The organism is Frankia nepalensis (assembly GCF_016786325.1).
GTDB classification, from domain to species: Bacteria; Actinomycetota; Actinomycetes; order Frankiales; family Frankiaceae; genus Pseudofrankia; species Pseudofrankia nepalensis.
On the sequence record NZ_JADWYU010000095.1, the window covers coordinates 45,261 to 102,931 of the forward strand.

Here is a 57,671-nt window from a genome sequence, read left to right on the forward strand (position 1 = left end):
CCGGGGGGGGGCCGCCGCCCGGGCCCCCCGCCCGCCCCCGGGCCCCCCGGGGGGGGCGGCCGCCGGGCGCGCCGCCGTGCCGCGGCGGCGCGGACGGCGGGCACGCCTCCGTGCCGCGGCGGCGCGGACGGCGGGCGCGCCGAGAATGGAGATGACTTACTTCGTATACGGACCTAGGCTAAGGCGATCATGAGTACCTTGAAGGAGCGACTGCGCGCCGATCTGACCACGGCGATGAAGGCGCGAGACGAACTGCGGACGTCGACGCTGCGGCTCGCGCTCGCGGCGGTGAAGGAGGCGGAGGTCTCCGGCAAGGCGGCCCACGAGCTCTCCGAAGGCGAGGTGGAGAAGGTCCTGGCCCGGGAGGTCCGCAAGCGCCGGGAGGCGTCCGACGCCTACGCGGCGGCCGGCCGCGCCGAGCAGGCGGCCCGGGAGGGCTCGGAGGGCGACGTGCTCGCCGACTACCTGCCCAAGCAGCTCGGCGACGACGAGCTCGCCGCGATCGTCGACAAGGTACTGGCCGACGGCGGCTTCTCGGGCCCCAAGGCGATGGGCCCGGCGATGAAGGCCGTCCAGGGCGCGGTGGCCGGCCGTGCCGACGGGGGCAAGGTCGCCGCCCTGGTGAAGGCCCGCCTCACCGGCTGAGCCAGGCCATCGGTGCCGCCCACGAGAGTGGCTCGGCCGTCCTGTCAGGCATCGGCGGCGCGAAACGACGCCCGTCGGCCCGCCGGTGCCTGACAGGATCGACCGTCACATCGGGCACGGGCGCGCGGGACGCGGCCCCCGGCGCGCGGCCCCCGGCGGGCGCGGAACTGGCCTCGCCGGTACGGGGGGTGGCGGCGCGGCGCGACTGGCGCTGGAAGGGCGCCAGTGCCGTACCCAGCGACGTTCGACCGGCCGCTGGCCACCCGTCCCGTGAGTGCCGGCCCCGAAGTGTCCGCCAGAACGCGAGCCAGGGACCGCGTTTTGACGGACAGGTCCAGGGACACGACACAAATGACCAAGGCGACCGGTCGCCCGCGCTCAGCGGGCTGGGCTCCGGACCTATCCGCTGTAGCGCGGGTCGGGGACCGCGTTTTGACGGACAGGTCCAGGGATGCGGCACAAGCGACCAAAGAGCGACCGGTCGCGCGCCCCCAGCAGGCCGGGCCTCGGACCTGTCCGCCAGAACGCGAGCCAGGGACCGCGCTACCGCGGACACTTCACCGGCACCGGCACCGGCACCGGCACCGGCCCACGGCGCGGGCGGTCCTTCGCTGATGCGGAGCTAGTCGAAGAACCAGTCCCAGGCGTCGCGTTGACCGCCGCCTGGCCCGCCCCGGCCACGGTTGTCGTCGTCGTCCACCTGGAACGGGCCGCCTCCGGCCACGAACAGCGTGACTGGCTGGCCGAGGAACAGCTGGCTTCCGCTGGGCGGGTTCTGGGCGACCACGACGCCGTTCTGGTTTCCGGCGACCTGCGCGGCGAAGCCGCTCCCCTGCAGGATGGTCACCGCTTCCGGCACGGACTTGCCCACGACGTTGGGGACGACGCCCAACGGCGCCACCGGCTGGGTGTTGTCGGGCGGCGGCAGCGGCTCGACCGGCAACTGCTGGCCCTCGATCGTCCGGGTCATCGTCCTGGCCCAGATCATCGTCGGGAAGTCGCCGCCGTAGACGACCCGCTTGCCGAGCACGTCGCGCAGCGGGTACATGGTCGGCCCGCGGGGGTCGGCGAGGGTGACCGCGGTCGACAGCTGCGGGATGAAGCCGGCGAACGAGGCGGCGCTGTATCCCTCGGCGGTGCCGGTCTTGCCGGCGGCCGGCCGGCCGATGCGGCCGTTCCCGGCCGCGGTGCCCTGGTTGATGACCCCTTCCAGCACCGAGGTCGCCGTGTCGGCGATCCGTGGGTTGAGCACCTGCTCGCACGCGTCCGGCTGGTCGAAGTCGAGCGGCCGGTCCGCCCCGCCGACCCGCTGGGTGATGGACGTGATGAAGCGCGGGTCGCAGCGCTTGCCGTGGGCCGCGAGCGTCGCGTACGCGGTGGCGAGGTCGAGGGTGCTGATCTCGTTGGAACCGATGGTGAACGACCCGTCGACCGCGCTGACGCCGTTGGTGCCCTTGCAGGGTGAGTCGGACCGCAGGTTGGCCGTCTGTTCCTGCACTCGGCAGGACTTGACGCCCAGGCGGCGGGCCATCTCGGCGATCTTCAGGATGCCGACCTGCTCGGCGAGCTGGATGTAGTAAGTGTTGACGGAGTGCCAGGTAGCGGTGGTCAGGGAGAAGAGCCCGGCCTCGTTCGGGTCCGAGTTCGCGTAGCAGGCCGGCTTGCCCCGATCGTCCTTTCTCGGGAGCTTCTCGGACGTGTAGCACGCCGGGGCCATGAACGTCGTCGACAGCGGCAGGCCCTTCTCCAGCGCCGCCACGAGCGCGAACGTCTTGAACGTCGAGCCGGGCGAGAAGGCCGTCTCCTTGACCGGGTAGACCTCCTTCGTGTGCACGAAGTCGGTCGTGGTCTCCGGGCCCTGCCCGTCGGCGACCTCGCCGAAGTCCCGGTTCTCGGTGAGCGCCAGCACCTCGCCGGTGCCGGGCCGCACCATGGCGACGCCGGCCGCGACCCGGTTGCCCGGGGGCACGATCTCGCGCGCCGACGACGTCGCCGCGCCCTGCGCCACCGGGTCGAGCGTCGTCCTGATCGTCAGGCCGCCCTCGTAGAGCAGCTTGCGGGCCGCGTTCTCGTCCGGCGCGAGCGTCCGGTCGTCGAGCAGCAGCCGGCGGACATGGTCGCAGAAGAACGGCGCCGACGAGTCCGCGCACGAGTCGGTCGAGCGCGGCGGCTGCCTGAGCCCCACGGGGGCGGCCTTCGCCGCCGCCAGGTCGGCGTCGCCGACGTGCCCGTGCTCGCGCATGGCCGCGAGTACCAGGCCGCGCCGGGACACGGCCGCCTCCGGGTGCAGCGCCGGGTTGTAGGCCGTCGGGTTCTTCACCAGCCCGGCGAGCAGCGCGGCCTGCGGCAGCGTGAGCTCGGAGACGTCGACGCTGAAGTACCGCTTGGCGGCGGCCTGGATGCCGTAGGCGCCGTCACCGAAGTAGGCGATGTTCAGGTAGCGCTCGAGGATTTCGTCCTTGCTGAGGTGCTCTTCCAGGTAGAGCGCGTACCGGGCCTCGCGGAGCTTGCGGTCGACGGTCTGCTCGGTCGCGGCCTCGCGTTCCTCGGGCGTCGTCGCCCCCTGGATCAGCACGTTCTTCACATATTGCTGGGTAATTGTCGAGGCACCCTGGGTGACCCCACCGCTCTCGCGATTGGCCAGATAGGCGCGAATCATTCCCCGGTAGTCGACGCCGGAATGCTCGTAGAACCGCGCGTCCTCGATGTCGATGATCGCCTGCCGCATGACCACCGGCACCTTGGCCAGCGGAACGACCTCGCGATACTGCTCTCCGACCAGCGTGGCGACGAGGTTTCCCTTGGCGTCCAGAATCCGGGACGGCTCGACCAGCGCGGTGACGTTCAGGTTCTCCGGCAGGGCGAGCCAGTCATCGGCCCCGGCTTTCGCGGTGATTCCGGCCAGCCCGACAACCGGCGCGGCGAGCAGCGCTACCACCAATCCGGCGGCGACACTCGCGAATAGGGCGCCAACCATCCGTCTGGCGGTAAACGCGACGCGTCCGCCCGCCCGGCCGGCGCCGGCCGCGGTCCTCACGCGCGTGCCCATTTGGTGTCGGGCCCTCCGTCCGCCCCCCGAAACGATCCCCACGGATTCACTCCGCTTACCCATCAACGCACTCGGCCCCGCCGTCGCTCCCCCGCGCAGAGGGCCCCGCGCGACACATCGCCTCCAGGTGGCGGGCTGAGGGTACCTCGCGCACCGGTCCGGCCGGTGCTGGGCACGAGCCCACGAGTAGACGTCGTCGCGACGACGGCCGTCCACACCAGAACGATCAACACCATGTGCCCAACGGTCGCCGTACGATCGCGCCGGGCCCATACCCGGCCGGAGGCCCGCCGAACGGTCGTGCTCGCCGCGTCCGCGCAGGTGACCTCCTGGCCGCCAGAAACGCGGCCGAGAGAAGGCCGGCGCGAAGGAGGTGCATGTCGGAGGCCTTGACGCGATACGAACGTGACGGCCTTGTCATCCGGACGACACCTGGATGACATCCATCGATCTACGGTCTGGTTCGACATCAATGGCCCGGACTAGTCATACAGATAACCACCCGAGTGGGGTCTGTGCCGTGGCCACGGCACTCCGTACGGTTTCGCACGACGCCAACGACGCCACGTCACCCGCACGGGTCCCTTGACCACGGTCTCTCTCGAAAGGCAGGTGGCATGACCAGAAGCCCGACCCCGACCGTCGCCACGGCTCGTCGTGGCGGCACGACCCGTCTCGTCAGCAGCATCGCCGACGGCGACTGGACCGCCCTCGCGGCGTGCCGGGACGTCGACCCGGACGAGCTGTTCGTTCAGGGTGCCGCGCAGAACCGGGTGAAGACCCGCTGCTTCGGCTGCCTGGTGCGTACCCAGTGCCTGGCGGACGCCCTGGACAACCACGTCGAGTTCGGAGTGTGGGGTGGCATGACCGAGCGGGAGCGCCGAGCCCTGCTTCGGCGCCGCCCGGACGTCCGTTCCTGGAGGAAGCTCCTCGCTGACGCCCAGGCGGACCACCGAGCCAGCTCAACCGGCTGAGCGGCTCCTCCCTGACGAAGCCCTTCCCCGATCGGACCCCGGCGCAGCGTCGCGCGCGGGATCCCGGGCCGGCCCGTTCGAGGGCCCGCGGAACGAAGACGGTCCGCCTGTCGACCGGCCGACCCCGCGCCCACCAACCGCCCGCCGCTCTGGCCCCGTTGGCCGCGCCGCGCGTTCCCGTTCCGCCGCGTTCCAGACCCCGCCGCCACTTCCCGTGACGACGGGCATCCGTTCTGGAACGGAAAGTATCCACCGTCGGCCGCCTCAGGCGTGACCCTGGCGGGTAACGCCGGCGAGAGCAGCCACCTTCCGTGGCGACTCGGTTTCGGCACACGAATCACTCACGCGGACAATCACCCGTTCGGATGGTCCGCGCTCACCCCGTTCGGGTGAGACGTTCATCACCCGCCAACGCGTCCCCGATCTCGCGAAGACCGACCAGATCATGGACGTCCTCGGCCAGCGCCTCGACCTCGACCAGCGGGGTGTCCGGATGAGCCGCCGTGAACCGCTCGCGCAGCCGCGACTCGCGCTCGGCCAGCCGAAGCCGGTCCGCGTGCACCCGTAGCACGGCGGCCGCCAGCGGATGCTGCCCGTGCTCGGTGAGGTTCTCCGCGGCCGCGAGGCTCCGCTCGGCCGTCAGCGAGCGGCCGTCGCCGTGGTGCATCCGGTTCACCACCAGCCCCGCCAGCGGCATTCCGTCGGCGTCGAGCCGGTCGACGAAATAGCTCGCCTCCCGCAGCGCCGCCGCCTCGGGCGCCGCGACGACGACAAACGACGTGCCCGGCTCGCTCAGCAGCCGGTAGGTCTTCTCCGCGCGCTGCCGGAATCCGCCGAACATGGTCTCCATCGCGGCGACGAACTGGCTGACGTCGGTCAGCAGCTGGGTACCGATCACCTTGGTGAGGACCTTGGTGAACACGCCGAAACCGACGCCGAGAACCTTCGCGTACGCCCGGCCGCCAGCCTTCGCCGGGGCCAGCAGTATCCGCAGCAGCCGCCCGTCCAGGAACGCTCCCAGGCGGCTCGGCGCGTCGAGGAAATCCAGCGCCGAACGCGTCGGTGGTGTGTCGACGACGATCAGGTCCCAGTCGCCGGCCGCGTCGAGCTGCGAAAGCTTCTCCATCGCCATGTACTCCTGCGTCCCGGCGAAGGAACTCGACAACGACTGGTAGAAGGGGTTCTCGAACAGCTGGCCGGCCCGGTCCGGGGTGGTGTGCGCGAGGACGATCTCGTCGAACGTCCGCTTCATGTCGAGCATCATCGCGTCGAGCCGCCCGCCGGCCGACCTGTCGACCCCGACCACCTCGCGCGGCGTGTTGTCCAGCTCGGTCAGGCCCATCGACTGCGCCAGCCGGCGGGCCGGGTCGATGGTCAGCACGACCACCGAGCGCCCCCGCTCGGCGGCACGCAGCGCGAGCGCCGCCGCCGTCGTCGTCTTGCCCACCCCACCCGAGCCGCAGCACACGATGATCCGCTCGCTGGCGAGCATGCCGTCGACGTCCAGCTTCGGGACCCCGGCCGGATGCGGGCGGACCCGGGCACCGAGCCTTGGCGCGCGGCCGGCGTCGCGTGCCTTCCCGCCGGCGTCCGGGCCTCGACGCGCCCGTTCCGAGGGCGCCGGCGCCTTCGACCCCGGCTGGGACTTGCCGCCCGCCGAGGCCCGTTTCGGCGTCGTCGCGCGCGCCCGGCCGGCCGGGGCCCGCCTCGCGGTCGCCGGCTTCGAGGGGGCACTCTCGGCCTCGGCCTCGGCCTCGGCACCCGGTCCGGCCTCGGCGGCCGGTTCGATCTCGGCGGTGGACGCCGCCTGGGCGTCGGGAACCGGCACGGCCGGCGGCTGGTCCGCCGCCCGCCTCCGCGCGCCCCCTGCCGGCGCCGTCACCCGACCATCCGCTGCGCCCGCAGCATCTCCGCGAACCGGTACAGCATCCCCATGTCCATCCCGTCAGCCGCCAGTGGCAGTTCATACACGGGTCGGGCGAGCGCCTCCACCTCGACTCGCTGGGCCGCCTCCAGCGCCACCCGTTCGGCGTGCTGGGCCGCCTCCCTGGCGAGCTCGGCGACCAGGTCGGCGGCGGGCTCCACCCCGGCCTCCTTGATGCCGGCGGCCAGTTCGTCGGGGTCCAGCGCGCCCGCGCGCGCCGCCAGCAGGTCGTCGGGGCCGAGCAGCGGCGGGCGGACCATGTTCACCACCACGCCGCCGACCGGCAGGTCCGCGGCGCGCAGCTCCGCGACCGCGTCGACGGTCTCCTGAACCGGCATCTCCTCCAGGAGGGTCACCAGATGCACCGCGGTCTGCCCGGAGTGCAGCACGGCGAGCACACCGTCGGCCTGGGAGCGGATCGGCCCCATCTTCGCCAGGCCCACCACCTCGTTCGCGACGTTGAGGAACCGGGTGACCCGCCCGGTCGGCGGCGCGTCCAGGACGACGGCGTCATAGGCCATCCCGCTCGGCCGGGTGCCGTCTGGCCGGTTCACCGCCTCCTTGATCTTGCCGGTGAGCAGCACGTCGCGGACACCGGGCGCGATCGTGGTCGCGAAGTCGATGGCGCCGATCCGGCCGAGCACCTTTCCGGCGCTGCGGAGGTTGTAGAACATCTCGAGGTACTCGAGAAGCGCCTCCTCGGCGTCGACGGCGAGCGCGTAGACCTCGCCGCCGCCGGGGGCGCTGGCCACCTTCCGCTCCCGGTACGGCAGCGGCGGCGTGTCGAAGACCTGCGCGATCTGCTGGCGGCCCTCGACCTCGGCGAGCAGCACCCGGCGCCCGCCCGTCGCCAGCGCCAGCGCCAGCGCGCTCGCGACGGTGGTCTTCCCGGTGCCGCCCTTGCCCGTGACCACGTGCAGCCGACGCCGCCACGGCCCGCTCTTGGCCCCTGGTGACGCCGGCCCGCTCTTGGCCCCTGGTGACACGGGCCCAGCTCGCTCCTCGCCGGTTCGGTCGCGTTTCGAGGCGGTCACGGCCACGACCGTACCCGGGACCGGTGCCGCGCTCGCCGCGTCGACGCCGCCTTCACCGAGAATCTTGATCACATTTCCGACACGGCGGCCTTCCGACAGCGCGGGCCGTCGAGAAACCGCGTCGACCGCCCGCTGATCCGGAATGCCTCGGTCATCACGATCTCCCTCACTTCAGGCGTCGGGTCGATCGGCGACTGGCGCCCGGCGGCCTCGGCTGGCGGGAACGCCCACACCACCCGTCGATCATTCATTGACGCGTCCCCGGCCAACCCGTGCCGGACCGCCCGACACGGGTCGGCTCGCGATCCGCGAAGGCCCCGGGCGGGCAAGGGCCGCGGGAGTCGACCACTAGAGTTTCCGCCATGCAGAAGTGGGAGTACGTGACCGTCCCAGTCCTGATCCACTCGACGAAGATGATTCTCGACAACTGGGGCGAGGATGGGTGGGAGCTGGTGCAGGTCGTGACTGGTCCGAACCCGGAGAGCCTGGTCGCCTACTTCAAGCGGCCGAAGGGCGAGGCCGGCTCGTGACCAACCGGGCCGGCACGGAGGCGGCGCCGAGCGAGCGACTGCGCGCGCTCGGCCTCGAACTGCCGCCGGTGCCGACTCCTCAGGCCAACTACGTGCCCGCGGTCCGCGACGGCGAGTGGATCTGGACCGCGGGCCAGATCCCGCTGGTGGCCGGCCAGCTGCCGGAGACCGGCCTGGTCGGCGCCGAGGTGACGCCGGAGCGGGCCACCGCGCTCGCCCGGATCTGCGCGTTGAACGCGCTGGCCGCCGCCGCGGCGGTGGCGGGCGGCCTGGACCGGATCCGGCGGATCGTCAAGGTCGTCGGGTTCGTCGCGAGCGCGCCGGGATTCACCGGGCAACCGGCGGTCATCAACGGCGCCTCGGACCTGCTCGGGCAGGTGTTCGGCGAGGCGGGTCAGCATGCCCGCTCGGCGGTCGGCGCCGCCGCGCTCCCGCTGGGCTCCCCGGTGGAGGTCGAGCTCATCGCGCTCGCCCACCCGGACCTGGGCTGACGCCGCCCGCCAGCTCCAGGGCACGCGCCCAACCCGGGCACGCGCGGCACGGGATGCCTACCATCGGACAGGTGGTTGATCGCGGACCTGCCAGACCGACTCCGCGGGCTCCGTCGATCCAGCAGGGACCCCGGGCCGCGCTGATCGCCCGGCTGCGGCGGCCGATGCCGCTCACCTCGCCGCGCGGGGTGCTGGCGGCGAGCGCGCCCACCCCGCCGGCGCCGCCGCGGCACGCGTCCACGGTGGTCCTGCTGCGCGACGCGCCCGGCGGAGGCGTCGAGGCCTACCTGGTCGAGCGGGCCCGCACGATGGCCTTCGCCGGCGGGGTCTACGCCTTCCCCGGCGGCCGGGTGGACCCGGCGGACGGCCCTTCCGGCGGCCGGGCCGCCCCGCTCTGGCTCGGCCCGCCGCTCGCCGAGCTCATGCGGCCGCTCGAGGCGGATCCCGGCCTGGCCCAGGCGCTCGTCCACGCCGCCGTCAGGGAGACCTTCGAAGAGTGCGGCGTGCTGCTCGCGGAGCCGGCCGGGCCGGCCGGACCGGCGCCCGGCCCGGCCGATCCCGGCTGGGCGGCGGACCGGCTGGCGCTGGAGCGCCGCGAGCTCGGGCTCGCCGAACTGCTGACCCGCCGAGGGCTCGCGCTGCGCGCCGACCTGCTCGCGCCCTGGGCACGCTGGATCACGCCGGAGGTCGAGCCCCGCCGCTACGACACCCGCTTCTTCATGGCCGCGCTGCCGCCGGGCCAGACGCCTGGTGAGCTGTCCGGTGAGGCCGACCAGATGGTCTGGATCCGCCCGGAAGAGGCGCTGGAACGGCACGCGGCCGGCGCCATGGGCATGCTGCCGCCGACCGCCTGGATGCTCGCGGACCTCCTCGGCCTCGCGAGCGTCGCCGACGTGCTGACGACGGCGCGCCGCCGTGAGATCACCCCGGTCATGCCCAAGGTCGTCATCGCCGACGGCGCCGTGCACTTCCTGCTGCCGCACGACCCCGAGTACGCCCTCGCCGCGCCGCCCGCTGATCCGGCCAGCGCGGCGGCGCTCTTCGCCGCCGCGACCGCCGGGGCGGACCACGCCACCTGGCCCCGCGACGCGGCCGACGCCACGGCCGTGGCGCGGGAGCGGTGAGCCTTTCGCTCGCACCGAGAGTCGAGACTCCTGGCCCAACCCGGAGGGGACGATGGAAGAGGCTCAGTCATGACCGCGGGCACCCAGCCCAGCCGCGGTGGGCCCGGGCGCCGGGCGGGCGGCGCCGGCCAGGCCGTGGGTCAGGCCGATGGCCTGGGTCCCGACGCGGCGGCGCGCCGGCCGCGGGAGGTGAACCCGCTGGCCGCCGTGGTGCTCGCGCCCAATCCCGGCCCGATGACGCTCGAGGGCACGAACAGCTGGGTGCTGCGCGCTCCCGGCCACACCGGCTGCGTCGTCGTGGACCCGGGGCCCGACGAACCGGAGCACCTCGCCGCGCTGGGCGCCGCCGGCCCGGTCGCGACGATCCTGCTGACGCATGGCCATCCCGACCACAGCGAGGGCGCGGCGGCGCTGCACGAGCTCACCGGCGCCCCCGTCCGCGCGCTGGACCCCACCCATCGGCTCGGCTCGGAAGGACTGGTCGAGGGCGACGTCGTGGCGGCCGCCGGGATCGAGCTGCGGGTGCTGGCCACCCCGGGCCACTCGGCCGACTCGCTGTCCTTCCTGCTGTTCGGCGAGGTCCCGGCGGTGCCCGCCGCCGACGGCGCGGCGGTCGCGGTGCTGACCGGCGACACGATCCTCGGGCGCGGCACGACGGTGGTCGCGCATCCGGACGGCCGGCTCGCCGACTACCTGACGAGCCTGCGGCGGCTCGCCGAGCTGCCGACGGGCCTGGCCGTCCTGCCCGGGCACGGCCCGGAGCTGTCCGACGCCCGCGGCGCCGCCACGTACTACCTGGCCCACCGCGCCCAGCGGCTGGACCAGGTGCGGGCCGCGCTGGCCGCGGCCGGCGTCGGCCCGGAACAGGCCTCCCCGCGCGCCGTCGTCGAGCGGGTCTACGCGGACGTCGACCAGGTCCTCTGGCCAGCGGCCGAGCTCTCGGTCCGCGCCCAGCTGGACTACCTGCGCGAGCAGGGCTGACGCCACCGGCCGGGGGAGACCGCGCCGTCCCGCGTGGCGGCCGGCCCGGTCTCCCCGGGGAGCGTCCGACCGCCGTGGACGACGCACGCGAAAGACGGCATAAAGAGAACCAACCCGACGTTGGTGTGAGCGGCATCACAGCGGGCAGACCCCGTCCCGCGACTGGCGGGGCCTTCTACCCGTCAGACACGGCCCGTGGTGCCCGGGTTGACGGGCCCCGGAGGCGCGTTCGCCGGGGCGGCGGGACGTCAGCCGTCTGACAACGCTCGAACGACGTCCGCTCAGGGGACCGAGACACCGGACACTAAACTTCCGGTTGGAGGGGGACCGCCAGTGCGAAACGTCCGAGGCAGGCAGGCCTGTTCGCCGCAGGCATCCTCGTCGATCCGCGAGCCGGCTCACGAGGGAAGCCGCTTAGGCCAGGCTCCCGCCCACCCGTTGGGCCCACCCGGGCGGGCACCCCTCGGGCCGCGGGCCCGGGCCCGCGGTGCTCGCGGCGGCGGGCCGGAGGCCGGCGCGCCATGGTGATCGTCCCGACACATGGCGGGACGCTGAGCTGCCCGCGGTGCGGTACCCCCGCGGTGCCGTCCGCGCGCTACTGCTTCCACTGCGGCCTGCGGTTCACCTCGATCGCCGGGCCGGAGGCCGCCGAGCGCCGCGTCGTCACCGTGCTGTTCGGCGACCTGTCCGACTTCACCTCGTGGGCCGAGGACCGCGACCCGGAGCGGGTCGGCGAGGTCACCGACATGGTGCTCGCCGCGCTCGCCAAGGAGGTCGACGACGTCGGCGGCCGGGTCGACAACCTCGCCGGCGACGGGATCATGGCCGTGTTCGGCGCGCCCACCGCGCACGAGGACGACGCGGAGCGGGCCGTGCGCGCGGCCGCCGCGATGCAGGAGACGGTGCGCCGCCTGGTCACCGACGCCGACGACGACTCCAGCCCGCTCGGCCTGCGGGTCGGCGTCAACACCGGCGAGGTGCTCGCCGGCGTCCAGGCCTCGATGACGTACACCGTCGTCGGCGACGCCGTGAACACCGCCGCCCGGCTGTCCGGGGCGGCGGCCGTCGGCGCGGTCTACGCCGGCCGGGGGACCATGCACGCCACCCGCTCGGTCGCGACCTGGCGGGAGCTGCCCGACCTGAATCTGAAGGGCAAGCGGGAGCCGGTGCCGGCCTACGAGCTGGTCAGCCTGCGCCCGTCGAACGTGGCCCGGCCGGGCCTCGGCGACGACGCCACGTTCGTCGGCCGCGACCGCGAGCTCGCGGAGCTCTACGACTGGTTCACCGAGACCACGCGGTCCGGTTCACCGACCGTCGCCGTGGTCACCGGCGAGGCCGGCATCGGCAAGTCCCGGCTCATCGGCGAGCTGGCGAGCCGGGCTCACGAGGCGGACGGCGCGCGGGTGCTGTGGGGCCGCACGGTCCGCCATGGCGACGGGCGCAGCCTCGCCCCGCTGGCCGACCTGATCCGCGGCGCCTGTGGGGTCGTCGACGGCGACAGCCTGGACCGGGTCGCCGACCGGGTCCGGCGCACCGTCGGCCGGCTCAACCACCCGCTCACGGGCGCCCGCCTGCCGGCCGGCATCTCCGACCGGCTGCTCGGCCTGCTCGGCGTGCCGATCGACCACCGGCGAGCGTCCGGGGCCACGGAGGCGCCGCCGGGCGACCCGGCCAGCCGGGAGAGCCACGGCGCGGGGAGCAGCGGCGAGCGCGCCATCGACATCGCCGTCGACACCGTCACGCTGCTGCTGTCCGCCCTCGCGGCCGAGCAGCCGATGATCGTCGTGATCGACGACCTGGAGTGGGCGACCAGCTCGCTCACCAGGGCGCTGCACCGGCTGGCCGAGCGGGTCGTCGGCCCGGTCATGCTGACGCTGCTCGACCGGGAGGGCCTCGGCCTGACGGATCTGCCAGGGGTCCGGCAGATCACGCTGGCGCCGCTGCCCGAGGAGGCCGCCACCCGCCTGCTCACCGAGTTCCTCGGTGGCGCGACGCTCGGCCCGCAGACCAGGTCGGCGCTGCTCGGCCGGGTACACGGCAACCCGTTCTTCCTCGCCGAACTGCTCAACCTCCTGATCGACCGGAACCAGCTGCGCCGGCTGGCCCCCGCCGAGGCGGCGGGCGCGGACGGGCCCGCCTGGGTGCTGGAGGGCACCCTGTCGGAGACCGCGTTGCCGGCGGGCGTGCAGTCCGTGCTCGCGGCCAGGATCGACGACCTGGAGCCGACGGACAAGGCGGTGCTGCGGGCGGCCGCCGTGCTCGGCAGCCGCTTCCCCGCCGCGGCCCTGCCGTCGGTCGAGGAGCGGCCAGCCACGGAGGTGGCGGCGGCGCTGGAGCGGCTCACCGAGCGACAGCTGGTCCGCGCGCCGCGGGCCGGCGAGCAGCTGTGGCGGTTCGTGCACCCGATGGCGCGCGACGTCGCCTACGCCGGGCTGCCGAAGGTCGAACGGGCGCGCCGGCACTCGACCGCCGCCCTGTGGGGCGTGACCGCCATGACCGGTTCGTCGCGCGAGGTGTCGAACTTCGTCGCCACGCACGCGCTGCGGGCCTTCGACCTGGCCTCGTCGATGGCGCTGCCGGTGACGGACCCCGCCTGGTCCGCGCGCGAACCGGGGTTCCGGGCGCTGCTGCGCCTGGCCAGGACCGCGCTCGCCCGCGACGACCATCGCACCGCCGCCGACCAGCTCGCCGACGCCCGCCGGCTCGGCCACGGCGTGATCGACACCGACGACGAGAACATCGCCCGGGTGCTGCACGCCGAGGCGCTGGTGTCGCTGCGCCGGCTGGAGGAGGCCGAGCGCACCCTGCGCCCGGCGCTGCGGGTCACCCTGCCCGCCCGGCGCGCGGCGGCCTACGCGGTGCTCGGCGAGCTGCGCCAGAAGCAGGGCCGCGCGGAGCTCGCCACCCGCGCGCTGCGGACCGCGCTGGACGCGGCGCGCGCCGCCGGCGACGACCGGGCCGCCGCCGCGGCCCTGCGCCGCCTCGGCACGCTCGAGTACGGCGCCGGCCGGATCCGGGTGGCCGAGGAGCTGTACCGCGAGGCCCTCGAGCTCGCCCGGCGGGTCGACGACCCGCGCGGCGTCGGCTGGGCGCTGCAGCACCTGGCCTGGAGCGCCACCACCCGGGGTGACTACCCGCAGGCCGAACGCAGCCTGCGGCAGGCGACCGAGGTGTTCGAGCGGCTCGAGGACGCCGGCGGCATCGGCTGGTGCAGCGGCACCGAGGCGCTGGTGCTGCTGCTGTCCGGCCAGCTCGCCCGGTCGCGGGCGCTCGCGCGTGGGCTGGTCGACGCCGCCGAGTCGATGGGTGAGCGCTGGGGCATGGCGGTATGCCTGACGATCGGCGCGATCGCGGCGGCGGAGCTGGGGGACATCAGCGCGGCACGCACCGACGCGGCGCGCGCGACGGCCCTCTTCGAGGGCGCGGGGGACAGCTGGGGCCGGATCCTGACGAAGGTGGCCCAGGGGCTCGCCGCCCGGGGAGCCGGCGAGCCGGACGTCGGCGCCGACTTCCTCGCCGGGGCGTGCGCGGACGCCGCCGCGGCCGGCCAGGTGCTCGTAGGCGCGCTCGCGTCTCTCATGCTGGGGCTGACCCTGCTGGACGCCGGGCGGGTCGACGAGGCCGAGCAGGCGGCGCGGGCCGCGATGGCCGAGCTGGGCGACCTCGACCTGCGCCCGCACGCGCAGCTCGGCGCGAAGGTGCTGGCGGCGCAGATCGCCCGGGCACGCGGGCGCCTCGACGAGTCGATCGGGCTGTTGCGGGAGGCCCTGGCGGCGAGCGAACCCGCGACGCTGCTGTTCCCGCGCAGGCAGGCCTACGCCCACCTCGCCGGAACGCTGCTGGAGGCCGGGCAGCCGGAGGAGGCGCTCGCGGTCGCCCGCCGGGCGGTCGCCGTGGACGCCGAGGACGTGCGCGCCCAGGTGCTCGCCTGGCGGGCGCTCGGCACGACGCTGGCCGCCAGCGGGGACCGGGAGGGCGGTCGGGACGCCTACCTGCGCGCGCTGCGGGCGGCGACGTCGACCGAGGCCGTCAGCGAGGCGCCGCAGACCCGCCGGCTGCTCGCCGCCCTGCCCGACCCCGGGCACGACGGCGACCGCCGGGCGGCCGACGGCCGCGGTGCCGGGTTCGGCGCCACCAGCAACGGCTCCCGGGTGACCGCGGGCAACGGCCAGGCGGGCGCCGAGGAGGCGGATGGCGAGCGCCCCGCGCCCGCCGCCGAACTCCCCGACGGCGCCCCCGCCGTGCCGACCGCCTGAGATCGCCCGGGCCTCGGCCGGTCCCCGGTCTGGCTGACGGGCGCGCCTGTCAGCCAGACCGGCCTCGATCCTGACCGTGGACGGGGACCGGCCCCAGGCCTACGGGTCTGACTCGGGACCTGGTCTGGTCGGGGCGCCCCCCCCCCCCCCCGCGGCGCCGGGGGGCCCGGCCGGGCAGCGGGGCGGGCCGGGCCCCCCCCGGGGGGGGGCGGGGGCCCGGGCGGTGGGGCGGGGGCGCCCGCCCCCGCCCGGCCAGGTCCGGATGGTCGCCCCTGGGCGACCTTGAGCCGACCGCCCTAGCGGGCGCGGCGGGCCAGGCGGTCGCGGTCGAGCAGGACGACGGCGCGTGAGTCCAGCCGAAGCCAGCCGCGGGTCGCGAAGTCGGCCAGCGCCTTGTTGACCGTCTCCCGGGAGGCCCCGACCAGCTGGGCCAGCTCCTCCTGGGTCAGGCCGTGCTCCACCCGGACCCCGGCCGCCTCGTTGCCGGGCTGCGCCGGTTCGCCGAACCGCACGGCGAGGTCGAGCAGCGCCTTGGCGACCCGGCCGGGCACGTCCGTGAACACCATGTCGGCCATGGCGTCGTTGGTGCGGCGCAGCCGGGCGGCGAGCACCCGCAGCAGCATGGAGCCGGCGTCCGGCCGGGCCCGAAGCCAGGGGCGCAGCGCCGAGTGCTCCAGCGACACGAGCGAGGCGTCGGTCACGGCGGTGGCGGTAGCGGTCCGTGGGCCCGGATCGAAGAGCGACAATTCTCCGAAGATGTCCCCGGGACCCATGACATACAGAAGGTTCTCGCGTCCGTCGGCAGACTGGCGTCCAATTTTCACCTTGCCGGACAGGACCACGAAGACGCGATCTCCCGCCTCGCCTTCACGGAAGAGCACGTCACCACGGGTGACGTCCTTCCGCTCGAGGTGGCTGGAGAGCGCCTGGCGGTCCAGGTCGGACAACCCGACGAACAGCGGAACGCGAGCAAGCAGATCGTCCACGGGGTGAGCATGCCAGGACAGCGCGCGTCGAGCACGGCCAGGGCGCCTAGAGCCCGCGCGCGCCCGCCCAAAATGACCAGTTCACGAAGAATCGCTTACCCAGAGTGATTGACTTGGCCGGCAGGCGACCCGCCGAGGCGGGCGCCGGGCGCTCCCCGAGTGCTCCTGCCGCGGCTGGCCCGCCGCGCGGCACCCGCCACAGTTCACGCGCGCCGGCCGGACAGGCCGTCGGAACGCGTTACCTTGAGTCACCTACCTGACCCCGGTTCCACGACGCCGGGCGCGTCGTCCACCATGGACCCGCCATGTTTGTCTTCGCCGCCATCGCGTTCCCCGTGGTGCTGCTCGGGCTCCTGCTGGCGATGGAGCGGGTCGAGCGCCCGCTGAACGCCGCCGACACCCGTAAGGGCATCGAGGGCTTCCTCGACAACGCCCGGCCCGACGAGGTGAACACCTTCGTCAACCAGGGCCTGGCCGCGGCGCTGGAGCGTTACCGCCGCCGCCTGCGCCGCCCACCCCCCGGCAAGCACCGCGCCGCTTGAGGCGGTCGCCTCAAGGTTGCTTGCGCGACCATCGGCGCTCCGCCGTTGGGGCGCTGAGCGCCCCAACCCACCTGGAACCGGGCCGAACCCGAAACCCGGGCAGGCCCTGTCCCGGGCCAGAACCGTGGCGGGTTTCGTCGTTCGGTGGCGGCCGTTCGGCTGAGCCGCGTCGTTCGCCTCCCTGGCCGGCTGTGTCTGGCCGTGGGAGACCAGAAGGTGCCCGGTAGGCTCGGGACATGCCGGCCATCGTCGACGCGTCCGCCGAAACCGCGCTGGCGCGGACCAGGCGTGCCCGGCGGATCGTGCGGACCCTGGGCGAGCTGCATCCGGACGCGCGGATCGCGCTGAACTTCGGCACTCCGCTGGAGCTCCTGGTCGCGACCGTGCTGTCCGCCCAGTGCACCGACAAGAAGGTCAACGAGGTCACCCCCGCGGTCTTCGCGAAGTACCCGACCGCGGCCGCCTATGCCGGCGCCGACCGTGAGGAGCTGGAGCAGCTGCTGCGCCCGACCGGTTTCTTCCGGGCCAAGGCCAACTCGGTGATCGGCCTCGGTGCCGCGCTGGTCGACCGGTTCGACGGCGAGGTACCCGCCTCGCTGGAGAAGCTGGTGACCCTGCCCGGGGTCGGCCGCAAGACCGCGAACGTCGTACTGGGACACGCCTTCGACACGCCGGGCATCACGGTCGACACCCACGTCGGCCGCCTGTCCCGGCGGTTCGGGCTAACCACGAACACCGACCCGGTCCGGGTCGAGACGGACCTGGCGGCGCTGATCGAGCGCAAGAACTGGACGATCGCCTCCGACCGAATGATCTTCCATGGCCGGCGGATCTGCCATGCCCGCAGGCCCGCCTGCGGCGCCTGCGGCGTGGCCAAGCTGTGCCCGTCGTTCGGCGAGGGCCCGACGTCGGTCGCCGACGCGGCCCGGCTGGTCCGCGGAGACGCCGAAGCGGCCGGATGAGCGGGCATGACGGATACGCCGGTCCCGTCGGCGTCGGCTCGGGCGGCGTCGACGCGGCGGGTGGCGACGCGACGGCCCCCGGCGCGACGGCCCCCGGCGCGACCGGCGCCGACGGGGCCGGGCCGCCAGGCTGGCTCACGGCCCTCGCCGCGAAGGTCGCCGGCGACGGGCTGCCGATCCGCCCCGAGGGCTGGCCGACCACGCCGGCAGACGCCCGGCCGGCCGCGGTCCTGATCCTGTTCGGTCCCAGCCGGAACGGCTCGGACGTGCTGCTGCTCGAACGCGCCGCCGACCTGCGCAAGCACGCCGGCCAGCCCGCGTTCCCCGGCGGCGGCGCCGACGCCACCGACGGCTCGGCCACGGCCACCGCGCTGCGCGAGGCGCGCGAAGAGGTCGGTCTCGACCCGGCCGGCGTCGAGATCCTCGCGACGTCACCGCCGATCTACCTGCCGCACAGCAACTACCTCGTAACCCCCGTCCTTGCCTGGTGGCGGGTGCCATGCCCGGTCTTCCCGGTCGACCCGGCGGAGACGTCGGCGGTCGCGCGCGTACCAGTCGCGGACCTCGTCGACCCGGCAAACCGGGTGCGGGTGCAGCATCCGCGCACAGGGCTGCTGGGCCCGGCGTTCCGGGTCACCGGCCTGACGACGGTGTGGGGGTTCACCGCGGGCATCCTGGACGCGCTGCTACGCGCCGCCGGTCTGGAGCGGCCGTGGGGCGACGGCCCGCCGGTGCAGGACGCGGCGGTCAACGCGTCCATCGCGCGGTCCGAGGTCCAGGCGGCGGACGTGGCCGACCTCGACCTGGCGGGTGAGATCGACCCAGACGATCTCGATGCCACCGGTTCCGGCGGGTCCGGTCCGGATGGTCCCGAGGCGCACCCGGATGATGGGTCGGCGCCGGACGGGCGGACCTCGGGGCCACCGCGCCAGGCGTCTCCGCCCGGCGTCCATGACCGCGCCGCCGGCACCGGAACCGGTGTCGGCCCGACCGAGGGATCGGCCGCTTGAGCAACATGACGGGACCCGCCGCCGCGCGCCGACGGCTGGCCGCCACCGCGCTCGTGGCGCTCGCGGTCACCGGAGCCGGCTGCGCGGCCGAGCACCCGGACTCGCCGAGGCCCACCGCCGTCGAGAAGCCGACGATCTCCGACGGCGTCCAGGTCTTCCAGCTCGTCGGCATGAGCAACATGCGGTTCTCTGCTGGCACGCTCGAAGCGAAGCCCGGGAAGATCCGCGTCGATTTCTCGGTCGAGGACGGCGGGGCATCCCACAACTTCGACATTCCGAAGCTTCCGGGCACCCGGACGGGCATCGTCGGCGCGGGCGGATCCCAATCGGTGACCTTCACGGTCACCGAGCCGGGTGACTACCCGGTGATCTGCACGTTGCACCCGAACATGTCCGCCGTCCTCCGCGTCAGCTGACGTCCCGCGAACCGGCCCGCGACCGCCATGTTCAACCTCCTCGACGCGATCCTGCTGGTCGTCGTCCTGCTGTTCGCCGTGTCCGGCTACCGGCAGGGCTTCGTGCTGGGAGCGCTGACGTTCGTCGGCTTCATCGGTGGCGGGATCATCGGCGCGCAGATCGCGCTCCCGCTCACCGAGCTGCTCGGCCTGCACGACCACGGGGCGGTCATCGCCCTGGTGACCGTCCTCCTCCTGGCCTGCCTCGGCCAGGCGGCCGGCTCGGCCGCCGGCGTCGCGCTTCGCGACCGGCTCACCTGGCGCATCGGCGAGCGGGTGGACGCGCTGGCGGGCGCCGCGCTGTCGGGGCTGTCCGCGCTGCTGGTCGCCTGGCTGCTGGCGACGGCCGTGGAACGCTCCCCGTTCGCCACCGTTGCCCGCGAGGTCCGCGGCTCCGCGGTGCTGACCACCGTCGACGACAGCATGCCGTCGACCGTGCGGGAGACGTTCGCGAGCCTGCGCCGGCTCGCGGACACCAACGGCTTCCCGGCCGTGTTCGCCGGCATCGGGGGCGAGTCGATCGTCGCCGCCGACCCGCCCGACCCGGCGGTGGTGACCGCCGGCGACGTGGTCGCGGCGACGGCGAGCATCCTGAAGATCCGAGGTATCGCGCCCTCCTGCTCCCGGCAGGTGGAGGGCAGCGGCTTCGTCTACGCGCCGCAGCGGGTGATGACCAACGCGCACGTCGTGGCGGGCGTCCGGGAGCCGACCGTGGAGGTCGGCGACCGCACGCTCGCCGCCCAGGTGGTGGTCTTCGACCCGGAACGCGACGTCGCGGTGCTCTACGTTCCCGACCTCAACCGGCCGCCGCTGCGGTTCCAGACCGAGCCCGACGGCCACGCCGACGACAACGCCGTGATCGCGGGTTTCCCGGAGGACGGCCCGTACCGGACCGAGCCGGCGCGGATTCGCAACCGCCAGACCGCCCGGGCGCCCGACATCTACTCGCGCGGCAGCGTCGTGCGCGACATCTTCGCGGTCCGCGGCACGGTGCTTCCTGGCAACTCGGGCGGTCCGCTGCTCTCGCCGGGTGGCACCGTCTACGGCGTGGTCTTCGCGGCGGCGACGGAGGACAGGGAGACGGGCTACGTGCTGACGGCAGACGAGGTCAGCATCCCGGCGCAGGCCGGAGAGCGCGCCACCGAAGCGGTCAACACCCAGGGCTGCCGTTAGGACGCCTCCCGCGGGTCGCGCGCGGGAGAGGCGGCCGGGGATCCCCGGACCGCCAGGAGGTCAGCCGGAAGACCCCGGCGGGGCCGCGGTGTCGAGCCAGCGCAGGAGCGCGCCGCTGACCTCGTCGGGCGCCTCCTCGGGCAGGAAGTGACCGACACCCGGCAACAGCCGCCAGCTGTAGGGGCCGCTGACGTACCGGCCGGAGCCCTGCGCGGTGTCCGCCAGCAGGAACGGGTCCGCGCCGCCGTGCAGGTGCAGCACCGGGCAGGTCACCGAGCGCCGCAGCGCCTGCGCGAACCGGGCGCCGTCCGGCCGGAACAGCGAGCGGAACACCCAGCGGTGATATTCCAGCGAGCTGTGCGCGACCCCGGGGATGCCCATCGCCTCGCGGTAGCGCCGCTCCTCCTCCTCACCGGGAAAGCCGGGGCCGCCCCAGGCGCGCAGCAGCTCGCCGACCCGGGCCGCGTCGGCGGCGACCAGCTGCCGTTCCGGCAGCCAGGGCAGCTGGAACGTGAACAGGTGCGCGCCGGCCAGGCCCTGTCCCCGCGGGCTCACCGCGTACTGATGGCGGATCCGCAGCGGGTGCGGCATGCCGAGCACGGCGATCCGGCGGACCTGGCGTGGCCACACGGCCGCCGCCGCCCAGCAGGCGAGCCCACCCCAGTCCTGGCCGACCAGGACGGCGTCACGCTCGCCGAGCGCGCGGATCAGTCCGGCGACGTCGTCAGCGAGCGTGAACGCGTCGTAGCCCCGCGGCGGCTTGTCGCTGGCGCCGTACCCGCGCAGGTCCGGAGCCACCACCCGGTATCCGGCCTCGGCCAGCGTCACCAGCTGGTGGCGCCATGCCCACCAGAACTGCGGGAACCCGTGCAGCAGGAGCACCAGAGGGCCCTGTCCGAGCTCGGCCACATGCAGCCGGGTGCCGTTCGCGGAGACGTCGCGGTGCCGCCAAGGCCCGTCGATCAGGACACTGGCGGGCTCAGACACGACAACCTTCCCCACCCAGCTGGCTCCCGTAGGCTCGGCCGCGCTCCGCCGGTTGGCGTCCGCGTTCGACGACCGCTCGTGGGGTTCGGCCGGCAGCCGGTGGATCCCCGCCCAGCCCTGGCACCAGGACCTCGCGTGGAGCCGGGCACGAGAACTCCCCGATGGGGCCGCCAAGAACCCACGGCGTTCGTCCACCGCCGGCTGTCAGTACCCGAGCATGCCCTACGCTGGCCGGCCACGTCGCGCGAGGTGCGTCAGCTTTGAGGGTGCTCGTGCCGCGCGGGCCGCCCCGAGTGCCCGTTCGCGCGCGACGGCGGGATCGACGCGACGGCCGGCGCCGGCGTCGGGCCGCCGCGGCCGGCAGCGGCGGCGGGATGCCGAAGCATCGCGACGTCCTCCCGGACCGAGGAGATCGTCCGCGCCGGCGGCTGGAGCTTGCGCAGCCGGAGCACGGCGACTCCGACCAGCAGCCCGGCGATCACCAGCAGCAGGACCGCGGTGACCAGATAGGACCAGAAACGCTCCAGCCCCGCCCAGGTGAGCAGCTCACCAAAGAAGATCGTCAGTGCGATCAGGGCGCCGAGACCGAGACCGGCCGCCGCGCCGATCAGCCCGACGCTGAGCGCCGCGGCCGTCGCCTGACGGGACATCTCCGCCTTCGCGAGGTCGATCTCCTGGCGCACGAGCAGCGACATGTCCCTGGTCGCGGTCGCGACCAGCTCACCCAGCGACGCGTCCCGCCCCGCGCGCCGGTCCCCGTTTCCGAACGCCATCACAGGTCCCTCCCCATCCCCCGGCCGCTGAGGCGAGGTGGACCCAGCCGACCTGAACGATCCTGGCCTGCCTACCCACCCGGCACTCCCCGCTACCCACCGTCCAGTGTGCCGCTCGCGACACCTCCACGTGGCGCGTAGCGGTCGGGTGGTCCTGGTTCCGGCTCGATTGCGTCTGGCCGAGCCGCCGCCCAGGGCCGGCCGGGCCCGCGCCGAGCCCCGCGGACCCGCCCGCCCACCGCCGGGGATGGCCGGTCCACGGCCCCGGCACCGCCCGGCGGGTAGCGTCGGCGGCGTGTCGAGCGCCCCCAGCACGCAGGCAGGAATCGGAACCGACCCGTTCGCCCGGGTCGCGGCGTTGCCCGGCGTCGACGAGGCGGTCATGGCCGCCCGCTCCGCCGTGGACGCCCTGCTGCGGCACCGGGTGCTCCGGCGGCGCAGCGCGGAGGTCACGGCCGAGGCCTCGCTTCGCTCCGCCCGCGCCAGCGCCGCGCTCGAGGGCCACGGCGTCGACCTGGAGACGCTGCGGACGCGGCTGACCGAGGCGGCGGATGGCGACGCCGCGCCCGCCGCCGACGGCGACCTGGCGGCGACGCTGGGGGCGGTCCGGCTGTACGCGGAGCTGGGAAGCCTGACCACGGCCTGGGAACGAGCGCCGCGCCAGGCCCTCGCGAGGATGCACACCCTGCTTGGCCGGGGCATCGTCCCGGACGGCGCGCTCGGCCGGCCGCGCGCGGCCATGGCGGCCGCGGACCCGCTCGAGCTGGGCGCGGCGCCGGGCCCGGCCGAGCTGTCGGCCAGGCTCGACGGCCTGGTCGGCCTGCTGGTCGAGCGGACCTCGGCGCCGGCGATCGTGGTCAGCGCGATCGTGCACGGCGAGCTGCTCGCCCTGCGCCCGTTCGGCGCCCTGGACGGAATGATCGCGCGCGCCGCCGCCCGGCTCGTCCTCGTCGGGCGCGGGCTGGACCCCAAGGCGGTGACCGCGACCGACGTCGGCCACCTCGAGGCCGGGCCTGGGGACGGCGCCGCCGGTGCCGAGGTCACCGCCTACCGGGCCGCCGCCGCGGGCTACGCGCATGGCGGGGCCGAGGGCCTGCGCGGCTGGCTCCTGCACTGTGCCCGCGCCGTCGAGCTGGGCGCCCGCGAGTCCCTCGCCGTCTGCGAGGCCATCGGCCGGGCCTGACCCGCGCCCGGCGGGCGCACGATCGCCGGAAGCCGAGCGCGTCCGCGCCAGCGGTCATCCCCTGGTGGTGCGTCAGACCCCGGATCCGGTCGACGCGCATCCTCATGATCTTCCGGAACTCTGGCCGGCGCGGCACGGGTACACCCGACACATCCGCGCCGGATCCCGCGACCAGCCCTTCTTCGTACCCCGCGGGCCCGTCTGTGGACGACGGTCCTCCACAGGGGCTCGTGGGCTCACCGTGGTGCGTGCCCGTCCCCGCGCCGAAGGGATCTGGACGCATGCGCCCTGCCCCGCCAACCCCTGCCCCGCCGACCCATGCCCCGCCGACCCAGGCCCCGCGGTTCGCCGACGCCGCCGCGCCAGGAGGGCCGCGCCGGCCACCCACCGTCAGCGGGACGCCGGTCGTGCCCGGGCCGCCCGCCGCGGCCGAGGCGCCGGCCGCGACCGTCGCGCGGGTGCGCGACCGGCTCGCGCTGGCGACCGACCCGCCCACACCGGCGGACGTGGCCCGGGTGCTGGACGAGGTCGCCGGGCCGCTGCCCGCCGCGGACCGGGAGGCGGTCGGCCGGGCCGTCGCCGCGGAGCTGCTCGGCGCCGGGCCGCTGGACGCCCTGCTCGCCGACCCGGCCGTCACCGACGTCCTGGTCAACGGTCCGGCGGAGGTCTGGATCGACCGGGGCCACGGCCTGGAACGGGCCGCCATCCGGTTCGCCGGCGAGGAGGCGGTGCGCCGGCTGGCCAGCCGGCTCGCCGCGGCCGGCGGACGGCGCCTCGACGCGGCGGCGCCGTTCGCCGACGCGCGGCTGCCCGACGGCACCCGCCTGCACGCCGTGCTGGCGCCGGTCGCCGTCGGCGGCACCTGCCTGTCGCTGCGCCGTCCGCGCCGGGTGCCCGTCACGCTCACCGAGTTCGTCGGAGGTGGCACGGCCGGCGGCGCGGCGGGCGCGTCGCTGGTCGGGGTGCTGCGCGCGCTGGTCGCCGGCCGGCTCGCCGTGGTCGTCACGGGTGGGACCGGCACCGGCAAGACCACCCTGCTCGCCGCGCTGCTCGGCTGCGTGGACGCGGCCGAGCGGCTGGTCGTCGTGGAGGACACCACCGAGCTCACGCTGGACCGGGACAACGTCGTCCGGCTGCAGGGCAGGCCGCCCAACATCGAGGGCGCGGGCGCCATCACCCAGCGCGACCTCGTCCGGCAGGCGTTGCGGATGCGGCCCGACCGGCTGGTCGTGGGTGAGGTCCGCGGCCCGGAGGTGCTTGATCTGCTGGTCGCCTTCAACACCGGGCACGAGGGTGGGCTGACGACCCTGCACGCGGGCGGGCCCGGGGCACTGCCGGCCAGGGTCGAGGCGCTGGGGGCGCTGGCTGGGCTCTCCCGGCCGGAGGCGCACAGCCTGCTGGCCGCGGCCGTGCACGCGACCGTCCATCTGCGCCGGGACGGCGCCGGCCGGCGGGTGGTCGCGGCGGTCGGCGTGCTGCGCCAGGAGCCGGACGGGCTGGTGCGCGTACGGCCGGCGCTGGCCGCGACACCGATCGCCGGCGCCCCTGCCGGCCCCGCGACCGCCGGGCCGCCGGCAGGGCCAGGCGGCGGCATGCTGCCGGCGGAAGGTCTGCCCTGGCTCAGAGACCTGCTGCGCGACCGCGGGATCGCCCTGCCGCCCCCGTTCGGGCCCCGGCGGTGACGGCGGTAGCGCTGGCCCTGGCCGTGCTGGCCACCGCCGTCCGGGCGGCTCGCCGCGCGGCCGCCCGGCGAGCCGACGCGGACGCCCGCGCGGCGGCGGAGGACCTGCTGGCGGCGTTCGCCGCCGAGCTGGACGCCGGCGCGGACCCGGACGCGGCGCTGCGGGCCGCGGTGGCCGCCGCCGACGATGGCGACGCGGCCGCGGGCCTCACCGCGGAGCACGGCGCCGCCAGCGAGACCACCAGCAGCCCGGCCACCGCCAGCCGGACCGCCGCCAGGCAGACGACCGCCCGCCAGACGACCTGGCCCGCGGCGCGACGCGGCGGCGAGCTGGCGGCGCTGCGCGCGGGGCTGGCCGTAGGCGCGGACCCAGCCGAACTGCTCGCCGGCGCCCGGACGCCGGCGCTCGCGCAGCTGGGCGCGGCGCTGCGGGTCTGCCGGGCCGGCGGCGCGCGGCTGGCTCCGGTCGCGCGGACGCTGGCCGAGCAGGCGCGCGCGGACGCGCGGCGGGCTGGCGAGCTCGCCGCGGCGCTGGCCGGGCCGCGCTCGTCCGGGCGGCTGGTGGCGGGCCTGCCGGTCGTGGGCATCGCCTTCGCCGCCCTGCTCGGGGCGAACCCGGCGCACGTGCTGCTCGACACCCCGGCCGGCTCGCTCTGCCTGGCGGCCGGGGTCCTGCTCGACCTGCTGGGCCTGCGCTGGCTGCGCTGGACCGGTGACCGGGTGGCCCGGCACGCGAGTGCCCCGACGGGGCCACCCGAGCGGGAGGGGCCCGAGCCGCGGGCACGTGGCGGCGCGCGCCGGTGGACGCGGCCGCTGGTCGGGGCCACGCTGGCGGGCGCGCTGGGCACCGCCTCGGCCACCTGTCTCAGCCACGGCCAACGCGCGCTGGGGGTGGCGTTGGCCGCCGGCGCGGCCGCGCCGCTGGTCGGTGCCGCGCTGCCCGCCGACCCGTACCGGCGGCGGCGCGCCCGACTGCTCGCGGACCTGCCCCTGGCACTGGACCTGATCGCCGCCTGCCTCGCCGCCGGGGCGACCACGCCGGCGGCGCTGGCCGCCACAGCTGCCGGGATCGGTGGCCCGCTGGGCACGGAGCTCGCCGCGGCCGCCCGCGGGCTGCGGCTCGGCGCGTCCGTGCCCCAGGCGACGGCCCGGCTGCTCGCCGCCGGGACGGCGCCTCCCGGGAGGCTCGACGCCCTGTGGCGGCGGGCCGGCGTCCGGCGCTCCGGGCCGGCGCGCCCGCTGGTGGCGGCGGCGCTGGCCCTCGGCCGGGTCGAGAACAGCGGCGCCCGGCTCGCCGAGACGCTGGCCAGGATCGCGGCCCGCGCCAGGGCGCAGGCGCACGACGAGGCGATCGGCGCGGCGCGACGGGCGGGCGTCGCCGCCGTCGCCCCACTCGGGCTGTGCTTCCTGCCCGCGTTCCTCCTGCTGGGTGTGGTGCCGACCGTTCTCGGCTCGCTACCCAGCCTGCCCACCGGCTGACGCGCTCCCCGTGGGGCACGACGGGCAGGCCCGCGGCGAGCGGGCCAGCGCGGCCGGGATCCTGTCGCCGCGGCCCCGAGGGGGGTGGCCATGAGCCACCCCTGGGGACAGAGCAGCGCTGTCCACAGGCGGGCCCGCGGCCCTGGCGCCGACGGCGTGGCCCGATCACGATCGGCTTGCTCAGGCCGACGCCACCCGGCGCGCCACCCAGCCGGCCTGGTGGCGGCCGCCACCAGCTCCCGCGCCGCCAGCTCCTCACCCACGCCGTTCGCCGTCCCGGAGGTGTCAGCGATGTACCCGCTGTCGTCCTTGCTCCTCCTGCCCGCGCCGCTCCTCCTGCCCGCGCTGCTTTTCCTGCCCGCGCTGCTCGCCGGCCGCGCCCTGCTGGCCATCGACCGCGCCCTGCCGGCCTGGCGGCCGGGTTGGCGCCCTGCCGGGGACCACCCGGCGCGCCGGCCCGGCGGGGGTCGCGACGCCGGCATGTCGACCGCCGAGTACGCCGTGGGCACGGTCGCCGCGGTCGCGTTCGCGGGCGTCCTCTATGCCGCCGTCAGCAGCTCGGCCACCCAGGACATGATCATGTCGATCGTGCGCCGCGCGCTGTCCGCGCCGTTCTGACCGCCGTGAACCGCTCTCGAAGGGCCCGGCTGGCCGCGCCGACCCGTCCCCGGCGGCCGGACCGGGGGCAGGCCACCGCCGAACTGGCGCTCGGCCTGCCGACGCTCGCCGTCCTCGTCGTCCTCGCCTGTTGGCTGCTCGCGGCGGCCGGCGCGCAGGCACGAGCGGCCGAGGCCGCCCGGATCGGCGCCCGGGCCGCCGCCCGGGGCGACGGCGACACGCGGGTGGCCGCCTGGGTCCTGCGGACCGCTCCCGCCGGCGCCACTGTCACCATCGCCAGGCAGGACGACCAGGTGACGGTGACCGTCCGGTACCGCCTCCCGGCGGCGGACCTCCCGTTCACTCCGCTGGACCTGACGGCGACCGCGATCGCCCCGGCCGAACCGCCGCTCGTCGGCGGGGGCGCCGACGACGGCGGCCCAGCCGGCGAGAACTCCGCCACCGAGGACTCCGCCACCCCTGATTCTGGCGCCGGTGATTCCAGTGCCGGCGACTCCGCCGACGACCTGGGCGGCGCATCGGACGACAGGTCACGCGGTGACGGCGGCCAAGGGGGCGACGGGTGAGCGCGGCGAGAGACGCCAGCGCTCGGCGGCGGGCCGACCGGGGCTCGGCGACGGTGCTGCTCCTCGGCTGGCTTCTCGTCGTCGCCACCGCCGCCGGGGTCATGCTGGCCGCCAGCGGGGTGTCCCTGGCGCGCCGGCGCGCGGCCACCGGCGCGGACCTGGCCGCTCTCGCGGGGGCGAGGGACCGCACCGGTGACCCCGCCGTCGCGTGCGAGCGGGCTCGGACCTTCGCCAGGCGCAACGGCACCGTGCTGGTCTCCTGCCGGGCAGGCGACGGCGTGGTCGAGGTCGTCGTCGAGGCCCGGGCGCGGTCGGTGCCGCGCCTCGTCGGCCCGCTCGCCGCGACCGCCCGCGCCGGCCCGTGGATCGGCGTGGCCGGCGAGGCCACGCCGATCCACGGGCCGGCGCCTACCTGAGGGTCAGCCGCGGGAGTCGCCTCCGGAGCGACGGAGGTCCCGGACGCGGGCGATCACCCGGTCGCCGGGGTGGCCGCCCGAGGACGACGGGGCGCCTCCGCCGGCGACGCCGACCGGCGACGGCTGGCGCGACGGCGAACCGTCACCCGGGTCCACCGCGTCCGTGTCACCGGGTGCCCCGGCCGCGGCCGCCGACCGGCGGCGCCGCCACATGGGTGTCGTCGAGGAGGTCGAGGGCGAGGCAGCCGGAACGGCCGCCGGCGCCGGAGGGGCGGCGGGCGTCTTCTCCACCACAGGCGGCGCGGTGGGACGGGTCGGCGCGGTGGGACGGACCGGCGCGGTGGGACGGACCGGCGTGCTGGGCTGGGTCGGCGCGCTGTCCGCGCGCCCGTCGCGGCCACCCGGGCCGACGCCGTCGGCGCCCGTGGGGGCCGGCCCCGGGCCCCCCCCCCCCCGCGCCCGGGCCGCCGCGGGGGGCGCGGGGGGGGCGGGCCCCCGCCCCCCCCCCCCCGGCCCCCGGGGCCGGCGCGTTGGCTTGGCCAACCCGCGCCCGAGCCGGGCCGCCGGCCCGGCCGGCCCGCGCCGGTGCCGGAACGGGCACCGGAGCCGGGGCGGGCACCGGAGCCGGGGCGGGCACCGGAGCCGGGGCGGGCACCGGAGCCGGGGCGGGCACGGGAACGGGCGCCGGGGCGCCGGCCTGGCCGGCGGCGGCAAGCTCGCGGAGGCGACGGCGCTCGGCGAGCCGCTGCCTGCGGGCCCGCGCGAGCCCGCGGACCACGAGCTGCAAGCCCAGCAGGACCAGCACCCCGAGGATCATGCCGAAGAGGAAGAACCGCCAACTGTCGACCATCACGTCGTCACCCGCGATGGTGACCTGCGACGTTCCGGTGCTTTCGAGCGCGATGTCCGTTGCGAGCACGCCGGCGATGACCAGCAGCAAGGCGCCTACGGTGAGCACCTCGTCCTCCAGGATCGAACCGTGATGGCGACCAGCCCGCGAGCCGGTCGGACGGCGGCGTGATCGCCTCCGGCTGTGGCCACTTACCCGTGGGACGGCCGGATATACCCGTAAGAGTTAGAAGGAGTGCCGCTACGCCGGGCCAAGCCTGGCAAGCATGGAATCGAGCAGGCGCACGGCGGCCGACTTGTCGAGCGGCTCGTTGCCGTTGCCGCACTTCGGCGACTGCACGCACGACGGGCAACCGTTCGGGCATTCGCAGGCGGCGACCGCGTCACGGGTAGCCGTCAGCCACGGCGTGAACCGCCCGAAGCCGCGCTCGGCGAAGCCGGCGCCCCCCGGATGCCCGTCGTAGACGAACACCGTGGTCTGCCCCGTGTCCGGGTGCAGCGCGGTCGACACCCCGCCGATGTCCCAGCGGTCGCAGGTGGCGAAAAGCGGCAGCAGGCCGATCGCCGCGTGCTCGGCCGCGTGCACCGCCCCCGGCACCTCGGCGGGCGCCACGCCGGCCCGCTCCAGCAGCTGGTCCGAGACGACGTACCAGACTCCGCGCGTGCGCAGGTGGCGCGGCGGCAGGTCGAGCGGCACGTCGCCGAGCACCTCCCCGGTCGTGATCAGTCGCCGCTGGTAGCCGACCACCTGGCTGGTCACCTCGACGGCGCCGAAGTACACGGTCAGCCCGTCGTCGACGGGCCGCGACCTGGTCGCCTCGAGGATCCGGATGTCGGTGTGGTCGCGGGCGGTCGTCGTCCAGTCCGGCGCGGCGTGGGTGACGAAGGCGACCGACTCGTCCAGGTCCAGCTCGTCGACGACGAAGCTGACGCCCTGGTGCAGGTAGACGGCGCCGGGGTGGACGGTGGAGTGCGAGGTGGCCGCGTCGACGGTCCCGAGCAGCCGCCCGGTGGCCGACTCGACGATCCGCACCGGCGCGCCGCCGACCCCGCGGATGTCAACGTCGGGCCGGTGGCGCTGGGTCCAGAACCAGCCGTTCGGACGCCGGCGCAGCCGGCCGCGCCGGACGAGGTCGTCGAGCACCGCGCGGGCCGCCGGCCCGAACAGCTCCAGGTCGGCCTCGGTCACCGGCAGCTCGGCCGCCGCGCACTCGAGCTGCGGGCCGAGCACGTAGGGGTTGTCCGGATCGAACACGGTCGCCTCGACCGGCCGGCCGAACACCGCCTCCGGGTGGTGCACCAGGTAGGTGTCCAACGGGTCGTCCCTGGCGACCAGCACCGCGAGCGCCCCCTGCCCCGCGCGGCCGGCACGGCCCGCCTGCTGCCACAGGGAGGCGAGCGTGCCCGGATAGCCGGCGGTCACGGTCGCGTCCAGCCCGCTGACGTCGACGCCGAGCTCGAGCGCCGACGTCGTGGCGACGCCGAGCAGGTCGCCCGAACGCAGCCGGGCCTCCAGCGCGCGCCGTTCCTCCGCCAGGTAGCCGGCCCGGTAGGCGGCGACCCGGTCACCGAGCTCGGGCGCCACCAGCCCGAGGGCGCGGCGGGCCGAGCTCGCGACGACCTCCGCCGCGCGCCGCGAGCGGACGAAGACCAGCGTGCGCACCCCGTCCGCGACCAGGTCCGCCAGCAGGTCACCGGCCTCCGCGGTGGCGGAGCGCCGCACCGGCGCCCCGTTCTCACCGGCACCAGGCCCAGGCCCCTCGCCGGGCTCTCCCGCCCAGGCGCGAACGCCGGCGCCCGTCCCGATCGCGACATCCGTCTCGCCCCGGGTACCCGTGCCCTCCCGGGCGACGACGGCGGCCCCGGCCGCCACGGCCCGGCCCACCGCCGCACCCCCGGCCGCCGACACCCCGGCCGCCGACACCCCGGCCGGCGACACCCGGTTCACCGACGCCCCCACCGCTGACGCCGCCGCCTCCGCGGCCGGGAGTCCGCCCGGGGCGTCCGCCGGTGCCCGCGTGGGCGCGGTGAGGAACAGCGGGGGCTCGTACAGGACGAAGTCGGTCGCGCCGCGCGGGGAGCCGTCCTCGTCGACCACCTCGACGTCGACACCCGTCAGCCGCCGCGCCGAGACTCCCGGGTCGGCGACGGTCGCCGAGGCGAGCAGGAAGACCGGTTGTGAGCCGTACCGCGCGCACACCCGCCGCAGCCGGCGCAACACCTGCGCGACGTGCGCGCCGAACACCCCGCGATAGCCGTGGCACTCGTCGATGACGACGTAGCGCAGGCCGCGCAGGAACGGGGCGAAACGGCGATGTCCCGGCAGGATGCCGCGATGCAGCATGTCCGGGTTGGTCAGTACGAACGTGGCGTGCGCGCGCACCCAGTCCCGCTCGGTGGTGGGCGTGTCGCCGTCGTAGCTGGCCGCTCGGACGGCCGTCAGCGCGAGGGCGCGCACCGCGCGCAGCTGGTCGTGCGCGAGCGCCTTGGTGGGCGCGAGATAGAGCGCCCGCGCGCCCGGGTCGGCGAGCAGCCCCGACAGCACCGGCAGCAGGTAGCCGAGGGACTTGCCGGACGCGGTCCCGGTGGCCAGCACGACGCCACGGCCCTCGTGCGCGGCCTGGGCCGCGGCGGCCTGGTGGCTCCACGGGGCGGTGACGCCGGCCGCGCGCAGCCGGCCGAGCAGCAGCGGGTCCACCCAGTCGGGCCAGTCGACCGCCGCGCCGGCGCGCGCGGGAACCCGCTCGACGTGGGTGACGCAGCGGTCCCGGCGCCGGTCGGCCCGCAGGCGGGACAGGATCTCGGAGCCGCGGTCGTCGCCCACCGGTTCCTCCCCGCTCCCCGCCCGTCCGGCGCCTGGTTCCCTGTGGTCATGAAGCGTAGGCGAGCCGGGCTATGACGCACTGGCCTGGCCCTGGAGGATGGCTGGGTACCCGGCGCGGCCGACTGGGCCCGGCCCGCCGGCCGCCCCTGGCCAGCGGCGCCGCGAGCGGGCGCCGCCCGCGGGCGGTGGCGGGCGGCCGTTGGAGCGACCGGCCGGATGCCACGGCGGTGTCTTCTGAGCGGCTGGTCTGCGCCGGTCACTGACAGCGGCACACGAGACCGCGCGTTCCGGCGTAGATTTCCGGTGGCGTCGGTACGCGTCAGGTCCGGCGCGCCGGGTCATCCCCGGCGCGCGGGGTCGCGCCGGCCTGTGGGCCGCCCGGCCCGCCGTGTCCTGGATCACCGGATTGATCCTCCGCGCGGCGGGGTAGTGGGCGCTTGCGGTCGGGCCCCGGCCTGGTTCCGACCGCGCCTGACCCGCACCATCAGCCAGACCCGCACCAACCGACGACAGCGGGACCAAGCTAGACGAACACCAGGCCAGCGACGAAGACCGAGCCAGCGACGAACTCCGAGCCCCGCGCCGCGCCGATCGGGCACGAAGCGTCCGACAGACGCAGGCGAGCGGAGCGCCCCGCCCGACGACAGCGATACCCGGCCAGCAGTGCAAGCCCAGACGAACACCGAGCCCGGCTACGAGCACCGAGCCCATACCAGTCCAGTCGGGCGCGAAGCGTCCGACAGACGCCGGCGAGCGGCGCGCCCAGCGCGCCTTCGAGCCGCCGTCCGCACCGCAGGAGGTTCCGTGGATCTGTCCCTCACGACCCGCCAGGAAGGCGACCACACGGTCGTCGTCGTGGGCGGCGAGATCGACGTCTACACCGCGCCGAAGTTGCGCGAGCAGCTGATCGACCTGGTCTCGGCCGGCTCCTACCACCTGATCGTCGACATGGAGGGCGTCGAGTTCCTCGACTCCACCGGCCTCGGCGTCCTGGTCGGTGGGCTCAAGCGGGTCCGCGCGCACGACGGCTCGCTGCGCCTCGTCTGCACGCAGGAGCGCATCCTCAAGATCTTCCGGATCACCGGGCTGACCAAGGTCTTCCCGATCCACGGCTCCATCGAGGAAGCGCTCGCCGCCGACGACTGACCCGCGGGCCGGGCAGCCCTGCTCGCGTGGGGATGTCCCTACCGTCTCCGCGTCCCCCGGCGAAGCGGCCGCGGAGACGGAGGCGGCTTCGCCGGGCGGCCGGTCAGGCGTCCACCCGGATGCCCAACGGTCAGCGGGCGCGGACCCTCGGGCACGGCGTCCATCCTCAGGGCACGTCCAACCTCGGGACATGGGCACCCGGTCCCGCCGTCGGGGCCTACTCGCCATCGGGCTCGGAAGCCGTCCGCCTGGAGTGGGCGGCCTGGCACGGGCGACCTGGCACGGGTGTGACGTCGCGTTGGCGTGGCCAACGGCTCGCCGCGCCGTCACCGGCGCCGAACCGGTCACCGCGCCCGGACGCGCGGAACCGCGGTCTTCCCAGCACTCACGGGCGGCGCGACCAGGGCTACGCGGGCCTGTCGTCGAGCCGCCGGATTCAAAGGATCTACGGGGTGAAAGCTCGCGGACGGGACAGCGACACCCGGACGCGGTGAGAATGTGCCCTTGGCCTGGGTTACCACCGATCTGCGCCCCAGGCTCGCGTGAACGACCATGTGCTGTCGAATCAGCAGATCGCAGACCTGCCGGACCGGCCTAGCCGATCCGACAGGGACCCGGGAGGCCAGATGTCCACCGTCGAGTTGCGCTTCGCCGCCCTGCCCGGGCACGTCCGCACCGCCAGGAGGATCGCGATGGCGGTCGCGCGGCGCGCGGGGGTGCCCGCCGGCGCCCTGGACGAGATCCGGTTCGCGGTGGGTGAGGCCTGCCTGCGGGCGGTCAGCGTGAACCGCCGCCGCGCGCCCGAGGACCTCGTCGAGGTACGGATGACGACCTCGGACGGCGTCTTCACCGTCACCGTGACCGACTCGGGCGAGCCGAGCGACGACGCGACCCCCGCCGCCGACGGCGGGCTGCTCGGGGCGCCGGCGCTGCTCGACCCCGGTCTCGGCCTGGGCGGCTCGGACCTCGCCGACGCGGAGCCGTCCGACCTCTCCGACGGGCAGGACCCGGCGGTGGCGGGCTTCGCGCTGCCGCCCGGCATCGGCCTCGCGCTCATCGAAGGGCTCGTCGACGACGTCCAGATCCGGCGCCGGCCGGAGGGCGTCGGCACGGTCGTCACGATGTCCTGGGACATGAAGGCGCTGGTAGAGGGCGATCTGGCGGCGGCCAATCCGGCGCGCTGACGGCCTGGTCGCACCGGCCCGCCCGAGCGGGCCGGACGGTCGTCACGACAGGGTCCCTACAGACCCGCAGAGGGGCGTGCGGCTCAAAAACGAGCGCACGCCGCAGACGTGTGGATAGACTCCGCCGCATCTCACGGACGGTCCAAGCAAACCGTCCGTGACCGGAGTTGGTGCTCCCGGTGGAGTGCGGTGGAGGTGGGGACAGGGATCTTCCGCTAGGACGGCCGCGCAGGCGCTGAGCCCGCCGACGATCGTGATGTCCCCTGAGCAAGGGCACCACGCCGCCGGTCGATACCACCTGCGCGCCGCCAAACCCGCGGGTGACCCACGAGTCCAGACATCCCCCGGATCGCCACCCGCGGCGTCGCCCGATGCGGCGCCTCGCTGTGACCGTCGGACGCGCGTACTTCGTCGAGCCATGACGACTTACGAGCGCCTGATGACGCAGGGGACAAAAAGTGCAGACCGGGAGGAGCCATGTCCCCGATCCATACCGCGGAGTCCGCCGCGGGCACTGGGATCGACCTTACTGGCGGGCAGCTGGGATTGGTCGCCGGTGTGGCGTTCATCGCAGCATTTGCCCTGCTTGTGGCCGGCTACCTGGTACGCGAGGTCCTCGCGGCGAGCCAGGGCGGTCCCAAGATGATCGAGGTGGGCGCGGCCGTGCAGGAGGGCGCCGCGGCCTACCTACGCCGTCAGTTCAAGACACTGGCCGGGTTCGTCGTCGTCATCCCGTTCGTCCTGCTGGCGCTGCCGGCGGAGGACGTCGGCGCCCGCGTCGGGCGTTCGGTCTTCTTCGTCGTGGGCGCGCTGTTCTCCGCCCTCGTCGGCTTCGTCGGCATGTCGCTGGCGACCAGGGCGAACACCAGGACGGCCGCGGCGGCGAACGAGCGCGGCGAGAAGGCGGCGTTGCGGCTGGCCTTCCGCACCGGTGGCGTCGTCGGCATGTTCACCGTCGGGCTCGGCCTGCTCGGCGCCGCGGTCGTGGTCCTGCTGTTCCGGGACACCGCGCCGCAGGTGCTGGAGGGCTTCGGGTTCGGCGCCGCGCTGCTGGCGATGTTCATGCGGGTCGGCGGCGGCATCTTCACCAAGGCGGCCGACGTCGGCGCCGACCTGGTCGGCAAGGTGGAAAAGGGCATCCCCGAGGACGACCCGCGCAACGCGGCGACGATCGCGGACAACGTAGGCGACAACGTCGGCGACTGCGCCGGGATGGCCGCCGACCTGTTCGAGTCGTACGCGGTCACGCTGGTCGCCGCGCTGATCCTGGGCGTGAAGGCGTTCGGCGAGCAGGGGCTGGTCTTCCCGCTCCTGATCCCGGCGGTCGGCGTGATCACCGCCGTCATCGGCATCTTCGCGGTGGCGCCCCGGGCGAAGGACCGCAACGGGATGGCCGCGATCAACCGCGGCTTCTTCATCTCCGCGGTCATCTCGGCGATCGGCGTCGTCATCGTCGCGCTCGTCTACCTGCCGAGCAGCTTCGCCGACTTCGACGGCCTGGCCGGCGCCGTGCCGGACGGGAACCCGCGGGTGATCGCGATCAGCGCCGTGCTGATCGGCATCGTGCTCGCCGCCGCGATCCAGCTCCTCACCGGCTACTTCACCGAGACGGCGCGCAAGCCGGTCCGCGGTGTCGTCGAGGCGTCCACCACCGGGCCGGCCACGAACATCCTGGCCGGCATCAGCGTCGGCCTGGAGTCGGCGGTCTACTCGGCCGTGCTGATCGGCGCGGCCGTGTTCGGCGCCTACCTGCTCGGCTCCGGCAGCGTCGTCGTCGCGCTGTTCGCCGTCGCGCTCGCCGGCACCGGCCTGCTGACCACCGTCGGCGTGATCGTCTCGATGGACACCTTCGGGCCGGTCAGCGACAACGCGCAGGGCATCGCCGAGATGTCCGGCGAGGTGACCGAGGAGGGCGCCGCCATCCTCACGTCGCTCGACGCCGTCGGCAACACCACCAAGGCGATCACCAAGGGGATCGCGATCGCGACGGCGGTGTTCGCCGCGACCGCGCTCTTCGGCTCGTTCACCGACACGATCAGCACCGCCCTCGCCGAAGCCGGCGTGCTCCCGGACGCGGGCCGCGGCGTGGTGGGCGGCCTCAACGTCGCCTACCCGGACGCGCTGGTCGGCCTGATACTCGGCGCCGCGGTGGTGTTCCTGTTCTCGGGGCTGGCCATCAGCGCCGTGGGCCGCGCCGCCGGCCGGGTCGTGCGGGAGGTGCGCAACCAGTTCCGCGACCACCCGGGGATCATGGACGGCACCGAGAAGCCGAACTACGGCGCGGTGGTGGACATCTGCACCCGCGACTCGCTGCGCGAGCTGATCACGCCAGGAACGCTCGCCGTCATGGCGCCGATCGCGGTCGGGTTCGGCCTCGGCTACCCGCCCCTGGGGGCCTACCTTGCCGGGGCGATCGCCGGCGGCGTGCTGATGGCCGTGTTCCTGTCCAACTCCGGTGGCGCCTGGGACAACGCGAAGAAGCTGGTCGAGGACGGCGCGCATGGCGGCAAGGGCTCGGAGGTGCACGCGGCGACGGTGATCGGCGACACCGTGGGTGACCCGTTCAAGGACACCGCGGGCCCGTCGATCAACCCGCTGATCAAGGTGATGAACCTGGTCAGCCTGCTGATCGCGCCGACCGTCGTGAAGTTCTCGGTAGGCGAGGACAAGAACACCTGGCTGCGGATCCTCATCGCCCTCGCGGCCGTCGCGGTGATCGCCGCCGTGATCGTGATCTCCAAGCGGCGCGGTTCGGACCTGGACGCGGCCCCCGCCGGGGACGGTGTCGCGACGCCACCCTCCAACGTCACCGTCGGGGGATCGTCCTCGGCGGTCACACCCAACTCGGCGACCGCCGACCAGGTGAACGTCTGACCGGGAGCCGACGCCGACTCCCATCACCTGGCCGGGCGGCGCCAGCGCCGGCCGACGCGACCACCCGCCCTCGCCACCAGCGAGGACGGGTGGTCGCGGCCGTTGCGTCCCATCCGCGTCCCGCCCAGCCGTCCCGCCTGTGGCACGCTGGACGACGCTGGTGCACGTCTGTCAGCCCAACCCGGTCCCGAGGGCCGGCGCGGTTCCCTCGGGAGCCGCCCTCCCCGAGGATGGCCAGGACGCGCGCGCCACGGTCGACCCCGCCACAACCGGTTGGGCCGGCCCGCGGCGCGTGTCGTAATCCAAGGACCAGCGGGCATGGGCCCCGATGCCCACCGGCAGCGCCCGTCAGCAGTACCCGTCAGCAGTGCCAAGGCCGCGAGACCGCAGACAGCTACACCCGAGAAACGCAGTACCCGAGGAGACCAGTGCCACCGCGCGCGAAGACGACGGCCCGGACCCCGTCCCGGTCGTCCACACCGCTAGCCGAGCCGCCGGGCGTCGACGAGGACGCCCTGGACGAGCGGGTCGACGAGGACGAGACGTCGTCCGGCACCGCCCGTGGCGGCGCCGGCCGCCGACGGACCACCGGCGGCGCGGGTACCCGACTGGTGATCGTGGAGTCTCCGGCCAAGGCGAAGACCATCGCGGGCTACCTCGGGCCCGGCTGGCAGGTCGAGTCGAGCATCGGCCACATCCGGGACCTGCCCCGCAGCGCCGCCGACGTGCCGGCCGCCCACAAGGGCAAGCCGTGGGCGCGCCTCGGGGTGGACGTGGACAACGGCTTCGAGCCGCTCTACATCGTCACTCCGGACAAGCGCCCGCAGGTGACCAAGCTCAAGGCGCTGGTCAAGGACGCGAGCGAGCTCTACCTCGCGACGGACGAGGACCGCGAGGGCGAGGCGATCGCCTGGCACCTGCTGCAGACGCTCAAGCCGACGGTCCCGGTCAAGCGGATGGTCTTCCACGAGATCACCCCGCAGGCGATCCGGCGGGCCGTCGACAGCCCGCGCGAGATCGACGAGAACCTGGTCAACGCCCAGGAGACCAGGCGCATCCTGGACCGCCTCTACGGCTACGAGGTCTCCCCCGTGCTGTGGAAGAAGGTCATGCCGAAGCTGTCGGCCGGCCGGGTGCAGAGCGTGGCGACCCGCATCCTGGTCGAGCGGGAGCGGGCCCGGATGCGGTTCCGCTCGGCGGACTACTGGAACATCGAGGGCCGGTTCGCGGCCACCGTCGGCCACGACGGCAAGGCGGCCGACCAGACCCCGCTGCCCGCGATCCTGGTCGCGCTCGACGGCCGCCGGCTCGCCACCGGCCGCGACTTCGACGCGACCGGCCGGCTCACCTCGGCCGAGGTGGTCCGGCTCGACGAGGCCGCCGCGCGGGGACTCGCCGACCGGCTCGCCGCGACGACGTTCGCGGTCCGCTCGGTCGAGACGAAGCCGTACAAGCGCTCCCCGTACGCGCCGTTCATGACGTCGACGCTGCAGCAGGAGGCCGGCCGCAAGCTGCGGTTCTCCAGCCAGCGCACCATGCAGATCGCGCAGAAGCTGTACGAGAACGGCTACATCACCTATATGCGGACCGACTCGACGAACCTGTCCGAGACGGCCCTGGCCGCGGCCCGCGAGCAGGCCCGCCAGCTCTACGGCCCCGAGTACGTGCCGGACAAGCCCCGGATCTACACCAAGAAGGTCAAGAACGCCCAGGAGGCGCACGAGGCGATCCGCCCCGCCGGCGACACCTTCCGCACCCCCGGCGAGGTGCGCGCCGAGCTGGACACGGACGGCTTCCGGCTCTACGAGCTGATCTGGCGGCGCACCGTGGCGAGCCAGATGGCCGACGCCCGCGGCACCAGCGCCACCGTCCGGCTCGGCGGCGCGTCCAGCGCGGGCGAGGACGCCGAGTTCGCCGCCACCGGCAAGGTCATCACGTTCCCGGGCTTCCTGCGCGCCTACGTCGAGGGCGCGGACGACCCGGACGCCGAGCTCGAGGACCGCGAGACGCGGCTGCCGGACGTCCGCCGGGGTGACCCGCTCACGACCCGGGAGCTCAGCCCGCGCGGCCACTCGACCAGCCCGCCGCCCCGGTTCACCGAGGCGAGCCTGGTCAAGACGCTGGAGGAGCTGGGCATCGGCCGCCCGTCCACCTACGCGTCGATCATCGGCACGATCCAGGACCGCGGCTACGTGTGGAAGAAGGGCACCGCGCTGGTGCCCAGCTTCCTCGCCTTCGCCGTCGTCGGCCTGCTCGAGAACCACTTCGGCCGGCTCGTCGACTACCGGTTCACCGCGTCGATGGAGGACGACCTCGACGACATCGCCGCCGGCACCGCCGCGTCGACCGAATGGCTGACCCGGTTCTACTTCGGCGACGACGGCCCCGACGCGGTCGCGAACGGCAACGGCAACGGCAAGGTCAGCGCGGACGCCGGCCTCAAGCACCTGGTCAGCGAGCGGCTCGGCGAGATCGACGCCCGCGAGGTGAACTCGATCCCCATCGGCGAGACCGATGACGGGGTGCCGGTGGTGGTCCGGGTCGGCCGCTACGGGCCATACGTGCAGCACGGCGAGCGCAGCAAGAGCGTGCCCGAGGACCTGCCGCCCGACGAGCTGACCATCCCGAAGGCGCTCGAACTGCTCGAAGCGCCGTCCGGCGACCGGGAGCTCGGCACCGACCCGGAGACCGGCGCGAAGATCACCGCGAAGTCGGGCCGTTTCGGACCGTACGTGACCACCGACACCGACCCGCCGAGGACCGCGAGCCTGCTGTCGACGATGTCGCTGGAGACGCTGACCCTCGACGACGCCCGCAAGCTGCTCACCCTGCCCCGGGTGCTCGGCGCGGGCGCGGACGGCGAGGAGATCACCGCGCAGAACGGCCGCTACGGGCCATACGTGAAGAAGGGCACCGAGAGCCGCTCACTGCAGTCCGAGGAGCAGTTGTTCACGGTGACGCTGGAGGAAGCGCTCGCGCTGTTGGCGCAGCCGAAGACGCGGGGCCGGCGCAGCGCGGCCGAGATCCCGCCGCTGCGGGAGCTGGGCAACGACCCGGCGAGTGGGAAGCCGGTCGTGCTGAAGGAGGGCCGCTTCGGCCCGTACGTGACCGACGGCGAGACCAACGCCAGCCTGCGCAAGGGTGACGAGATCACGACGCTGACCCTCGAGCGCGCGGCGGAGCTGCTTGCCGACCGGCGCGCCCGCGGCCCGGCCACCCCGCGCCGCGCGAGCCGGACGACCGCCAAGACCGGCGTCAAGGCGACGACGAAGGCCACGAGCACGGCGAAGGCCTCGAGCGGGACGAAGGCGAAGCCCGCGGCCAAGGCCAAGGCCAAGGGCACCGGCACCCGCGCCTCCGCGAAGAGATCGGCGTCCGGCACGAGCTCCGACGGCGCCGGCGAGGCCAGCTGATGGTGGCCGCGGCCGGGCCGGACGGTCCTGGCGCTCCGGCCGGGCCGGTCGCCGGGCCGGACGAGCTCGCCGCCCGGCCCGGGAGCGTGGACGAGTCCGCGGACCCGGCCGACCTCGCGTTCGCGGACCCCGCTGGCCTTGGGCCAGGCGCCGCGCTGGCCACCCGGCCCGCCAGGCGGGCGGGGTGGGCCGTCAAGTCGGTCGGGCAGCACCCGGTCACCAGCGTGCCGGAACCGCCGGAGCGGCGCGCGCCCTCGTCCTCGGACGAGGGCGACGTGCGCGCCGTGCTGCGGATCCCGGAGTTCCGCCGGATGTGGATCCAGCTTGGGCTGTCCAGTCTCGGCGACTGGATGGGCCTGCTGGCGACCACGGCGATGGTCACCCAGCTCCAGCACAGCTTCTCCGGGCAGGCATACGCTCTCGGTTCACTACTGATCATCCGGCTGGCCCCGGCGCTGATCTTCGGCCCGCTCGCGGGCGCGGTGGCCGACCGGCTGGACCGCCGGCTGACCATGGTGGTCACCGACCTGCTCCGGTTCGGGCTGTTCCTGTCGATCCCGATCGTCGGCACGCTGACCTGGCTGCTGATCGCGTCGTTCCTGATCGAGTGCGTCACGCTGTTGTGGGCACCCGCCAAGGAGGCGAGCGTCCCGCACCTGGTGCCCAAGGAACGGCTGGCCGCGGCGAACACCCTGAGCCTGCTCACCACCTACGGCAGCGCGCCGGTGGCCGCGGCGATCTTCGCGCTGCTCGCGACCCTCTCGCGCAGCCTCGAATCGGGCCACCCGTACTTCCGCGACTCGTCGGTGGACATCGCGCTCTACTTCAACGCCGCGACGTTCCTGCTGTCGGCGATCGTGATCTGGGGCCTGAAATCGATCGGCAAGGCCCAGCGCCCCGAGAGCAGTCCCGAACCGGGCTTCTTCGCCTCGATCGTCGAGGGCTGGAAGTTCGTCGGCCACGACCGGCTCGTCCGCGGCCTCGTCATCGGCATCCTCGGCGGCTTCGCGGGCGCCGGCTGCGTGATCGCGCTGGGCCGGCTCTACGTGGAGATCCTCGGCGGCGGCGACGCGGCCTACGGCGTGCTGTTCGCGGCGGTGTTCCTCGGGCTCGCGGGCGGGATGGCGGCCGGGCCGAAGCTGCTCGGCGACTACAGCCGCACCCGGCTGTTCGGCGTCTGCGTCACCGGCGCCGGCATCACGCTGGTATTCGTCGCGATCATCCCGAACCTGGTGCTCGCCTGCATCCTGGTCGTCCTGGTCGGCATGTTCGCCGGGGTCGCCTGGGTCACCGGCAACACGCTGCTGCAGGCCGAGGTCTCCGACGAGCTGCGCGGACGCACCTTCGCCCTGGTCCAGTCGCTGGTCCGGATCGACCTGCTGCTGGTGCTCGCGGCCGCGCCGCCGCTGGTCGGGCTGATCGGTTCCCACAGCGTCCACCTGTGGGGCGACGTCGACGTCCGGGCCGACGGCGTGACGATCGTGCTCCTCGGGGGCGGCCTGCTCGCCATCACCGTGGGCCTGTTCGCCTACCGGCAGATGGACGACCACTCCGGCGTGCCGGTGCTGCCGGAGCTGTGGAACGCGCTGCGCGGCCGCCAGACCCGCCGGCCCCGCTACCCGGGCCTGTTCGTCGCCATCGAGGGTGCCAGCTCCGCCACCCGGGCCGGCCAGCTCGAGGCGCTGCGCGCGTGGCTCGCCGGCTCCGGGCGGGAGGTGCTCGTCGCCTCGGACGTGGTGGTCGCGGCCCCGCTGCGGACCGCCCTGCGCGAGCTGCAGACCGACCCGTCGGCGGCGCTGCACCCGCGCACCGAGGCGCTGCTCGCGGCGGCCGCGCAGGCCGAGCATGTGGCCAGGGTGATCGAGCCGGCGCTCACCCGGGGCGCGGTGGTACTCACCGACCATTACGTGGACTCGGCGGTCGCCCACCAGAGCGCCGTCGCCAGCGTCGGCCTCGACGAACTGACCGTGCTGTCGCAGTGGGCGACCATGTCGCTGCTGCCCGACGTGACGATCGTGCTGGACGCCGAGCCTGGCACCTCCGGCGCCACGGACCAGACGTTCCTGACCGGCTCGTCCGGCAACGGTTCCCATCCCGCCAACTCCCGGCTCGTCGGCGCCCGTCCAGCCAGCTCACCGAACGGTGGCGAGGCGGCCGGCCGGTCGGGCCGCCGCGCGGACACGCCCGCCCCCACGTTCGACGAACGGGTGCGCGCCGCCTACCTCCAGCTCGCCGACGAGGAGCCGCACCGCTACGTCGTCCTGGACGGCGGGACGCCGGCCGACGAGCTGCGCGACCGGATCCGCCAGGCCGTCACCCGTCGGCTCGGCGAGCCGCCCGCGGCCGTGACCGGCAGGATCTCCGCCGGGGCGTACCCGGCGGACCCGACCGATCTCTCGGACGACGCCGAACTCTCGGACAGCACCGATCTCCTGGGCGACACAGATCTCCCGGACGGCTCGGAGGGGGCCGGACCGGACCGGCGCGAGGACGCGGACGACCCCGTCGGCCGCGGCGCCCGGGACGCCTCTCCCGGAGGATCGGGATGAGCGTCTGGGACGGCCTCACGGGCCAGACCGCCGTCGTCGAGGCCCTGACCGCCGCGGCGGGCGCCGCCGCGCTGATCGGCGGCCCGGATGGCGCGCTGGCCGCCGCGAGGGCCGGGATGACCCATTCGTGGCTGTTCACCGGCCCGTCCGGCGCCAGCCGCGCGGACGCCGCCCGGGCCTTCGCCGCCGCGCTGAGCTGCGAGCGCGCCGCCCCCGCCGCCGGCCCGCCGGGCTGCGGCGAGTGCGTCGGCTGCCACACGGTCCTCACCGACACCGCGGCCGACCTGCGCACGGTACGCGCCGAAGGGCTCTCGCTCGGCGTGCAGGACGTCCGGGCGCTCGTCCGGGACGCGGCGAGCGCGCCCACCAGTGGCCGCTACCGGATCCTGCTCGTCGAGGAGGCGGACCGGCTCACCGACTCCGCGGCGAACGCCCTGCTCAAGGCGCTGGAGGAGCCGGCGGACCGGTCGGTGTTCCTGCTGTGCGCGCCGTCGGTCGACGACGTCATGCCGACGATCAGGTCCCGCTGCCGGGTCGTGGCGCTGCGGCTGCCGTCCGTCGACGACCTCGTCGGGGCGCTGCTGCGCGACGGCGTCGACGAACGGACCGCGCACGTCGCGGCCCGCGCCGCGCAGGGCCACCTCGGCCGGGCCCGGCTGCTCGCCGCCGACGAGCAGGCCAGGGCCCGGCGCGCCCAGGTGCTGGCGCTTCCCGGCCGGCTCGGCCGGGTGGCCGACTGCCTCGCCGCCGCCGCGGACCTGGTCGGCGCGGCGAACGCGGACGCCGAGGCGGCGAACTCCGAACGCGACGAGGCGGAGGCCGAGGCGCTGCGCACCGCCCTCGGCGTGGGCACGACCTCCTCCGGCACCACCGGCAGGACCAAACGAGCCACCAAGTCGCCGCCCAAGGGCAAGACGATGATGGTCCGGGGCGCCGCCGGCGCCCTCAAGGATCTGGAGAAGTCGCAGAAGAGCCGGGGCCGCCGCACGGTCCTCGACTCGCTCGACCGGGCCCTGCTGGACCTGGCCGGCCTCTACCGCGACGTGCTGGCCCATCAGCTCGGCGCCACCGTCGACCCGATCAACCCCGACGCCGCCGCGGAGGTGGCCCGGCTGGCCGCCGCGGCCACTCCCGAGCGGACGCTGCGCCGCCTGGAGGCGGTCCTGGCCACCCGCGACACCCTGGCCGGCAATCCCGGCCTGGTGGCCCAGCTGGCGGTCGAGTCCCTGGCCCTGACGCTGCGCGACGCCTGATCCGGACGTCCGGCCTCGCCGCCGGCGGCCGTGGCCGGGCGCGACATCGGCCCGGTACGCGCGAGGTCCGGGCCACGGAGGCCGTCAGCAGGCGTGGTATCTCGTGGTCTGATCGGGCAGGGTGAGGATCGCGGCCGCCGACAGCCGATCTCCGGCGTCGCGGCCGGCCGCGACGCGCGAAGGAGTGCCTGTGACCTTGCTGAACCTGACACCGGACGAGCTCCTGACGACGACCCGCAGCGTGCGGCGGCGCCTCGACCTCGACCGGCCGGTCGACCTGGACGTCGTCGAGGAGTGCCTGCGGATCGCCCAGCAGGCGCCGAGCGCGTCCAACCGGCAGACCTGGCACTGGCTCGTCGTCACCGACCCGGACCTGCGCGCCGGCATCGCCGAGCGCTACCGGCGTTCCTGGGAGGCCTACAAGGTCGCCCAGTCCACGACGACCCCGGCACCGGGACAGGTGTGGAGCGAGGAACGCCAGGCCACCCAGGCCCGGGTCTCCGCGTCCGCGCAGTACCTGGCCGACAACCTGCACCGGGTCCCCGTCCACGTGATCCCCTGCCTGGAGGGGGACGAGGCGACGTATCCGGCGAGCATGCGGGCCGGCTACTGGGGCTCGCTGCTGCCCGCGGCCTGGAGCTTCATGCTCGCGCTGCGCGCCCGCGGCCTGGGCGCCGCCTGGACGACCCTGCACCTGGTCCACGCCGGCGAGGTGGCCGAACTGCTGGGTATCCCGCCCGGCATCACCCAGGGCGCCCTGCTCCCCGTCGCCTACACCCTCGGCACCGACTTCCGCCCGGCGCCCCGCGAGCCCCTGGCCAGCTCCCTGCACCTCAACGGCTGGTAGCCGGCAGGTCCTGGAAGCGACCCGACTTCCGCCTGGCTCTCCAGCATCGGTCAAGCCCGCCGGCCCACCGAAGGGATCACGCTCGCCCCAGCCATGAGGGCCACGGGCAATGGGCACGCAGCGTGCTGAACTACGCCTGAACCCTCTGGTGGCAGGCTGGTACTGGTCGGCTTCGGAAGGTGATTGGCGCCCGTTCGGGGGCCGGTCTCCACACCGCGTCCAACGGAGCAGCTGTTCACCGCCGAGAAGGTTGCCGACCAGGTATGTGTCCGAGACTGGACGGAGGAATCGGCATGAAGGCCACGTATCAAGCGCCGACCCTTCAGGACTCAGGATCATTCCGCGAGCGCACTGGCAACCGCTGGGGCGGCGGCTGGGGCCGCGGTTGGGGCTGGGGCTGGGGTTGGGGCTGGGGCTGGGGCTGGGGTTGGGGCGGCTGGGGAGGCGGCTGGGGCTGGTAACAGCCCGTACCCGAGTGGCCGGCCCGGCCGGCACTTGCCCCTGAGCCACCTCGCGCCTGCTGGTTACAGCTGTCTTGCTTCGTGTTGGTGCCGTGCCCGGCGCGCGCCACGCACGGCCAGGATCCGACGTCCGCCACGCGACCGCCTGCGCGCGGTGCTGGCGCGCCGTGCTCGGCGGGCGTCGGACGCCACCCCCCCGCGCGCGGGGGAGCGTCGTCACGCGAAAGTCGATAGGACGTGACCGATGAGCTACCCGCGGATGACCACCGTTGACTTGGCCCGCGCTGGTCAGGGGGTCTGAGAGCCGAAGGCGGGGATTGAACCCGCGACCTATCGCTTACGAGGCGATTGCTCTGCCACTGAGCTACTTCGGCGGACACCGGCACGGCCGGCGCGGTTCCGAGTATGCCAGATGAGATGGGCGTGGCAGCGAGCCCCCGGCCGCCAGTCGAGCGGTTAGTTCCGAAGACGCGGGCGGCGCTTTGGCTGGTCCAGTTCGGAGCCGCGTCATCCGGTCGATGGGCCCGGGAGCCGGGCGACCAGAGCGACCATGGCCCGTGTGGGGCCTTGCGAGGGACGTGGCGTGAACGGGTCACCCAGGGCGACGGAGAGCCGACGCGGAGGCGGCGCCGGTGGGGCCACGAGCCTGGTCGTGACGGTCCGATGCGACTTTGAGGGCACAGTTGGGGTTGAACTACAGAAAGTCTTGGGTCAGCTACCCGAAAGTAGCACCTTCACGTCATCCGCCGACCGAAATTCGCCAAATGCGACCCCGCTCGCAGTGGCGCTGGAGGGGTTGCGTAGGGTTTCGCCATGACCGGGGAAGCAGCTGCGACGACGACGCGAGGAGCCTCGCTGCTCGTCGCGGAGGATGACGAAGCATCACGCGTCGCACTAGCGCGCAGTCTTGAACGTTTCGGATACCGCGTGCTGGAGGCGGCCGACGGGGAGACCGCCCTCCGCCTGTTCCAGACGACGGAGATCGACCTGGTCGTGCTCGACGTCGCGATGCCGCGGATGGACGGCTTCGCGGTGCTCAGCAGGCTGCGCCAGACGAGCGAAGTGCCGGTGATCATGCTCACCGGCCGGGCCGAGGAGGTCGACCGGGTCGTCGGCCTGGAGCTCGGGGCCGACGACTACGTCGTGAAGCCCTACTCGCTGCGCGAGCTGGTGGCCCGCGTCCGCGCGCGGCTGCGCCGCCGGCCGGTCGAGGCTCCGCCGCAGCGCACCGGGGACGGCAACGAGCCGCTCGTCTACGGCGACGTCTCCATCGACCTGCGCGCACGAGAGGTCGCCGTCGCCGGTGAGCGGATCGACCTGACGGCCCGGGAGTACGAGCTGCTCGCCTTCCTGGCCCGTCACCCGCGCCGGGTGTTCAGCCGCGAGGAACTGCTCGAGCAGGTGTGGGGAACCCGTTTCCAGGACCCGGCGACGGTGACCGAGCATGTGCGGCGGGTCCGTACCAAGGTCGAGGGCCGGCCGCCGCAGCGCCGGCTCGTCACCACCCTGCGCGGGATGGGATACCGCTTCGACCCGTGAGGCCTCAGCCGCCCTCCGCGGGGCGCGAACGGCCACGGCGGCGGATGCGATGGTGTTCGCCGCCGGCCGGTGAGCCCTCGCCCGCCCCGTCCGGCGCCGCCGCGCAGCCGAGCTGGCTGCCCACCCCGGCCTGAGGCGCCGCCTGCTCCGGACCGTTGGGGCCAGGCTCGGCGGAGCCGGCCGGACGCTGGTCGGAGGCCGGATAGGCCGCCTCGTGCGCCCGACGGGAGGCGCACACGTCCGCGCGGTCGCAGGCCCGCCGCCCCCCGGAGTCCAGCGCGACGACGACCTGTTGGCGGGGCACGTCATGGCCGACCACCCGGCCGGGGCCGTCCGGAGTGCGCGCCCGGGCGCCGACCGCCGGGACGGAGGCGGCGAACTCCTCGTACAGCGGGTGCTCATAGCGCAGGCAGCACATCAGCCGACCGCACGCACCACTGATCTTCATCGGGTTGAGCGCGAGATTCTGGTCCTTGGCCATCCGGATGCTCACCGGCTCGAAGTCGGTGAGGAACGTCGAGCAGCACAGCTCACGGCCGCAGGACCCGATGCCTCCCTGCAGCTTGGCGCTGTCCCTCGCTGACAGCTGGCGCAGATGTACCCGGCTGTCCAGCACCCGGTTCAGGTCCCGGACGAGCGCGCGGAAGTCCACCCGCCCGTCGGCGGTGAAGTAGATCGTGAACGTGTCCGAGGCACTGACGTGGTCCACTCCGACGATCTTCATCGGCAGGCCGTGCTCCCGGACCAGCCGCTTGGCGGCGACCCTGGCCTGGGCGCGCCGCCGCCGCGAGACCTGGTCGCGCTCCAGGTCGTCGTCGGCCGCGAACCCGGCGAGCACCGGCAACTCGCCGACGTCCTCGCTGACCCACCGCGGCGCCCACATGCAGGTGGCCACCTCGGCGCCGTCCTCGGTCGGGACGAGCACCCGGTCGCCGACGCGCGGCGTGAGCCGGCCCGGGTCGGCGTAGTACAGCTTCCCGCGGGGGGAGAACGCCACCGCGCACATCATCGGCATGGGTACCCGCCGCCTCCTGTGTCCGTGTCTCGGCCCTGCGTTCATGTCTCAGCCCGCGGGCATCCGGCCCCGTCCTTGGACTGATCCGACATCAGCGGTTCCGGTGGATTCCCGGTTCCCGCCGGATCCGCGCCGCCTGGCTCGCGGGGAGCGCCCCTGGGAGACGGCGGACGACGAGGCCGACCATGCCGCGGAGCGCGGTTCCGCCTCGCCCGGTCGGTCGGCCGGCCGGCCGACCAGTCGGTCGGTCGGTCGGTCGGTCGGTCGGAGCAGACAACCCACCCACCCGGCCGGAATGTGACGGAAATCGCCCTCGAGTCCGAGGGTACGTCCCGCCACGTCTCGGGGCATCTGGTTCGCCGCCACCCCCACCGTTTTGATCATGCTCACCGTGATGAACCAGAAGTGAACCCGCCAGTGGCACGCTGAGAGTGGCCGGTTACAGGTAGTACGGAATTTGTTCGAAGGCCGGTGGCTACACCGGAGACGTGCCACCTGACCGGCCAGAACCGCCGAAAGGCAAAACGCTAAACCGGACGGAGGAACCGGCATGAAGGCTACGTATCAGGCGCCGACCCTCCAGAATGCAGGGTCCTTCCGCGAGAGCACCGGCTGGGGATGGGGCTGGGGCTGGGGAGGCGGCGGCTGGGGTTGGGGATGGGGTTGGGGAGGCGGTTGGGGAGGCGGCTGGGGACGCTGGTAGTCCTCGCTTCCACTCTTAGCAACTCGTCAATCTGACAAACCCTGTGGCGGTGGCCAAATGGCCACCGCCACCCCCATATCTGCGTCATCCCACGTCTGCGAGGTCTTTGCCGCGATGAGAATCGTCTGTGTAGGCGGTGGCCCGGCCGGGCTGTATTTCGCGATCTGCGCGAAGCTCCACGAGCCTGACCACGACATCACCGTGCTCGAGCGTGACCCACCGGGGGCCACCCACGGCTGGGGGGTCGTCTACTGGGAACCGCTGCTGGGCATCCTGTTCCGCCACGACCCGGTCGGCGCCCGCCGCCTGCGGGCGGCCTCGACGCTCTGGCGGGAGCAGTTGCTCACCCTCGGCGGGCCGCGAACCGCCTACCTGCCTGGCTACGGGTACAGCATCCAGCGCGCCGCGCTGCTCGACCTGCTCGGCCAGCGGGCGACCGAGCTCGGTATCGAGGTGCGCCACCAGACGGAGGTGGCCGACGCCGCCGAACTAGCCGAGCTCTCCGCGCGGGCGGACCTGGTGGTGGCGTCCGACGGCGCGCACAGCCGGGTCCGGCGCCTCGCCGGCCCGGACGCGTTCGGCACCCGCACGGACGACGGCGTCAACCAGTTCATCTGGCTGGGTACCGACATGCGGTTCGAGAATTTCAGGTTCGCGTTCGAGCGGACGCCTGCCGGCTGGATCTGGTTTCACGCATATCCATCCGCCGCCGACATCAGCACCTGCATCGTCGAATGCGCGCCCGAGACGTGGGCCGGGCTGGGCCTCGACAAACTCGACGACGAGGCGGGCCGGCGGCTTCTGGAGAGCATCTTCGCGGAGCAGCTCGCTGGCCACCGGCTGATCAGCAGCTGCCATGGCCGGCCGGCCCGCTGGCAGCGGTTCACCCACGTCACCAACCGCTCCTGGCGACACGAGAACATCGTGCTGATCGGGGACGCCGCGCACACCACTCATTTCACCCTTGGTTCGGGCACCGCTTTCGCGATCATGGACGCCGTCATGCTCGTCTGGTTCCTGAAGGAACACGGAGAGGTCTCCGCCGCGCTGCGGGAGTTCGACCGGTCCGGACGCGCCGCGCTGAAGCCGCCGCAGGACGCGGCGCGCACCAGCATGGCCTGGTTCGAGCGCGTCGACGAGATCCTCGCCGATCTCAGCCCGGGTGGGCCGGCGGGCGACCCCGACCCCGTCGAGTTCGCGTTCGCGATGGGCACCCGGCAGGGCGACGCGACGCCGCTGCGCCACCGGGCCTGCAAGGTCCACCAGGTCCCCGCGGTACGCGCCCTCGGGCGGCAGGCCGGCCAGAGCACGCGCTGGCTGCTCGACAAGCGCCGTGAACTCGCCACACGATGACCGGCCAGCCACGCGATGACCGGCTCGCCCCGTGATTGGCGGTGCCCGGTCAGCCCGAGCGCGGGAAAGGCCCCGGCGGTTCGACCGAACTGCCGGGGCCTCGCGCTGGTGCGCCGCGTGCGCGCGCCGCGCGCGTCCCACGCGGGCGGCGGCGTCAGGCGGACGTGGCGTCAGGCGGACTTGGCCTCGTCGGCCTTGGCCTCGTCGACGACCGGGTCCACGTGCTCCGTCTCCATCCGCTTGATCGAGGCGAGGATCTCGCGCTCGGCGTCGGCGCGGCCGACCCAGCTCGCGCCCTCGACCGACTTGCCGGGCTCCAGGTCCTTGTAGACCTCGAAGAAGTGCTGGATCTCCAGCCGGTCGAACTCCGGCAGGTGACGGATGTCACGCAGGTGCTCCTGGCGGACGTCGGCCACCGGCACGCACAGGACCTTGTCGTCCGGGCCCTTCTCGTCGGTCATCTGGAACATCCCGATCGTGCGGCAGCGCACCAGGCAGCCCGGGAAGGTGGGCTCCTCGAGCAGCACCAGCGCGTCCAGCGGGTCGCCGTCACGACCGAGCGTGCCCTCGATGAACCCGTAGTCGGACGGGTAGTGGGTGGAGGTGAACAGCATTCGGTCCAGCCGGATCCGCCCCGTGTGGTGATCCATCTCGTACTTGTTGCGCTGCCCCTTGGGGATCTCGATGGTCACGTCGAACTCGAGGTCCACGCCGCTCCTGTCTCCTTCTTCGCTGTCAGCCCGACCCGGCTGGGCCGGATTCGTCTTCCGTGGCACCAGTCCCGGGGTGACCGGTACCGGCTTCCCACGCCGGCCGCGGGGCCGGCGTGGTCTGTCTCACGACCAGTCAGGACGCCCCCGTCCGGTCGCTTCACGTTCCTGATGTGCGCCTTGGTCCAGTGTCGGCGGACTTCGGCCGGGCCGCAGCTTCAGGGATGTGGCCTAGCCCACGCGGCCGCGCCGCGCGCACGCGCCGGATCTCCTGGAGAACCAGGTTGGCCGATCCTCGGCTCCGGCCTTCGCGCCGCTCCTCTTCCACTCCCCCGAACCCGCGCCCGCCATGCGGCCGCCTCGCCCCCCGACCTCGGCCGCGTGGGTATGTCCCCCCGGCGCCGAATCCCGGCGAGCTGCCGGCGACCCCGCGACACGACAACACCGCGACACAATCTCCGCGGCACATCGTCCCGCCGCTCGAGCGAGGCTCGACGTCGGGGTCCCGGGCCGCCGGGGGCAATATAACGGCCTGTCGGAAGCCTCCGAAGGCGGGCGAACACCGTGAACGGGCGCCCGCCGGCGAACACCGGGTGACCTCGGTGGCCCTGGCCTGGCCGGCGAACGTAGGCTTCGCGCGTGACGGGTGCCCCGGCCGGTGGCCTTACCGCGCTCGTCGGCGCGCTGCTCGCCGGATCCCTGACGGTGTCACCCGGCCCAGGACAGGGTGACGCGCCCACTTCGACGGTACCGCGCGCCACCGCCGCGGCCCTGCCCGGGCTCCAGCCGGACAGCCCGGTCCCGGACCCCGCCGCCGTGGCCGCGAAGCTCGCGGGGCCGCTGAGCAGCCCGCTGCTGGGCGGCCCGGCGGCGCTCGTCGTCGACGCGCTGTCCGGCAAGGTGCTGTTCGACGCGCGGTCCTCCGTGCCGACGCCGCCCGCGTCGACGCTCAAGACCGCCGTCGCCGCGGCCGCGCTGCGCGCCTTCGGCCCCACCACGCGGCTGACCACCCGCGTCGTCTACCTCCCGCCCACCGGCGGCGCCGCCAGCCCGCCCCAGGCCGTCCGCCCGGGCGGCACCCTCTGGCTGGTGGGCGCGGGCGACCCGACGCTGACCGCCGCGACGGACCCCACCGGCTATCCCGCGAGCGCCAGCGCGCGCCTGTCTGACCTCGCGGAACAGGTACACGCCGCGGGAATCACGTCCGTCGACCAGGTGGTGGGCGACGGAACGCTGTTCTCGGGCCCGGCGACGGCGCCGGGCTGGCGGGACAGCTACGTCACCGACGGGAACGTCACTCCGGTCTCGGCGCTGGAGGTCGACGGCGGCCGGTCCAGGCCGGGGGCGACGGGGGCCCGCGCCGCCCAGCCGGACGCCGCGGCCGCGGCCGCGTTCGCGACCGCGCTGCGCGCGGCCGGCGTAGACGTCGGATCGGTCTCCACCGGCGCCGCCGACCCGGCGGCGAAACCCGTCGCCAAGGCCGACAGCCCGCCCATCCCGGTCCTGGTGGAGCGGATGCTGACCGACTCGGACAACGACCTCGCCGAATGCCTCGGCCGGCTGGTCGCGAAGGCCCGCGGCCTGCCAACGACGTTCGCCGGCGCGACCACCGCGGTCCGCCAGGCGCTGACGGAGCTCGGCGTCGACACCGCCGGGATGTCGCTGTCGGACGTGAGCGGGCTGTCCACGACCAACCTGATCATGCCGCGCACCCTGATCGCGATTCTGCGGGCCGCGACGTCGGCCAGCCATCCCGAGCTGCGCACCCTGCTGACGGGCATGCCGGTGGCCGGGTTCTCCGGGACGCTGGGAGACCGCTACGGCGACGCCGACACCGCGGTGGGCGCGGGGGACGTCCGGGCCAAAACCGGCAGCCTGCGCATCGTGACCAGCCTGGCCGGCGAGTTGGTGGACGCGGACGGCCGTCTGCTGTTGTTCGGGTTCTTCGCGCCGGTCGAGGACACCGGTGCCGCCAAGGCCAGCCTTGACCGGGTCGCCGCGGCGCTCGCCTCCTGCGGCTGCCCGCCGGCGGGCGCCGCGAGCGCCGCCGGGGCCGCCGGGCCGCCGACCGCGAAGGCCGACCCACCAGCACCCGGATAGGCGGCCAGGCACCTACGGGCCACACCGGCCCAGAGGCCGGGATCGGGCCGGGACTTCGGGATCTCCCCGCTGGTCCCCGGTTCCTCCGGTTCGCGCTCCCCCGCCGCCGCGCCTCGGACCGGGCCGGCGGGCCGCGTGGGAGGCATCGGATCGCGGCGGCCACCCGGCCAGGACGGTACGGCGAGCCCATGATCAAATGGCGCCTACCGGGTACCCTGGAGGTCGTGGACGCGCAGCCAGTGGACAGGCAGCCAGTGGACTGGGATCTGGCGGTGGCGACGGCGCGCAGGCTGGTCCGCCCGGGACCGCAGCTCACCCGTGCCGAGGCCGACGAGGTCGTGACCCAGCTGCGCACGCTGGCCGTCGACGCCGAGCGGCACGTCGAGGACTACACCCACCTGCGCCCGGCGGCCGGGGCGGTGACCCCGATCGCGGTCGTCGACCGGCCCGAGTGGGCCCGCTCCAACGTCGCCGGGCTCCGCATGGTCACCACACCTCTGCTGGACCGGCTCACCGACGCGAGCCGCGGATCGGTGTCCACGGCGGTCGGGCGCCGGGTCACCGGGGTCCAGCTCGGCTCGGCCCTCGCCTACCTCGCCGGCAAGGTCCTCGGCCAGTACGAGGTGTTCCTGCCGCCCGAGGAGTACGGGTCCACCCCGACGGTCGCCTTCACCAAGAACGGCGAAGGCCCGGCGGCCGGCGACGGCCAGGGCCCGGTGGGCCGGCTGAGCCTGGTGGCCCCCAACATCGCGCACGCCGAGCGCCAGCTGGGCGTGGTCCCCCGCGACTTCCGGCTCTGGGTGTGCCTGCACGAGCAGACCCACCGCTCCCAGTTCACCGCCGTGCCCTGGCTGCGCGCCCACCTGGAGTCCGAGATCGGCGCGTTCATCGAGGCGACCGACCTGGACCCGGACGTGCTCGCGGACCGGCTGCGCTCGGCCGTGGCGGCCCTGCGCGGCGCGGTGCGCGACCGCGGCCCGGAGGCCCCGAGCGTCGTCGAGGCGCTGCAGACCCCGGCCCAGCGGGCCGTGCTCGACCGGCTCCAGGCGTTGATGACCCTGCTGGAGGGGCACGCGGACCAGGTGATGGACGCCGTCGGGCCCAAGGTGGTGCCGACGGTCGCCGACATCCGGGGGAAGTTCGACAACCGCCGCTCGGGCGGCTCCCCGCTCGACCGGTTCGTGCGCCGCCTGCTCGGCCTGGACATGAAGCTGCGCCAGTACCGGCAGGGTGGCGCTTTCGTCCGCGCGGTGGTCGCCGAGGTCGGCGTCGACGGGTTCAACCTGGTCTGGCAGTCGCCCGCGACACTGCCCACCCAGGCCGAGATCGCCGATCCCGGCGCCTGGATGGCCCGCGTGCTCGGCAGCCGCCCCCCGCTGACGGCCTAGGTACCCCTGACATCGGTGGAGTCGGTTGAACCAGGAACGCCGCGTTCGGTGGTGACCGGCATCGAGGGCCGGCGGTACCGGCCGGGGTCGCCGGCGCCGGCGGTGGCGGCGACGCGGCTGGCGGTGCGGCACGCCGTCGCCGACCTGCCTCCCGGGGCGCTGGTGCTGGTCGCCTGCTCCGGCGGCCCGGACTCGCTGGCGCTCGCCGCCGCGGCCGCGTTCGTCGCGCCGCGCCGGGCGCTGCGCGCCGGGCTGCTCACCGTCGACCACGGCTGGGACCCGGCCTCGGGCGGCCGCGCCGAGGCCGTCGCCGAGCTCGGCCGGGCGCTGCGGCTCGATCCGGTCGAGGTGCTGGTCGCGCACTCCGCCCGCTCCGAGGGGGCGGCGCGCGACGCCCGCAGGGCGGCTCTGCTGGCGGCCGCCGAGCGGCTGGGCGCCGCCGCGTTGCTGCTCGGCCACACCCTCGACGACCAGGCCGAGACCGTGCTGCTCCGGCTCGCCCGCGGCTCGGGCGCGCGAACGCTGGGGGCGATGGCACCCCGGGACGGGCTGCTGCGCCGGCCGCTGCTCGGCCTGCGCCGCGACCTCGCCCGCCACGCCTGCCTCGCCGAAGGGCTCGAGCCGTGGGACGACCCGACGAACGCCGACGCGGTGTTCGCCAGGGCCCGAGTCCGGCACACCCTGTTGCCGGCGCTGGAGGAACAGCTGGGCCCGGGCATCGCCGAGGCGCTGGCGCGCAGCGCCGACCTGCTGCGGGCCGACGCGGCGACGCTGGACGCGCTGGCCGGCGACGCGCACGCCCGCCTCACCGCCACGGCGTCGCCCGGAGCCGGCACGGTCGAGCTGGCCGTCGACGCGCTCGGCGAGTTACCGAGCGCGCTGCGCACCCGGGTCCTGCGCCGGGTGGCGCTGGAGCTGGGCGCCTCTGCCGCCGCGCTGCGCGCCGAGCACATCTGGGCGGTCGAGGAGCTAGTGACCCGGTGGCGAGGGCAACAGCCGGTACCGCTGCCATCGGGCGTCACCGCCCGCCGCCGGGGTGACAGGATCACCGTGGCCGGACCGGGCAGCACCGGCCCGCGCCCGTCGCCGCGTCGTCGTCTCGCCGACCGGCCAGAAACCGAGGAGGGCATGCAGGTGAGCCACGCTGGAGTGAGCGCGCCCGACTTCGACGACGCCCGCCCAGGTGAGGAGGACACCGCGCCGGGCGTGCCGCCGCAACAGGCGGCGGACATCGGCGAGGTGCTCGTCACCGCCGACGAGATCGCGGAGCGCATCGCGGCGCTGGCCGCCAAGGTGGACGCCGACTACGCCGGGCGTGAGCTGCTCCTGGTGGGAGTCCTCAAGGGCGCGGTCATGGTGATGGCTGACCTGTCCCGGGCGCTGCGCACCCCGCTCACGATGGAGTTCATGGCGGTGTCGTCCTACGGGTCGGCCACGTCGTCGTCCGGGGTGGTGCGCATCCTCAAGGACCTCGACCGCTCGATCGAGGGCCGCGACGTGCTCGTCGTCGAGGACATCATCGACTCGGGGCTGACGCTCTCCTGGCTGCTGAAGAACCTGCGGTCCCGCAACCCCGCCTCTCTCGAGGTGCTGGCGTTGTTCCGCAAGCCGGAGGCCATCACCGTCGATGTCGATGTCCGCTATGTCGGTTTCGACATCCCGAGTGCCTTTGTGGTCGGATACGGCCTCGACTACGGCGAGCACTACCGGACACTTCCGTTCGTGGGAACTCTCACCCCGGAGGCCATCGCCCGCGGGCCACGCCCCTAAGGCGGTCGCCTCAAGGTCGCTAGCGCGACCCAGACCTCCCAGATCGCTTCGCGATCCGGCAGGGACCCCGGGCGCTCCGCCGTCGGGGCGCCGAGCGCCCCGACCAACCTGGTACCGACCCAGACCGAGAACCAGTGGCAGGCCCTGTCAGAGGCCGACAGCACAGTCACGAACCAGCGAAAGTCGCTGGCGCGACCCAGACCTCCCAGATCGCTTCGCGATCCGGCAGGGACCCCGGGCGCTCCGCCTTCGGGCGCCGAGCACCCCGACCAGCCTGGTATCGAGCTACCGCTGGTCAGGGGCGGCCGCTGGTCAGGGCCGCGGACGGCAGCTTGGGCGGGGTGTCCGGAACACGGCAGACCGGCGAACCGTTGCTCACATGTACGCGCCGGTGACAGGCGCGTGCCGGCGGTACCCTCGGCACAAGGGAATCCCGATCGAGGGCAGTTCACACGTCAGGAGGGCGGAGCGTACGTGTCCAGCGCTCCAGGCAGATGACTCCAAGAAGAATCTTTCGCGGCTGGGTGCTCCTGGCTCTCCTGGTAATCCTGGTGATCTTCCTGACCACCAACGTCCTGTCGGGTCCCAGGGAGTACAGCAAGGAGAACCTGCAGTTCGTCCAGAACAAGATCACCACCGGTCAGGTCACCGGTGCCACGATCCAGGACTCCAAGCAGATCATCCAGATCACGACCAAGGATGAGAAGAAGTACGAGTCCTCCTACGTCACGAATCAGGCCGTCGAACTCGCGAGGGCGCTGAACGACAAGAAGGTCCCGTACGAGGTCAAGGTCCAGCGCAGCAACGTCCTGGTCTCCCTGCTGCTCAACCTGCTGCCACTGGTGCTCGTCGTCGCGCTGTTCCTGTTCCTGATGAACCAGATGCAGGGCGGCGGCAACCGCGTCATGAACTTCGGCAAGTCCAAGGCCAAACTGGTCAACAAGGACACCCCGAAGACGACGTTCGCCGACGTCGCGGGCGCCGACGAGGCTCTCGAGGAGCTCCAGGAGATCAAGGAGTTCCTGGAGAACCCCGGGAAGTTCCAGGCGATTGGCGCGAAGATCCCCAAGGGCGTGCTCCTCTACGGCCCGCCGGGTACCGGTAAGACGCTGCTGGCCCGTGCCGTCGCCGGCGAGGCGGGTGTTCCGTTCTACTCGATCTCGGGCTCCGACTTCGTCGAGATGTTCGTCGGTGTCGGCGCCAGCCGGGTGCGTGACCTGTTCGAGCAGGCCAAGGCAAACGCGCCCGCCATCATCTTCGTCGACGAGATCGACGCGGTCGGCCGGCACCGCGGCGCCGGCCTCGGCGGTGGGCACGACGAGCGGGAGCAGACCCTCAACCAGCTGCTCGTCGAGATGGACGGCTTCGACGTCAAGGGCGGCGTGATCCTGATCGCCGCGACGAACCGGCCCGACATCCTCGACCCCGCGCTGCTGCGCCCCGGCCGTTTCGACCGGCAGATCGTCGTCGACCGGCCCGACCTGCAGGGCCGCGAGGCGATCCTCAAGGTGCACTCCAAGGGCAAGCCGATCGGCCCGGACGTCGACCTGCTGACCATCGCCCGGCGCACCCCGGGCTTCACCGGCGCCGACCTGGCCAACGTGCTCAACGAGGCGGCGCTGCTCGCCGCCCGCGCCGACCAGAAGATGATCTCCTCGACGCTCCTCGAGGAGGCGATCGACCGCGTGCTCGCCGGCCCGGAGCGCAAGACCCGGGCGATGAGCGACAAGGAGAAGAAGCGGATCGCCTACCACGAGGGCGGGCACGCGCTGGTGGCCCACGCGCTGCCGAACTCCGACCCGGTCCACAAGATCACGATCCTGCCGCGCGGCCGCGCGCTCGGCTACACGATGC

General features: G+C 74.4%; 43 protein-coding genes and 1 tRNA gene (1 of these 44 only partly in view). 33 read left to right on the forward strand and 11 right to left on the reverse strand.

The genetic code is table 11. The annotated features are described in order from the left end of the window. Nucleotides 1-189: 189 nt before the first annotated feature. Entirely contained in the window at nt 190-645 is a 456-nt protein-coding gene (locus I6A81_RS08150; protein WP_203006561.1) for a GatB/YqeY domain-containing protein, read from the forward strand. A gap of 622 nt (nt 646-1,267) precedes the next feature. On the opposite strand, the gene I6A81_RS08155 is transcribed toward I6A81_RS08150, so the two are convergent. Next, nucleotides 1,268-3,622, reverse strand: coding sequence for a penicillin-binding protein (locus I6A81_RS08155; RefSeq protein ID WP_238430630.1), 2,355 nt, complete (start codon nt 3,620-3,622; stop codon nt 1,268-1,270). A 689-nt stretch (nt 3,623-4,311) separates the two neighbouring features. Between I6A81_RS08155 and I6A81_RS08160 the strand changes: the two genes are divergently transcribed. Then, on the forward strand, nt 4,312-4,668 hold the full coding sequence (locus I6A81_RS08160) for a WhiB family transcriptional regulator (RefSeq protein WP_238430631.1): 357 nt from the start codon (nt 4,312-4,314) through the stop codon (nt 4,666-4,668). 376 nt (nt 4,669-5,044) lie between these two features. Here I6A81_RS08160 and I6A81_RS08165 read toward each other — a convergent pair whose 3' ends face one another. Continuing rightward, on the reverse strand, nt 5,045-6,550 hold the full coding sequence (locus I6A81_RS08165) for an ArsA family ATPase (RefSeq protein ID WP_307874533.1): 1,506 nt from the start codon (nt 6,548-6,550) through the stop codon (nt 5,045-5,047). After that, complete coding sequence (locus I6A81_RS08170) at nt 6,547-7,578, reverse strand: ArsA-related P-loop ATPase (protein ID WP_203006563.1); 1,032 nt, start codon at nt 7,576-7,578, stop codon at nt 6,547-6,549. Before I6A81_RS08170 ends, I6A81_RS08165 begins: the two co-directional genes overlap by 4 nt. A gap of 410 nt (nt 7,579-7,988) precedes the next feature. On the opposite strand from I6A81_RS08170, the gene I6A81_RS08175 reads away from it, so the two are divergent. The 5 genes from I6A81_RS08175 (at nt 7,989) to I6A81_RS08195 (ending at nt 15,008) form a co-directional block, all read left to right on the forward strand. Next, nucleotides 7,989-8,156: a DUF4177 domain-containing protein gene (locus I6A81_RS08175; protein WP_203006564.1), complete on the forward strand. Its 168-nt coding sequence runs from the start codon at nt 7,989-7,991 to the stop codon at nt 8,154-8,156. After that, on the forward strand, nt 8,153-8,647 hold the full coding sequence (locus I6A81_RS08180; RefSeq protein ID WP_203006565.1) for a RidA family protein: 495 nt from the start codon (nt 8,153-8,155) through the stop codon (nt 8,645-8,647). Before I6A81_RS08175 ends, I6A81_RS08180 begins: the two co-directional genes overlap by 4 nt. Nucleotides 8,648-8,811: 164 nt before the next feature. Continuing rightward, on the forward strand, nt 8,812-9,771 hold the full coding sequence (locus I6A81_RS08185; RefSeq protein ID WP_203006569.1) for an NUDIX hydrolase: 960 nt from the start codon (nt 8,812-8,814) through the stop codon (nt 9,769-9,771). Between the two features lie 69 nt (nt 9,772-9,840). Then, entirely contained in the window at nt 9,841-10,752 is a 912-nt protein-coding gene (locus I6A81_RS08190; RefSeq protein WP_238430632.1) for an MBL fold metallo-hydrolase, read from the forward strand. A 521-nt stretch (nt 10,753-11,273) separates the two neighbouring features. Then, nucleotides 11,274-15,008, forward strand: coding sequence for an AAA family ATPase (locus I6A81_RS08195; RefSeq protein ID WP_203006566.1), 3,735 nt, complete (start codon nt 11,274-11,276; stop codon nt 15,006-15,008). Between the two features lie 296 nt (nt 15,009-15,304). Here the strand turns inward: I6A81_RS08195 and I6A81_RS08200 are convergent, their stop codons facing one another. Continuing rightward, nucleotides 15,305-15,994 carry a Crp/Fnr family transcriptional regulator gene (locus I6A81_RS08200; RefSeq protein WP_203007241.1) on the reverse strand — a complete coding sequence of 230 codons (690 nt, stop codon included), beginning with the start codon at nt 15,992-15,994 and terminating at the stop codon, nt 15,305-15,307. A gap of 305 nt (nt 15,995-16,299) precedes the next feature. On the opposite strand from I6A81_RS08200, the gene I6A81_RS08205 reads away from it, so the two are divergent. From I6A81_RS08205 to I6A81_RS08225, 5 genes are all read left to right on the forward strand, one after another. Then, nucleotides 16,300-16,536 carry a hypothetical protein gene (locus I6A81_RS08205; RefSeq protein ID WP_203007240.1) on the forward strand — a complete coding sequence of 79 codons (237 nt, stop codon included), beginning with the start codon at nt 16,300-16,302 and terminating at the stop codon, nt 16,534-16,536. 236 nt (nt 16,537-16,772) lie between these two features. Further along, on the forward strand, nt 16,773-17,498 hold the full coding sequence (gene nth / locus I6A81_RS08210) for an endonuclease III (RefSeq protein ID WP_203007239.1): 726 nt from the start codon (nt 16,773-16,775) through the stop codon (nt 17,496-17,498). After that, nucleotides 17,495-18,508 (forward strand): NUDIX hydrolase, encoded by a 1,014-nt coding sequence (locus I6A81_RS08215; RefSeq protein WP_203007238.1) that lies wholly within the window; start codon nt 17,495-17,497, stop codon nt 18,506-18,508. Before nth ends, I6A81_RS08215 begins: the two co-directional genes overlap by 4 nt. A gap of 5 nt (nt 18,509-18,513) precedes the next feature. After that, on the forward strand, nt 18,514-18,924 hold the full coding sequence (locus tag I6A81_RS08220) for a cupredoxin domain-containing protein (protein WP_203007242.1): 411 nt from the start codon (nt 18,514-18,516) through the stop codon (nt 18,922-18,924). A 27-nt stretch (nt 18,925-18,951) separates the two neighbouring features. Further along, a complete protein-coding gene (locus I6A81_RS08225) occupies nt 18,952-20,136 on the forward strand; it encodes a MarP family serine protease (protein ID WP_203007237.1) in 1,185 nt (394 codons plus the stop codon). A gap of 60 nt (nt 20,137-20,196) precedes the next feature. Here I6A81_RS08225 and I6A81_RS08230 read toward each other — a convergent pair whose 3' ends face one another. Continuing rightward, nucleotides 20,197-21,123, reverse strand: a complete 927-nt coding sequence (locus I6A81_RS08230) for an alpha/beta fold hydrolase (protein ID WP_307874534.1) — start codon at nt 21,121-21,123, stop codon at nt 20,197-20,199. Nucleotides 21,124-21,377: 254 nt separating this feature from the next. Next, on the reverse strand, nt 21,378-21,896 hold the full coding sequence (locus I6A81_RS08235) for a phage holin family protein (RefSeq protein ID WP_203007235.1): 519 nt from the start codon (nt 21,894-21,896) through the stop codon (nt 21,378-21,380). A 295-nt stretch (nt 21,897-22,191) separates the two neighbouring features. On the opposite strand from I6A81_RS08235, the gene I6A81_RS08240 reads away from it, so the two are divergent. From I6A81_RS08240 to I6A81_RS08265, 6 genes are all read left to right on the forward strand, one after another. Continuing rightward, entirely contained in the window at nt 22,192-23,079 is an 888-nt protein-coding gene (locus tag I6A81_RS08240; RefSeq protein WP_203007234.1) for a Fic family protein, read from the forward strand. A gap of 281 nt (nt 23,080-23,360) precedes the next feature. Beyond that, nucleotides 23,361-24,761: a TadA family conjugal transfer-associated ATPase gene (locus tag I6A81_RS08245; RefSeq protein WP_203007233.1), complete on the forward strand. Its 1,401-nt coding sequence runs from the start codon at nt 23,361-23,363 to the stop codon at nt 24,759-24,761. Next, nucleotides 24,758-26,239 (forward strand): type II secretion system F family protein, encoded by a 1,482-nt coding sequence (locus tag I6A81_RS08250; protein ID WP_307874535.1) that lies wholly within the window; start codon nt 24,758-24,760, stop codon nt 26,237-26,239. Before I6A81_RS08245 ends, I6A81_RS08250 begins: the two co-directional genes overlap by 4 nt. A gap of 291 nt (nt 26,240-26,530) precedes the next feature. Continuing rightward, the gene (locus tag I6A81_RS08255) at nt 26,531-26,857 is read left to right on the forward strand and encodes a DUF4244 domain-containing protein (RefSeq protein ID WP_203008280.1); all 327 of its coding nucleotides are present in this window, start codon (nt 26,531-26,533) and stop codon (nt 26,855-26,857) included. Nucleotides 26,858-26,862: 5 nt separating this feature from the next. Then, the gene (locus tag I6A81_RS08260) at nt 26,863-27,423 is read left to right on the forward strand and encodes a TadE family type IV pilus minor pilin (protein WP_203008276.1); all 561 of its coding nucleotides are present in this window, start codon (nt 26,863-26,865) and stop codon (nt 27,421-27,423) included. Next, on the forward strand, nt 27,420-27,839 hold the full coding sequence (locus tag I6A81_RS08265) for an Rv3654c family TadE-like protein (RefSeq protein WP_203010140.1): 420 nt from the start codon (nt 27,420-27,422) through the stop codon (nt 27,837-27,839). The genes I6A81_RS08260 and I6A81_RS08265 overlap by 4 nt, the downstream gene beginning before the upstream one ends. 166 nt (nt 27,840-28,005) lie before the next feature. Here I6A81_RS08265 and I6A81_RS44755 read toward each other — a convergent pair whose 3' ends face one another. Both I6A81_RS44755 and I6A81_RS08275 read right to left on the reverse strand, forming a co-directional pair. Then, nucleotides 28,006-28,797 (reverse strand): hypothetical protein, encoded by a 792-nt coding sequence (locus I6A81_RS44755; RefSeq protein WP_203010141.1) that lies wholly within the window; start codon nt 28,795-28,797, stop codon nt 28,006-28,008. Between the two features lie 132 nt (nt 28,798-28,929). Next, on the reverse strand, nt 28,930-31,512 hold the full coding sequence (locus I6A81_RS08275; protein ID WP_203006586.1) for a DEAD/DEAH box helicase: 2,583 nt from the start codon (nt 31,510-31,512) through the stop codon (nt 28,930-28,932). 804 nt (nt 31,513-32,316) lie between these two features. On the opposite strand from I6A81_RS08275, the gene I6A81_RS08280 reads away from it, so the two are divergent. From I6A81_RS08280 to I6A81_RS43105, 8 genes are all read left to right on the forward strand, one after another. Continuing rightward, on the forward strand, nt 32,317-32,658 hold the full coding sequence (locus I6A81_RS08280; protein WP_203006585.1) for an STAS domain-containing protein: 342 nt from the start codon (nt 32,317-32,319) through the stop codon (nt 32,656-32,658). 626 nt (nt 32,659-33,284) lie between these two features. Next, a complete protein-coding gene (locus tag I6A81_RS08285; RefSeq protein WP_203006584.1) occupies nt 33,285-33,842 on the forward strand; it encodes an ATP-binding protein in 558 nt (185 codons plus the stop codon). 477 nt (nt 33,843-34,319) lie between these two features. Then, on the forward strand, nt 34,320-36,716 hold the full coding sequence (locus I6A81_RS08290; protein WP_203006583.1) for a sodium-translocating pyrophosphatase: 2,397 nt from the start codon (nt 34,320-34,322) through the stop codon (nt 36,714-36,716). Nucleotides 36,717-37,144: 428 nt separating this feature from the next. Continuing rightward, a complete protein-coding gene (gene topA, locus I6A81_RS08295; RefSeq protein ID WP_203006582.1) occupies nt 37,145-40,129 on the forward strand; it encodes a type I DNA topoisomerase in 2,985 nt (994 codons plus the stop codon). After that, entirely contained in the window at nt 40,129-42,678 is a 2,550-nt protein-coding gene (locus tag I6A81_RS08300; protein ID WP_238430640.1) for a bifunctional MFS transporter/dTMP kinase, read from the forward strand. The genes topA and I6A81_RS08300 overlap by 1 nt, the downstream gene beginning before the upstream one ends. Next, complete coding sequence (locus tag I6A81_RS08305; protein ID WP_203010142.1) at nt 42,675-43,931, forward strand: DNA polymerase III subunit delta'; 1,257 nt, start codon at nt 42,675-42,677, stop codon at nt 43,929-43,931. The genes I6A81_RS08300 and I6A81_RS08305 overlap by 4 nt, the downstream gene beginning before the upstream one ends. Before the next feature lie 190 nt (nt 43,932-44,121). Beyond that, nucleotides 44,122-44,778 (forward strand): nitroreductase family protein, encoded by a 657-nt coding sequence (locus I6A81_RS08310; protein ID WP_203007899.1) that lies wholly within the window; start codon nt 44,122-44,124, stop codon nt 44,776-44,778. A 293-nt stretch (nt 44,779-45,071) separates the two neighbouring features. Next, nucleotides 45,072-45,239 carry a keywimysin-related RiPP gene (locus I6A81_RS43105; protein ID WP_238431097.1) on the forward strand — a complete coding sequence of 56 codons (168 nt, stop codon included), beginning with the start codon at nt 45,072-45,074 and terminating at the stop codon, nt 45,237-45,239. A gap of 302 nt (nt 45,240-45,541) precedes the next feature. On the opposite strand, the gene I6A81_RS08315 is transcribed toward I6A81_RS43105, so the two are convergent. Then, nucleotides 45,542-45,613, reverse strand: a tRNA-Thr gene (locus I6A81_RS08315). A 439-nt stretch (nt 45,614-46,052) separates the two neighbouring features. On the opposite strand from I6A81_RS08315, the gene I6A81_RS08320 reads away from it, so the two are divergent. Continuing rightward, nucleotides 46,053-46,778: a response regulator transcription factor gene (locus tag I6A81_RS08320; RefSeq protein WP_203007903.1), complete on the forward strand. Its 726-nt coding sequence runs from the start codon at nt 46,053-46,055 to the stop codon at nt 46,776-46,778. Nucleotides 46,779-46,782: 4 nt separating this feature from the next. Here I6A81_RS08320 and I6A81_RS08325 read toward each other — a convergent pair whose 3' ends face one another. Continuing rightward, on the reverse strand, nt 46,783-47,793 hold the full coding sequence (locus tag I6A81_RS08325) for a PSP1 domain-containing protein (RefSeq protein WP_203007906.1): 1,011 nt from the start codon (nt 47,791-47,793) through the stop codon (nt 46,783-46,785). Between the two features lie 550 nt (nt 47,794-48,343). Between I6A81_RS08325 and I6A81_RS08330 the strand changes: the two genes are divergently transcribed. Both I6A81_RS08330 and I6A81_RS08335 read left to right on the forward strand, forming a co-directional pair. Next, nucleotides 48,344-48,496 (forward strand): keywimysin-related RiPP, encoded by a 153-nt coding sequence (locus tag I6A81_RS08330; RefSeq protein WP_203010143.1) that lies wholly within the window; start codon nt 48,344-48,346, stop codon nt 48,494-48,496. A gap of 114 nt (nt 48,497-48,610) precedes the next feature. Further along, nucleotides 48,611-49,849, forward strand: coding sequence for an FAD-dependent monooxygenase (locus tag I6A81_RS08335; protein ID WP_203005508.1), 1,239 nt, complete (start codon nt 48,611-48,613; stop codon nt 49,847-49,849). A 170-nt stretch (nt 49,850-50,019) separates the two neighbouring features. Here the strand turns inward: I6A81_RS08335 and I6A81_RS08340 are convergent, their stop codons facing one another. Next, nucleotides 50,020-50,559 (reverse strand): inorganic diphosphatase, encoded by a 540-nt coding sequence (locus tag I6A81_RS08340; RefSeq protein WP_203005507.1) that lies wholly within the window; start codon nt 50,557-50,559, stop codon nt 50,020-50,022. A gap of 639 nt (nt 50,560-51,198) precedes the next feature. Here I6A81_RS08340 and dacB point away from each other — a divergent pair. The 4 genes from dacB to ftsH form a co-directional block, all read left to right on the forward strand. Next, nucleotides 51,199-52,659 (forward strand): D-alanyl-D-alanine carboxypeptidase/D-alanyl-D-alanine endopeptidase, encoded by a 1,461-nt coding sequence (gene dacB, locus I6A81_RS08345; RefSeq protein ID WP_203005506.1) that lies wholly within the window; start codon nt 51,199-51,201, stop codon nt 52,657-52,659. Nucleotides 52,660-52,898: 239 nt separating this feature from the next. After that, nucleotides 52,899-54,047, forward strand: coding sequence for a zinc-dependent metalloprotease (locus I6A81_RS08350; RefSeq protein WP_203005512.1), 1,149 nt, complete (start codon nt 52,899-52,901; stop codon nt 54,045-54,047). Nucleotides 54,048-54,095: 48 nt separating this feature from the next. Then, nucleotides 54,096-55,817: a hypoxanthine phosphoribosyltransferase gene (gene hpt, locus I6A81_RS08355; RefSeq protein WP_307874536.1), complete on the forward strand. Its 1,722-nt coding sequence runs from the start codon at nt 54,096-54,098 to the stop codon at nt 55,815-55,817. A 494-nt stretch (nt 55,818-56,311) separates the two neighbouring features. Then, nucleotides 56,312-57,671, forward strand: the 5' portion of a protein-coding gene (gene ftsH, locus I6A81_RS08360; RefSeq protein ID WP_203005505.1) for an ATP-dependent zinc metalloprotease FtsH. The gene runs 830 nt beyond the window's last position; only the first 1,360 of its 2,190 coding nucleotides appear in the window; its start codon is at nt 56,312-56,314; its stop codon lies beyond the right edge, outside the window.

Bases quoted from the DNA above. Each gene is read 5' to 3' on its own strand.
- I6A81_RS08150 (WP_203006561.1), top strand. From the start codon at position 190: ATGAGTACCTTGAAGGAGCGACTGCGCGCCGATCTGACCACGGCGATG.
- I6A81_RS08155 (WP_238430630.1), bottom strand. From the start codon at position 3,622: ATGGTTGGCGCCCTATTCGCGAGTGTCGCCGCCGGATTGGTGGTAGCG.
- I6A81_RS08160 (WP_238430631.1), top strand. From the start codon at position 4,312: ATGACCAGAAGCCCGACCCCGACCGTCGCCACGGCTCGTCGTGGCGGC.
- I6A81_RS08175 (WP_203006564.1), top strand. From the start codon at position 7,989: ATGCAGAAGTGGGAGTACGTGACCGTCCCAGTCCTGATCCACTCGACG.
- I6A81_RS08185 (WP_203006569.1), top strand. From the start codon at position 8,812: ATGCCGCTCACCTCGCCGCGCGGGGTGCTGGCGGCGAGCGCGCCCACC.
- I6A81_RS08190 (WP_238430632.1), top strand. From the start codon at position 9,841: ATGACCGCGGGCACCCAGCCCAGCCGCGGTGGGCCCGGGCGCCGGGCG.
- I6A81_RS08195 (WP_203006566.1), top strand. From the start codon at position 11,274: ATGGTGATCGTCCCGACACATGGCGGGACGCTGAGCTGCCCGCGGTGC.
- I6A81_RS08205 (WP_203007240.1), top strand. From the start codon at position 16,300: ATGTTTGTCTTCGCCGCCATCGCGTTCCCCGTGGTGCTGCTCGGGCTC.
- nth (WP_203007239.1), top strand. From the start codon at position 16,773: ATGCCGGCCATCGTCGACGCGTCCGCCGAAACCGCGCTGGCGCGGACC.
- I6A81_RS08215 (WP_203007238.1), top strand. From the start codon at position 17,495: ATGAGCGGGCATGACGGATACGCCGGTCCCGTCGGCGTCGGCTCGGGC.
- I6A81_RS08220 (WP_203007242.1), top strand. From the start codon at position 18,514: ATGACGGGACCCGCCGCCGCGCGCCGACGGCTGGCCGCCACCGCGCTC.
- I6A81_RS08225 (WP_203007237.1), top strand. From the start codon at position 18,952: ATGTTCAACCTCCTCGACGCGATCCTGCTGGTCGTCGTCCTGCTGTTC.
- I6A81_RS08235 (WP_203007235.1), bottom strand. From the start codon at position 21,896: ATGGCGTTCGGAAACGGGGACCGGCGCGCGGGGCGGGACGCGTCGCTG.
- I6A81_RS08245 (WP_203007233.1), top strand. From the start codon at position 23,361: ATGCGCCCTGCCCCGCCAACCCCTGCCCCGCCGACCCATGCCCCGCCG.
- I6A81_RS08255 (WP_203008280.1), top strand. From the start codon at position 26,531: ATGTACCCGCTGTCGTCCTTGCTCCTCCTGCCCGCGCCGCTCCTCCTG.
- I6A81_RS08285 (WP_203006584.1), top strand. From the start codon at position 33,285: ATGTCCACCGTCGAGTTGCGCTTCGCCGCCCTGCCCGGGCACGTCCGC.
- I6A81_RS08290 (WP_203006583.1), top strand. From the start codon at position 34,320: ATGTCCCCGATCCATACCGCGGAGTCCGCCGCGGGCACTGGGATCGAC.
- I6A81_RS08300 (WP_238430640.1), top strand. From the start codon at position 40,129: ATGGTGGCCGCGGCCGGGCCGGACGGTCCTGGCGCTCCGGCCGGGCCG.
- I6A81_RS08305 (WP_203010142.1), top strand. From the start codon at position 42,675: ATGAGCGTCTGGGACGGCCTCACGGGCCAGACCGCCGTCGTCGAGGCC.
- I6A81_RS43105 (WP_238431097.1), top strand. From the start codon at position 45,072: ATGAAGGCCACGTATCAAGCGCCGACCCTTCAGGACTCAGGATCATTC.
- I6A81_RS08320 (WP_203007903.1), top strand. From the start codon at position 46,053: ATGACCGGGGAAGCAGCTGCGACGACGACGCGAGGAGCCTCGCTGCTC.
- I6A81_RS08325 (WP_203007906.1), bottom strand. From the start codon at position 47,793: ATGCCGATGATGTGCGCGGTGGCGTTCTCCCCCCGCGGGAAGCTGTAC.
- I6A81_RS08330 (WP_203010143.1), top strand. From the start codon at position 48,344: ATGAAGGCTACGTATCAGGCGCCGACCCTCCAGAATGCAGGGTCCTTC.
- I6A81_RS08335 (WP_203005508.1), top strand. From the start codon at position 48,611: ATGAGAATCGTCTGTGTAGGCGGTGGCCCGGCCGGGCTGTATTTCGCG.